Genomic DNA, 57,671 nt, shown 5'->3' with positions numbered 1-57,671 from the left:
GCCTCGGGCTACGGCGGGCTGATCCACACGGCAAAGTCGCTGCGCGACGCTGCGATGGTCTACAACTGCATGGACCTCGCAGGTGCGGCCCGGACCCGTTGCCAGGCAAGACTTGCCCTGCCCTACCAGCAAAAGGGTCTGATCCAGGACGCGATGACGGCGGCGTCCGGGCGCCTGGCGCAGATCCAGTCCTTGATGGGCCAGATCAACGCGACCAGCGACCAGAAGTCGATCCAGGAGATCCAGGCGCGCATCGGCGCCGAGGCGACGCTGCTCAGCCACGAGATGTCTCAACTGCAGATGCTGCAGGGCATGAGTGACAGCGAGGAGCGCATCGAGCGCTCACGGGATCGCGAACGGCAGTACGAGATGCTCAACCGCACGGGCAAGGTCGCGACCTACCTCCGCTGAGCGCGTCCCTCGATCTCCGCTGTAGCCCCGCACGCAGCCCAGCGTCGAACGCCCACAGCCCACCGAAAGTCCACCATGAACGCCGTCCTGACACCAGGAGAAGCCGCTGCATTGCCGACTCGCGCCGATCGCCCGGACTCGCCGGCCGCGCAAGTGCGCGAGATCCAGGCCAACCGGGTCTGGGAGATCGACCGCGCGGAGATGCTGGAACGATCCGAGCGGCGTGCCTGGGGCGTGGCCGGCGCGAGCCTCCTGCTGGCCCTGATCGGCATTGCGGCCGTGTTCGCGCAGGGGCCCTTGCGCCGCGTGGTCGAGATCCCCATCGTCGTTGACCGGGTCACCGGCGAAGCCACGGTGCAGCAGCGGCTGAGTGTCGAGTCCATCCCACCGATGGAAGCCCTGGACAAGCACAACCTCGCGACCTTCGTGCGCGCCCGCGAGGGCTACAGCTGGATGTTCCTGCAGCGGGACTTCGACCAGGTCGCACGCATGGCGGTCCCCGCTGTCTTCGCGGACTACAACCGCCAGTTCGAAGGCGCGGAGGCCCTGCACAAGCGCGTCGGCGCCTCGGAGGAATGGCGGATCAGCATCGTGGGCGTTCGTCTGTCGGCGGCCGGCCGGGCGGGCAACCAGGGGGACGCCACGGTCACCTATGACAAGGTGGTCCGCCTCACCGATCGCAACCTGCCCGAGGTCAAGACACGACACGTCGCGACGATCGTGTACCAGTACCAGCCCAAGGTGCTTGCCAAGGAGAACGACCGCCTGGAGAACCCCTTCGGCTTCGTCGTGACGGCCTACCGCTCCGACCCGGAGATCAACACGGCGCCGCCGGAGGCCAGGCCATGAAACGGGCCCCAGCCATCGCGCGCATCCTGGTGGGCTGCCTTGGTGCCGCAGTCCTTGGCACCACAGGTGCCACAGGCGCAACAAGCGCCGCAGCTCCCTCGGCTCCCGTTGCCCCCGCCTCGCCCGACCCACGGCTGCGCATGGTCAGCTATGACCCGGCAGCCGTCGTCACCGTACCCGTCAAGCGCGGCACGGTGACCCTCATCGTCCTCGGCGCCGACGAAGCGATTGCCCAGGTCGCATCCGGCATCGGTGCCGACTGCACGAAGCCCGAGGCCTCCTGGTGCGTTGCCGCGCAGCCCGGTGGCCGCACGATCTTCGTCAAGCCCAAGACGGCCGCGTCTGGCGCCAACAACCTCGCCGTGGTGACCGACCGCCGCATCCACAGCTTCCGGCTCGCCGTGCTCGAGGACCGGGATCCTCGAGCGCCGCTGTATCGACTGGTTGTCAATGCTCCGGCGCCGTCGTCGTCCGCAGCGATGGCCCCCGCAACGTCATCTTCGGCGTTGCGCGCCGTGCCATGGCCACCGCTGCCGGCCCCCCCGCCGCCAGCACAGGTCGTGGCCGAACGTCTTCAGGCGACGCCTCGGGTCATGAACACCCAGTACTCCCTGGCCGAAGGGGCGAAATCCGAGGACATCGTGCCCACCCTGGTCTTCGACGACGGCCGGTTCACCTACCTGCGCTTCCCCGGCAACCGCGAGGTACCGGCTGTCTTTCATGTGCTGCAAGACGGCAGCGAGACGCTGGTCAATACCCGCATGGAAGCCGACCTGCTGGTGGTGGACCGCGTCAGCCGCCACCTGATGCTGCGGGCGGGCCATGCCGTTGTGGGGCTCTGGAACGACGGCTTCGAACTGGACGGCACGCCACCGGAACAGGGCACCACCGTTGCCGGTGTGCAGCGCATGCTCAAGGCAGCACCTGCCGGATCGCCGGCCCTGCCCGGGGGAGCAAAGCCATGACTGCCGACCCTCAGCCGGCGCCGCAGCCGCGACCTGACGGACACCTATCCGACGGACACGCCGACCGGCCGCCCGGGGACGACGGCCTCTCACCGCTGTCGGGGGAGCCAGGCATACCCGATGTGGCGGCTGCGTCACGCAGCGCCGTGTCGAGCAAGGGTTTGCTGGCGGTCGCCATGCTGGTGCTCAGCCTGGTGGTGGTTTGCGCGCTGGCGATCCATCGGTTCGCGGCCAATACGCGTCACGCCGGCGCCGAGGATCGGCTGAACGGTGACAAGCCAGTCGCCGCGGCGGCAGAGCCGCGCAGGCTGGAAATGCCTGCCCGGCCTCCAGCCTCCCCGGCGCCTTCGGCGGCACCACGAGTGCCCGCACTCGTTCCCGACCTCAGGCCTGCCGGCGACGAGGAGGCCGAGCCCATCGGCGTCCGGCGCAGCAACGGCTCCGGCAGCACAGGCTCAGGCCAGGCAGCCATCCCACCGGAGGATGCTCCGGTCCTGCTGGTCTCGACTTCCCCGATGCCGCTGGGGAGCGCGGCGCCCTCGATGCATGCGCCGTCCAGTCAGCCATCCGCGTCCGGCGAGGCCCCCTCGCCTCACGGCGATGCCACCGCTGCCAGCGATGTCCAAGGCCCGCTGGCGGCGACGTCCAGGAACCTGCAGGCCTACCAACGCCAGCTGCAGGGCCTGCTCGACAACCTGGCCAGGCCGACCGGCATGGCCGCGCGAGAGGGCGACAACGCGGGCACGTCACCGCCCGGGCTGTCGATGGGCCTGCCGTCTCCTGCTCCGAGTGGCCAGTCCCCGGCCGGCCAAGCACCGGCCCTGTTCGGCGGCCAGTTGCTGGGCTCGGCGACGCCACGGGTCTCCGCCTCCCTGCTGGGCAATCGCAGCCTGACCCTGCCCAAGGGAGCCGCCTTCACCTGCGCGCTCAAGACGCGCGTGATCAGCGCGGCCTCCGGTCTGGTCGGCTGCCAGGTCCAGCGCAATGTCTACGGCGACGATGGCCGCGTGCTGCTGATCGAGCGGGGCTCGCACCTCGACGGCGAGTACCGCATCGCCACCGTCCGGCCCGGCATGGTCCGGATCCCCGTGCTGTGGACGCGCCTGCGCACGCCGCCCGGCGTCACCGTGGACATCGCGTCCCCCGCCACGGGGCCGCTCGGCGAGTCCGGCATCGATGGCCACGTGGACAACCGCTGGACCGAGCGCCTGGGCGCCGCGATGCTGCTGTCGCTCATCGACGATTCGGTGAAGGTGGTCATCCAGAACCAGGCCAACGAACGCCAGGGCGACACCATCGTCCTGCCGTCCACGACGGCCAACACCAGCAGGCTGGCGGAGAAGGTGCTCGACAGCACCATCAACATCCCGCCGCTGGTCTACCGCAACCACGGCGGCATCGTCGGCATCTACGTCGCCCGGGACATCGACTTCTCCTCCGTCTACGAGCTGGCGCCCTCCGCCACGGCGCCCGCCGTGCCCCCCGCCCGGGCCCTCTCGCCATGAACGCGCCCCAGGCCGCCATGCCCGCCGGCGAGCAGACGTGGTGCGGCGATGCCACCTCCGTGATCGAGTTCCTGCGGCCGCTGCGCCAGCACCTGGATGCCGAAGGCGTGCAGGAGGTCTGCGTCAACCGGCCGGGCGAGCTCTTCATCGAGGGTACCGACGGCTGGCGGCGCATCGCGGAGCCGGACATGACCCAGGAGCGCTGCCTGTCGCTGGCGACCGCCGTCGCGACGTATGGCGACCAGCAGATCAACCAGGAGCGGCCGCTGCTGTCGGCGACGCTGCCCAGCGGAGAGCGCATCCAGTTCGCGATCCCACCGGCGGTCTCGCGCGGCACAGTGTCCATCACGCTGCGCAAGCCCGCCACCGCGCTCAAGACGCTGGAGGACTTCGAGCGCGACGGCCTGTTCGAGCGGGTCGTGTGCTGCGCGCCTGCACGCGCGCAGATCCAGCCTTTCGAGGCGGAACTGCTGCGGCTCAAGCAGGCCCGCCGCTTCAAGGACTTCCTGCGCCTGGCCGTGCGCGAGCGCCAGACCATGGCCATCAGCGGCAGGACCGGGTCGGGCAAGACGACTTTCATGAAGGCGCTGGTCGAAGAGGTCCCCCAGCACGAGCGCCTCATCACCATCCAGGACGCGGCCGAGCTGACGCTGCCCAACCACCCCAACGCCGTTCACCTCTTCTACAGCAAGGGCGCCCAGGGCACCGCACGGGTCACCCCCAAGTCGCTGCTTGAAGCCTGCCTGCGGATGAAGCCAGACCGGCTCTTCCTCGCCGAGGTCCGCGGCGACGAATGCTTCCACTTCGTCCGCCTGGCGGCTTCGGGCCATCCCGGCAGCATCACCAGCGTCCATGCCGGCAGCTGCGCGCTGGCGTTCGAGCAGATGGCCCTGATGATCCGCGAGACCGGGGCCGGCGGGGGCCTGTCGATGAGCGAGATCCGCCGGCTGCTCGGCATCGTCGTGGACGTCGTCGTGCAGTTCGACCGCGACGAGCGGGGACGGTTCATCTCGGAGGTCCACTACGTGCCCCGGGCCCGGCGCCTGGCCGGCGCCGACGCCGGCACCGTGGCGGAGCCGTCATGAGCAATGCAGCCGCCCTTGCGGGTCCGGCATGGTCCACCGGCCGAAAGGCCGCCGCCTGGGTCTTCGGGCTGGCCGGTTTCATCACCCTCGGGTACGCCGGCTACTGCCTGGCAGGCGCCCTGTTCCTGGTGCTCAACAAGGCCAATCCGACCCAGGCACGGCCCGGCAGCATCGTCCGGTACTGGCAGCTCTATGCCGACGACCCGGCGCAGCGCAAGAAGCTGGTCGCGGCGATCGCGGTCCCGTGCGTCCTGCAGGTCGCCCTGCCCGCCGCATTGGTGGCGGCGGCGCGCCCGCGCCGCCGGCTGCACGGTGACGCCCGGTTTGCCACGGCGGCCGAGATCGCCGCCTCCGGCCTGGGCGGTGGCGCAAGCAGCAACGGGGGCGGCGGCAACAGCGCCGGCCATGGCGGGCCGGGCATCCTGGTGGGACGACACAACGGCCGCTACCTGTCCCTGGGCGGGCAGTTGTCCGTGATGCTGTCCGCGCCGACCCGCAGTGGCAAGGGGGTGTCGGTCGTGATCCCCAACCTGCTGAACTGGCCGGACTCGGCCGTCGTCCTGGACATCAAGGGCGAGAACCACGAGATCACGGCCGGCTACCGGTCGGCCCACGGCCAGGCCGTCTATGCCTTCTCGCCGTTCGACGGCGACGCCCGCAGCCATCGCTGGAATCCCCTGTCGGCCGTTCGCACGAGCCCCCTGCACCGCGCCGGCGACCTGCTCGGCATCGGCCAGGTGCTCTACCCCAACGACGGCAGCGGCACGTCGTCGGAAGGTTTCTTCAACGACCAGGCGCGCAACCTGTTTCTCGGCCTGGGGCTGCTGCTGCTCGAGTCGCCCGGGCTGCCGCGCACCATCGGCGAGATGCTCAGGCAGGCGTCTGGCAGGGGGAAGCCGCTTCGCGAGCACCTGGCGAAGACCGTCGCTGCACGCGCCGCTGCGGGCAACCCGCTCTCGAGTGAGTGCCGGGACGCGCTTCAGCGACTGCTGTCCAACTCGGACAACACGATGTCGAGCATCGTGGCGACGTTCAGCGCGCCGCTGACCCTTTTTGCCGATGCCGTCGTCGATGCCGCCACCAGCGCCAACGACTTCGAACTGGGCGACGTGCGCCGCCGGCGGATGACGGTCTACGTGCGCATCCCGCCCAACCGCCTGGCGGCCGCCCGACCGCTGCTCGACCTGTTCTTCTCCCAGCTGGTGGACCTCAACACCCAGTGCCTGCCCACGCAGGACCCGAGCCTGAAGTACCAGTGCCTGCTCGTGCACGACGAGTTCGCGGCCATGGGCCGGGTGCCGGCGATCATCCATGCGGCACCGTATCTGGCAGGCTACTGGCTGCGCCTGCTGACCGTCATCCAGGCGATGTCGCAGCTCGATGCGATCTACGGCGACAAGCACGCGAGGACCTTCGCCACCAACCATGGCTTGCAGCTGCTGTTCGCGCCGCGCGAGCAGCGCGATGCCGAGGACTACAGCGCGATGCTGGGCTTCTACACCGAACGCGCCACGTCGCGCGGCAGAAGCCGCTCCTTCAGCGGCCATGGCCACACCTCGGTCAGCCAGAACGACAGCGAGCAGCGCCGCGCACTGCTCATGCCCCAGGAGTTCAAGGAGCTCGGCCGGCACCAGCTGGTCATCGTGCTGGAGAACTGCAAGCCCATCCTCGCCGAGAAGATCTGCTACTTCCGCGACCTGGACTTCAAAGCCCGCCTGCTGCCGGCGCCCACCGTACCGCCGTTGGACATGGCGCTCCACCTGGCCCGTGTGCAGCAGCGCTGGCGCTACCTGGACGATGAGCTGCCGCCAGGCCGGGACGTGGCCGTCGACACGCTCGCCCACGACCTGAGCCAGCTCCCCGCCAGCCTGGATGACGACCCGGAGCGGATCGCCGAAACGCTGTTGACCCTCTTCGCCGAAGCCCCGCAACCCTCGCCGTGCGGCGGAACGCTGGAGCCCATGGCCGACGAGGACGGCGTCCTCGTCGATGAACCGCCGCGGCGAGTGCCCGCGCAAGACAGCCGTGAACCGATTCACCCATGAAGGGAGCAGCACCATGAAACCCCTCTCAGCCCAGGTCCGCCCGGTTCGCCTCACCCGCCTCACCCGCTTCACCCGCTTCACCCGCTTCACCCGCATTGCGCCCGTCCTGGCGCCACTGATGCTGCTGGCCTCCTGCAGCTCGCCGCCCAAGCCACCCACCGTCGACGAATCCCGCAGGCGGCCGGCCAACTCCGCCCTGGCCGTCGAGCTGCAGGCCTGCAAGGGGGATCTGCAGAACACGCAGCAGCTCGCGGTGGAGTCCGAACGGATCGCCCAGAGCGCCACCGAAACGCTGACCCACCTGGCGGCACGCCAACGGCTCCTGTCCGAGCTGCAGCAGCCGGCCGGGCCACCTGCGGCGGGCAACATCGTCTTGCATGTGCGATTCGAGTTCGGCAGCACGCGCGTCGACATCGAGCCGCAGACGGCCAAGGCCCTGATCGCCGAAGCCATGGGCTCGCCGCTGGTCTGGCTTCGCGGACGCACGGACGGCAGCAGTGACGCTCCTGCGGAGAGCCGCATCGCGCGCGAGCGCGCAGCGGCGGTTCGCGACTACCTGGTCGGCGCAGGTATCGATGCCGGCCGTATCCGGACCACTTACCAGCCGGTCGGCGACCACGTCGCGAACAACTGGGATGCCGGTGGTCGCGCGCTGAATCGCCGCGTCGAGGTCGAGATCTACCGTGCGTTGCCAGTTGTGCTTCCTGTGGCGCGTCCTGTGGCGCTTGGCACCGCGGCGGCGTCTCGATGAACGCCGGTCGATAAGTACCGGGCAAGGACACCACCATGGCAGCCGCAACCCGCATCCCAGGCGGTGCCGCCGCAAGTACTCGTGCCGCAGAGCGCACGGCCGAGGCCGAGCGCGCTGCGCTCGTGGCTCGACTCGAAGGCGCGCTGAACGCCCGCTACGTCATCAAGAAGGCGCCAGTGAGCATCGGCGCCATGACGCTGGGCCGGACCGACTACCGTTTCCGGGGCGACACCTCGCGGATCGCATTCACGGAGTCGGCCTTGCGGCTGGCCACGCAGACGAGCAATCCCTCCGTAGCACGGTCCATGGTCGATGTTGCCCAGGCCCGCAACTGGAGGGGCCTGCGCGTCTCGGGCGCCGAGGACTTCCGGCGCCTGATCTGGCTGGAGGCGTCCGTGCGTGGCATCAAGGCGGCGGGCTATGAACCGAGTCCGGCCGACCTCGACATGCTCAGGCGCGAACGCGACGCGCGCCAGGCCAGCCGCACCGAACCTGCCCCCGGCCCCATGCTCGGCCCCATGCTTGGTACAGGCACCGACAGGCCCGCAGCCCTGGACGGGAAGGAGCCAGCCAGCGGCTCCGGACGCAAGGCGGTGGTCGCGGCCATCGACGCGGTGCTGTCGGCCAGGAAGGTGCCGCAGGCCAAGCGGGCGGCCGTCCTGGCGGCGGTGGCCGAGAAGCTCGCACGGGCCGGGCGCGACACCCCGGTGCCGCGGGTGAAGGTGTATGACCCATCCGCCACGCCGCAGCGGGCATCGCCCGGCCACGCTCAGGACCCGGACCGCGCCCGGGAACGCACCTCGCCGGCACCCACGCGCTGACACTGCCATGCAGGCACGACGCGACAACGAGGAGCCATCGCCGCCGTCGATCGAGGTGGGAGGCTGCACTTACGAGGCGGGCGACCCGGGCATCGCGGACGCCCTTGCGGACGCCATTGCAGGCGCCTACGCCAGCCGCCGGCGTCCGCGATGCCTTTGCAGGCCCGGCGGGGTGGAGATGTACGTCGCCAGGCTTGGCGATGGCTACATCGTCAAGCGCATGCCAGAGACCGGCAGCGACCATGCGCCGGACTGCCCATCCTTCGAGCCACCGCCAGAACTCTCGGGCCTTGCCCGTGCGCTGGGCAGTGCCATCGTCGAGAACATGGCCAGCGGAGAGACGACGCTGAAGCTGGACTTTCCGCTCTCCAGGGCGCAGGGGCAGCCCCCACCCCAGCATCGTCCCGGCGCCCTCGGGGGCAGCGCGGCCGCAGCCTCGCGTCGCCTGTCGCTGCGCGGACTGCTGCACTACCTCTGGGACGAGGCCGGGCTTACGCAGTGGAAGCCGGGCTTCTCCGGAAGGCGCTCCTGGGCCATCGTGCGGCAGCACCTCCTGCGCGCGGCCGAACAGAAGGTCGTAGGTGGCCTTGCGCTTGCGGCCCGGCTCTACATCCCCGAGACCTTCACGCTCGACGACATCGACGCCATCAACCGCCGTCGTCGAGACAGCTGGGCGGCTGCCGTGCCACGCCCCGACCGTCCGCAGCAGCTGATGCTCGTGATCGGGGAGGTGAAAGGCATCGCGCCCACCCATCGCGGCTACAAGGCCACGATCAAGCACATCCCTGACCTCGGCTTCGCCATTGGCGACGAGCTCTACAACGCCGTGGGGCGTACGTTCTCGCGGGAGCTTGAAGTCTGGAGCGCCTCGGAGGACATCCGCATGGTGATGGGCGCGAGCTTCCAACTGGCGGCGGGAGGCACCCCCGCCATCGCCAGGCTTTGCCTGATGCCCGTCACAAGGCAGTGGCTGCCGGTCGAGACGGTGCTGGAGCAGCAACTCGTCGACCAGCTTGTTCGGGAACAGCGCTCGTTTCGCAAGCTGCTTCGCTACGACCTGGGGCACGGCGAGAGACTTGCCAGTGTCGTGATCACGGACTCGGGGCTGCCCATGCCGACCGTCTTTGCGGATGCCGCCGACGCTCAGGTGATCCCGCCCCGGTCAGGTCATCAGCGGCCATGAATGGCAATGAACGGCTATGAAGTCGGCCCTGCAAATTTCTATTCCACCAACTCAGCGCAGCGTGAAGGCGAGCCGGTGATCGATGGCCGTTGATCGGCCTGAGGCGGTCGCGGAGCGATGCAGGGCCAGCCAGGCCAATGCAGCGAGGCTGCGCAAGTACAAGAGAAGGGCCGCCAGGCCCAGACGCACGATGGCACGCAGCAGCCAGCGGATGTTGAAGCCGGCCGCGCACAGCACGGCGTGCAAGGCGTCGCCCTCGCTGCCCTTGAGCCAGCAGCGATGCATCCCGTTGTCGTGCTTGGTGTGGCCGATCACCGGCTCGATCGCCTGACGACGCTTCAGCCAGCGGCGCTGCGTGTTGGTCAGCGTCTTGTGCTTGCCGCGATGGATCACCTGCACCGGCGCGACCTCGTGATCCACGCCGCGGTAGCCCAGATCGACGATGGCCGTCGTGGGCTTCACACCGAGGTCCTGCAGCAGCACCGTGGTCTGCTCGATTTGTGCGGCCAGGGTGTGGCCGTCGAACGGGTTGCCGGGGAAGCTCCTGGCGCCCACCATGAGGCCTTGCCTGTGCGTCACCGCCAGGCTCACCTTGCAGCCGAACTCGTAGGGTTGGCGGGCCTTGCCCTTGCCGATGCACTCCGCCTCCGGCGCGTGCAAGGCGTAGAGCTTGCCCTTGTCGTGCGGACGCTGTGTGCGGATGCGCTCGGCCCGCTGCAGCCAGATGTTCAGCTGATCCTGGGCCTGCTGCGGCAGCGTCACCATCTTGCGCTGCACGTCGCGCAGCAGCGCCCCGAGGATCGTTCGCTGGCGGCGCAGCACGCGCTTCAAGCGCTTGAACTGCTTGGCGTGGGCATAGCCGGCCGCGCGCCGGCGCAGCGTCTTGCCCTCGCGCTGATGCGTCTGCTTGAGCTGCAAGCCCGCGCGCTGCGCCAGCCGCGCGATCTTCTCGCGCGCCACCTCCAGCAGCCGGCTGTCGGTCGGGTGAGCGATGGCCTTCTCCTGCACCGTGCTGTCGACGATCACGCGCTCGAACTCCGCGGGCCGGATCGCCTTCATGCCCACGGCCGCCTCGATCGTGGACTTCAGCAACTGCTCCACGCCGGCCTCGCCGAGCACCCGCCGGAAGCGCCCGATCTGCGTCGCGTCGCAGGGCAGCCGCGGTTCGAAGTACACCTGTCCGCTGAAGAACTGGAAGTACACGTCCTGGGCCCAGCGCTCGACCACCGACTCGTCGCTCTCGCCATAGGCGTGCTTCAAGTACAGCAGCGCCACCATCAGCCGGATCGGCAGCCGTGGGCGGCCACGCTGGCTCACGCCGGCTCCGGCCACCGCCAGTGTCGGGCCGAACAGGTCGGTGTCCTCGATCACACGGCCGGAGCGATCCTGGTGCGCGAACAGCGGCGCCAGCGACGCCTCGATCTGCGCCCACGGCATGCGCGTGGCCAGCACCGCCAGCGCGTGGCGCATGTCGATCATTTGCTCCAGGCGCGCGCGGAAGAAGTCGTCGGTGGCCATCGGCGGTGGTCTCCAAACTCCCAGGAACTGCGCGTCATTGCAACGCAAACTGGGAGTTCGGACTATCGGCGATCACCCGCAATGCCAGTGTTCATGCGGGTTCCAGGCGTTTTGCAGGCCTGACTATGAAGGGTCTCGCCCGCGGATTTGATCGTGATCCGGCACGATCAACTGACCAACAAGGCCTCCCTCTCTCTGCGCCATGTGCTGTTCATGTTGGGTTGCAGCAAGGGCGAAAGTTTGGATAGCTGAGCGAGCTACGCGCAGCGCTCTAAGAACTGGCTTTACATTGAAATTGCCGAGAGGGTCCGAAGCTCGCTGATCAGTTCTGGCTTAGGATTTTCCAAAACATCACCGCGAATTTCATAAACGACAGATTTGATAATTTCCGTCGTGGTCAGCTTTGTTCCGATGGTGAGGTTTTTGAAATCTTCATTGATCCGCGGCGCCACCTTGAGAGACAAACGCCTGCGAGTTCCGCCGCGAATCTCCGGGAACTCGAGTTTGGCCTTCTCATGCGACGAGATCAAGCTCGAAGCCGCCTTCGACCTATTCGCTGCTCTATGCACAAAAAAGGTCAGCAGGGTTTTTCTAAATTCGGTTGATGCTTGGACGTCAATCGAATGCGCTGCGTAATCCAGTACGTCGACATAAATTGCGGGCAAGCGAGCTTCAATCGATTCCGCTTTTTCTTTTCGCACCTTGCTGATGGCAGGTGTGGACTGCGCGGGGATCGAAACAGTCAAACCGCACTCGTCACAAACTCCAACCAGGATGTCCTTGGCAACCATCTTCGCATCGTCGCTAAAGGGCACGTCTCGCCTGGCGAAGGTCGTACCGACAATCCGAGCACAAGACTTGCAAACTGCCTTGCTTTTGTCGCCTTCTCGGAAGAGCTTCATGATGCTGCCTTATTGGTGAACGCTAATGAAGAAAGTATCAGGGTCAATGAAGTAAAACTTGATATACCAAGAGCCGGTTTTAATCAGGTGGCAGTCGATGTCAATATCCTTATGAAGGCTTGAGCAGGAGTATTGAAGTCCATTGCTCTTCTTCAAAAGGGTCACGACCGCGTCTGCAGTTGTCGCACCCGTGGCAAGCAGGTTTTTCTGATCAATATCATCTCGAGACCGCTGCATAACTTCCCCGATGCGCAGTCCTGATGTGTGCGGTGCAATCGGGACATGGACAGCTTCTTCCTGATGGGTGCCAAGCCGTTGGTCCAGGACTCGCCGACGATGAAGTTGCACGAGTTGCTGGACTGGGCCGAGATCGCGCACAAGCTCAAGGGTCTGTACAAGCGCGAGGCCACGCATGGCGGCGGCCCCGAGCCCTATGCGCCGCTGGCGATGTTCAAGCTGATGCTGCTGGGTCAGTGGCATGGCCTGTCGGACACGCAGCTGGAGCACGCACTGAAGGTGCGCCTGGACTTCATGGTGTTCACCGGCTTCGAGCCGGGTGAGGGCAGCTTCCCCGACGCCACGACGATCTGCCGCTTCCGCAACCGACTGGTGACGGCCAAGCTCGACCAGGTGCTGCTGCGCCGGATCAATGTGCAACTCGAAGGCCAGGGGCTGAAGGTGGCGGGCAGCCGCGGCGCGATCATCGACGCCACCATCATCGAGAGCGCCGCGCACCCGAACCAGCATCTCGAAGTCGATGACGACGGCGAGGCCGACATGGTGGACAGTGCCGACGATGAGGCGCGCTGGGTCAAGAAGGGCAAGGACGCCTTCTTCGGTTACCGCGGCTACAGCGCGGTGGACACCGAGGACGGCTATGTCGAGCACGTCGAGGTGCATCCGGCCAACCAGGCCGAAGTGAACAAGCTGCCCGGCATCGTCGACGCGCTCGTCGAACAGGGCATCCAGCCCGAGGGTGTGCTGGCCGACAAGGGCTATGCCAGTGCCGCCAACCGCGAGTACCTCAAGGGCAAAGGCATCGGCGACCTGATCCAGTTCAAAGGCAGCCGCGGCAAACCGGTGCATCCCTTGCAGACGCAGATGAACAAGGCCATCGCCACATTGCGCTACAAGGTCGAGCAGGGCTTCGGCACGATGAAACGGCGCTTCCATCTGAGCCGGGCGCGGTACTTCGGGGCGGCCAAGACACAGGCGCAGATGGCCTGGGCGGCATTGGGCTTGAACCTGCTCAAGGCGATGAGGAAGCTGCACAGTGGGCGGCTGCAGCCCTGTCCGGGCAGTAGTCCGTCCTGAGGGGGCGAAGGCCCCAGGGAACGGGCTCAAAAAGCGTCAAAACGGCCCGAAAACTCGATCCTTATTGCGCATCTCGAAATCCGAGCTGGCCTGGCCGTTCGCCACTCCTTGCGACGTCAGTTATGCAGCGGTCTCTGGGCGATCCGAATATTCGGCGTCTGATGAAGATCGGCGGGGTCAATGTCGTGGTGGCCGCCAGCGTGCTCGCCGCGATCGGTGATATCAAGCGATTCTCAAGCCCGCAAAAGCTTGTCGCCTACCTGGGACTGAATCCCTCGGCTCACCAATCCGGTGATCGCCCGGCGTATCACGGGCACATCACTCATCAAGGAAACGGGCACGCGCGCGCCATGCTGGTGGAGGCAGCTTGGGTGATTGGCATAGGGCCCGGCCCGCTCAGCGGGTTCTTTCACCGCATCAGCCTCAAGCGAGGCAAGCCTGTGGCCGCAGTCGCTACAGCGCGCAAGCTGGCGGTGCTGATCTGGCACATGCTGACGAAGGAACAGGACTACACCTGGATCCGACCAGCTCTGCTCCAGTACAAGTTGCGGGCACTTGAATTGAAGTCGGGGAGGCCGTCGCGGCGCGGTGGAAGAAAACCTGGGGCCGCGCGCGACTACAGCGTGAATCCCGTCCGCGACGCCGAACGGGACCGCGTCTGCAAAGCAGAGGAAGACTACAAACGTTTCGTCGCGTCCTGGAAGGACCAGCCGCCCGCGAAAGGAGTCCCTGTTGTGAAAGGGGAGAACAGCGGAACCCCTTGTAAAAGCATCCGTGTCGATGCTGTAGCGGCCGTCCTCGACATAGCGCTTGAGCTTGCTCCACTGCGACGAGAGGTAGTGCAGCGCCTGGCCCTGCAAGCTCTTGGGCAGCACACCGTGCAGGTTGGCCAGCATCAGGGTTTCGATGTCAGCCAGCACAGGTGCGCTGTCCCGCTGTCGCCGGTATCCAAGCTCGAGGGTGTCGACACCGTCGAGCTTGGCTTGGGCCTCCACGTCTTACAAGGCCATAGCCTCCCTTGCTTCTTCAATGGAATTGAGCCTTCTGCCAGCAAGCTCGGCACTGCGCCAGCAGGCTGATCAAGACGGCGAGCCACGCCTCCCCTCAACCCCGGGGTAGGAGTACCTCAGGCTTGGGCTCGCCACTCGAGGGTCATCGGTGCTAAAACGGACGCCTGCCTTTCGCGAGGAGCTGCAATGAACTTCCAGCACGCTTTCGTGTCCATGATCTGCCTGGTCGCCCTCATCGGGCTGGCGTTTGTCGGAATCTCCGTGGGGCATGCGCTCAAGCTTGGCAACCTGGCCCTCGTGGCGCAGCACCCGCTCTTCGGTTCGGGTATCGCATCGTTGAGCACCGCGACCCTGGGCAGCCTGTTGCTGCTGGGCCTTGGCCGCCCGTTCCACTGAGAACCGTGGCGCGCGGCTGGGCCATGGGTCCCACCAACGAGATAGCCGGCTGTTCACAGCCGGCTTTTCCTTTGGGGTCCGCGCTCTTCAGTCGGGGCGGCGGCGTCGCGCCAGCAGCAGGGCTGCGCCACCAAGCATCAGTGCGATGCTGCTCGGCTCGGGCACGGCGCTGATGTTGTCCAGCGCCACGACGTTGGCCATGCCGGTGAGGTCGAAGGACAGGGCAGTGCCGCTGAAGCTGAGCACGGCCTGGTTCCAGGCGGTGTAGTCAGCCGAGTTGGCGCTCAGGTCCAGCGTGCCCAGCAGCGTGCCGGTGCCGTTCAGGCCGGAGTAGGCCTTGATCGCGACAGGCGCGTCGCTGGGCGTGGAGTAGAAGAAGCTCAGGCCGCCCGTGACGCCGCCGGAGACGTTCATGTAGGCGGCAGTATTGAAGACACCGTCCAACTGCACGAAAGCCACACCCAGGGGCGACGGCGCGTTGCCGAAGTAGGTGAAGTCGGCGTCGTTGGACAGGCCCAGCACGTTGGTGAACGAGACACCGTCGATGGCGTAGGTGTCGGCCACCTCCTCGCCATAGGACCAGGTCTTTTCAAAGTCCACGGACAGCGGGGTGGCCGCGAAGGCGGGCGAGGCCAGGCCGAGAGCCAGGGCGAGGGAGGCGAGCTTCATCGAAGAACTCCAGGGCTTGAGGGATTGGGGCGGCGGCTGCCGCTGCGTCTTTGTCGGGGGCGCAGTGTGGTCGGCGAAGACGACAACCTCGTGACGCCATCAAGGCAGGCCCTGCGGCGCTTCATGCGGGTGTCATCGGCGACTGCGATGGTCGCGAGCCCCTTCAGCTGCCGCACCCGCCATGACCCACTCCGCCCTGCTCCGCCGTCATCTGCTGATCGCCCTCGGCACCGCAGGCCTCGTCCGCCCCGCGAGCGCCTGCGAGTTCTTCAGCAGCCGCATGCGCATCTGGCACCCCTGGACGCGGGCGACGCGGGTGGACGCCGACACGGCAAGGCTGTGCATGCGCTTCGACGAGGTGCAGGCCAGCGACCGCCTGATCGGCCTGGAAACCCCCGTGGCCACGGGGGCGCGGCTGGCCGGCCCAGGCGCACCGGAAGGCCGGCAAGGGCTGTCGCTGCCTATCCCCGCGGGCCAGGAACTGACCCTCACCGAGGACGGCCTGCACATCGAGCTGTTGGATCTGCAGCAGCCGCTGCAAGTGGGCCGCAGCTTCCCGCTACGCCTGATCTTCGAGTCTGCAGAACCCGTCAACGCCATGCTCAACGTCGACTACGCCAGCCTGCGTTGAGCGTCGCGAACCCGTCACGGCGGGGTCACGCCCGGTCCATAGCATGCGCCCCGTTTTTGGCCCTCTCCCCTTCTTCCACGGAGCAGATCCCATGACTCATTTCTTCAGCAAGAGCCAGATCGCCCTGGCCGCCGTCGCCGCGCTGGGCAGTGCCGCGGTCATCGCCCCCAATCTCGCCACGGCCGCCGGCAAGACCGCCGGGAAATACGTGTCCGGCGACTTCCATAACCACACCACCTGCTCTGACGGCGCCATCTCAATGCAGAAGCTGGTCAAGAAGGTCACCGACAAGACGGCCGAGTCGCCCTGGGGCCTGGATTGGTTCATCCAGGCCGGCCACGGCGGCAACGGCAACCGCAACTGCACGCTGGTCGAGGACGCCTCGCTGTCCACGCCTGCCTACCCTTACGTCGCCGGCCAGGGTCCGACGACAACCTGGGCGAACAGCATCGGCGCCGCCGCCATCAAGGGCAACAACGGCGGCGTGGGTGGCACCGGCAACATGTGGCGCTGGCAGTCGCTGCAGGAGTATCAGTACCCAGTGATCGAGTACTTGGCCGCCTACAAGAACCTGCCGCTCTTCCTCGGCCTGGAGTCCGTCGTCGCCGGCCATGAACACAGCTCCATGTCCATCATCACCGGCCAGGTGCCGGCCGCCGTGGACAACGCCACGCTGCCCACCACGCCGGGCTATACCGCGCTGGGCAATGCCAGCGCACTGGCCCAGTGGTCCTACTGCTTCGACCGCGGCGACACCGACACCAGCCGCGGCAACGTGACCGGCTCCAGCACGGGCAACAACTGGGACTGCAGCAACCCCGCCAGCGCCGACTCCACGTCCAGCACCCTCGGCTGGAGCAGCACCGGCAAGAAGCTGGTGCAGCCCGGCGGCACCGGAACCGGCGACAAGGGCCACCTGAAGACGCTGGAAGCCCTGAAGTGGATGGCCAACTTCCACGGCCGGCAGAGCTACTACGTGCCTGCCCACCTGGAGCGCGCTGGCCCCTTCAATGTGGATGGCAACAACGGTTTCAACATCGAGCACCTGCGCAACTTCAACAACACCGCACCCGGCATCGCGTTCGGCTTCGAATCGCAGCCCGGCCATGGCGCTTCCAGCAATCGAGGCGAATATCAGGTCAAGCGCAACAACTTCGGCGGCACGGTCGGCCTGGTCGACTCCGTCGGCGGCACGACCTACGGCGGCACCGGCGTCTATGCCGCCCAGGTTGGCGGCGTCTGGGACGCGCTGCTGGGCGAAGGCCGCAACTGGTGGTTCTTCGCCAGCTCCGACTGGCACAACCGTGGCAGTTTCGGCCCGGATGATCGCCGCTCCACGCAGGACTTCTACCCCGGCGAGTACCAGCGTACCCACGTGATGGTCCGCAACGGCAGCGACAAGCTGCGCCCGCAGACCATCGTCGACGGCCTGCGCAGCGGCAATGCATGGTCCGCTTCGGGCCAGTTGATCGATCGCCTCGCGTTCATCGCCTGCACGTCCTACGCCGGTGTCGGTGCGCGCTCCAACGCCAGCGTCGAGGCCCTGGCCGTCGCCGCTGCAACCAAGGGCACGGACATCGACTCGGCGGGCTGCGCCACCATGGGAGAAAAGCTCGCCGCGCGCCCGGGTGCCGAGATCGTCGTCGCCGTCGTCGTGCGCGACCCGGACGGCGCCAACTTCTCGCCCTACACCTTCCCCAACCCCTCGCTGGCCCAGATCGGCATCAACCAGCCGTTGAACAAGCCGGTGCTGGACCATGTCGACGTGATCCGTGGCCTGGTCACCGGCTACAAGACGCCGGGCTCGGCCGACTACGCAGGCGAATGGCCGCGCAACACCGCCTGGCTGAAGGCCGACGGCACCACCACGGGCCTGTCCGCTGTGCCGGCCGGCGCGAAGAACACCTCGGCCGCCGTACTGAAGAGCTTCAGCGGCAATGGCAGCACGCCTTGGACCCAGGTGCAGTCGGGCGTGGACAACACCGTCTTCCTGAAGATGAGCTTCCGCATCCCAGCCGTGCAGGCCTCGCAGTACCTGCGCCTGCGCGGCAGCAACCTGCCGGCCGCCGTGCCCTATGAGACGGACGCCAACGGCAACCCGCTGGCCGACATCTACACCAACGCCAATGACAGCTCGATGCTGCGCATCCCCTGCAATACCGTCGGCACGGTGCTGACCGGCGATGCCATCAACGGCTGCCCGGCCCATCTCGCCTCGGTGTCGGGACAGAAGTACGTGTCCTACGACGTCGCTGCCTGGTCCGACCTTTGGTTCTACAGCAACCCGATCTATGTCGAAGTGACCAACTCCTACGCCGTTGCCGGCGTGAAGTAAGCCTGGGCACGGGACAGACGGCGGCGCCCGCGCCGCCGTCTCCTTTTGCCACTACCCGCACAACGGCATGGGCGCGCAGCCCCCGCCGTTGTCGTCGTTTTGTCTTGTTGCCTGCCTAGCATGGCGGGCTATGTCCAGCGTGCTGCCCCCCGCCTCCCTCGCTTCCAGACCGCGCCTGCAACTGCCAGGCTGGGCACGCGAACCCCTGCTGCATTTCCTGCTGCTCGGCGCCCTGCTGTTCGGCATCGACCGCCTCGTCAACCCTGGCGGCGGCGAGACCAGCGAGATCGTCATCAGCGCCGAGGTCGACGCGGAGGCCCGGCAGCTCTTCAAGGCCAAGCGCGGCCAGGATCCCAATGCCGAGGAGATGGCGGCGCTGCGCAAGGTCTGGCTGGACAACGAAGTGCTCTACCGCGAGGGTCTGGCCTTGCAGCTCGACAAGGGTGACACCGCGATCCGCGAGCGCGTCATCTTCAAGGCGCTCAGCGTTGTCGACGGCGGCACCAAGCTGCCCCCGGTCAGCGACGGGGTGCTGCGCGACTGGTTCGAGAAGCGCCGCGCCCGTTACGACGAGCCGGCCCGCTTCGACTTCCAGGAGGCCGTGCTGGAAGGCAACGCTGGCGAGACTGCCGTGCGCGCCTTCGTCGACCAGCTCAACCACGGCACGCCGGGCGATGCCAAGGCCGGCCTGCGCGTCTTCAAGGGGCGGCCGCACAGCAACCTGCAGCAGAGCTACGGGACGGACTTCGCCCAGGCACTTGAAACCGCCGCACCCGGAACCTGGCTGGCGCTGAAGTCCCGCGAAGGCTGGCATGCCGTGCGCCTGGAGGCCGCCAGCCCGCCCAAGCCCGCCAGCTTCGAGGCGCTGCGCGGCGTGGTGATGCAGGACTGGACGGACGCGACGCTGGCCGAGCAGCGCAGCGCCGCCGTCGCGGCCCTGGCCAGGAAGTACACGGTCAAGGTCGAGGCGCCCGCGAAATGAGGCAGTTGCTGAGCTGGCTGCTGGCGCTGGTCGCGACCCTGCCCGCAGCGCTTCCCGCCTTCGGGCACGAGATGAGCATGGCCGAGATGCAGCTGCGCGAGACCCGGCGTGGCGAGTTCCTCTGGCAGTGGGGCGCCGGCGAGAAGCGCCCCATCGCCCAGGACCTGACACCCGTCTGGCCGCAGGCCTGCGCAGCCGAGGCCACGGTACTTCGCTGCGGCGAGGCCGGCCTCGCCGGCACGTTGTCGGTCAAGGGCGTGGGAGAGCGCTACTCCGCGGCCGTCGTGCGCGTGTTCTGGCTGGACGGCCAGACCCGCGTCTATACGCTGACCAAGGCCCAACCCTCCGTGCAGCTCTATGGCGCCGCCGACGACCCGCGCGGCATGGGCGAGGTGGCCAGCGCGTACACGCTGCTGGGCGTCGAGCACATCCTCGGCGGCATCGACCACCTGCTCTTCGTCATCGGGTTGCTCTTCCTGGTCGGTTTCCAGCGCCGCCTGGTCTGGACCATCACCGCCTTCACCGCCGCCCACAGCCTCACGCTGGCCAGCAGCGCCCTGGGATGGCTGACACTGCGCTCAGCGCCGGTGGAGGCCACCATCGCGCTGTCCATCGTGCTGGTGGCGGGCGAGGCCCTGCACAAGCGCGATACCCTCGCGCGCCGCTGGCCTGCCATGGTCGCGTTCCTGTTCGGCCTGGTTCACGGTCTGGGCTTCGCTGGAGCGCTGCAGGAGATCGGCCTGCCGGAGCACCATCTGCTCATTGCGCTGCTCACCTTCAACGTGGGCGTCGAGATCGGCCAGCTGATGACGGTCGGCGCATGCTGGTGCCTGTGGCGCCTCGGCAGCCGCTGGCCGGCCGCGCGGCGTCTGCGCACGGTGCTGCTCTACATGATCGGCAGCATCGCCGCCTACTGGTCCTGGCTGCGCGTTGCGGCGGTGCTGGCATGAAAGACGAGGTCTTCGGCCTGTTCCCCGTGCCGTTGCAGCGTTCGAGCGGCGTGCTGCCACCGCCCCTCGTCAACGCACTGGTGGATCACTTCAGCACCCGCGCACTGCAGGCCAACAACAGCTCCGAAGCACTCTCCCACACCCGCATGCTGCAGCCGGCCGACAGCCCGTTGTTGGTGCAGGCCGCGACCCTGATCACCCCCAAGGTTGCAGAGTTCGGCCACCTGCTGTTTGGCGAGCATCTGGGCTGGGCCATCAAGGAGATGTGGGTCAACGTGCTGGATACCGGCGGCCGCCAGGCGATGCACAACCACGCCAACAGCTTCGCCTCCGGCGTCGTCTACCTGACCGGGACGGACGACTCGGCACGCACGGTATTCATGAAGTCGCCCGGCGGTCATGAGTTCGCGCTGAAGAACGACCATGCTGGTGTCGTGACCGGCCCCTACAACGCCGAGAAGTGGGTCAGCCCCTCGCCCACACCGGGCGACCTCATCCTCTTTCCCAGCTATCTGATGCATGCCGTGCCGCCCAACGCTGGTGCCCGCCGCATCACGCTGGCCTTCAACGCGATCCCCACGCGGCTGGAAAGCTGGGGCTACACGCTGAGCTTCTCGGCTTGAGGGCGCTGGCACTGCTGCTGATGGCCGCGTCCGGCTTTGCCGGCCTGGGCTACCAGATCGTCTGGACGCAGCAGTTCGGCCTTGTCCTCGGCCATGAGTCAGCCGCCGTGCTGGCCGTCGTCGCCGCCTTCTTCGGCGGGTTGTCGCTGGGCGCGCTGCTGCTGGGGCGCCGCGTCGAGGCCAGTGCGCGGCCGCTACGCTGGTACGCCGGCTGCGAGGCGTTGATCGGGGCCTGGGGCGGCCTGCTGCTGCTCAGCATGCCCGCGGCCAGCGGCGTGGCCCTGACCCTCATCGGGCCCGACGCGACGCCGCTGCGCCACTGGGGCATTGCCTTCGGCGCGAGCTTCCTGCTGTTGCTGCCGGCCACTGCCGCGATGGGCGCGACGCTGCCGGCCATGGCCCGCCTGGGCGCAGCGCGGCTGGCGCCGCTGTACGCGGCCAACACGCTGGGCGCCGTCGCCGGCGTACTGTCCACGGCCTTCTGGCTGATCCCGCAATGGGGGCTGACGGGCACCGCGAGTCTGTGCATCGCCCTCAACCTCGGCTGCGCGGCGCTTGCCGGCCTCGTGCTGCAGAGCCGGCCCGCACCTGCGACAGGCCCGCGCACATCCAACCGGCCACTGGCCCTGCTCGCGTTGACCGGCCTGCTGGGCATCGCCTACGAGGTGCTGGCCGTGCGCGTGCTCAGCCAGGTCGCCGAGGACACGGTCTACACCTTTGCGCTGCTGCTGGCCGTCTATCTCGCCGGCAGCGCCTTCGGCGCCGCCGCCTTTGCGCGTTGGCCGCTGCTGCGCAGCACGCCCCGGCTTCTGCAGGCGCTGACCTGGAGCATCCTGCTGGGCATGGCCGCGCTGTGGAGCGCGGAGGCGGTCAAGAACTGGATGCAGCCGCAGACGCTGGCGGCCGCGCTGGCCACCGAGGCGTTGCTGGCCACCACCGTGTTCGCACTGCCGACTCTGCTGATGGGCGCCCTCTTCTGCCAGCTCAGCGCCGACGCGGCCAGCGCAGGCGTTCCCTTTAGCCGTGCGCTGGGCGTCAACACGGTGGGGGCCATGGCAGCCGCGCCACTGTTCGGCGTCGTGCTGGCCTGCGCCCTGGGCCCCGCGCTTGCGTTGCTGCTCGTCGCAGCGGGCTATCTGCTGCTGGCGCCGTGCAGGCGCAGCGCAGCCTGGTGGCTACCCGCATGCGCCACTGCGGCGCTGGCCCTCCTGGCGCCGCCGCTGGCCTTCGTCGACCTGCCCGAGGGCGGCCGCCTGCTGAGCTATCGCGAGGGCACGATGGCCGCAGTCAGCGTCGTGGAGGACGCGGCCGGCGTCGCACGGCTGCGCATCAACAACCGCCAGCAAGAGGGCAGCAGCGCCACCCTGTTCGTCGATGGCCGGCAGGCACTGCTGCCGCTGCTGCTGCATGGCGAGGCCAGGCAGGCCCTCTTCCTCGGTGTGGGCTCGGGCGTCACCGCGAGCGTGGCGGCGCGGCTGCCTGGTCTGCACGTGGATGCGGTCGAGCTGCTGCCTGAAGTGATCCAGGCCTCGGCGCTGTTCCGGCCGGCGTTGGCGGAACTGGGCGACGGGCCGGCGCCACGGCTGCTCGCGGCAGACGCACGCCGCTACGTACGCACGGCCGGGGCACGCTACGACGTCGTCGTCTCCGACAACTTCCACCCCGCCCGCAGCGGCTCCGGCGCGCTCTACACCGTCGAGCATTTCCGCGCCGTGCGCGAGCGCCTGGCACCGCGAGGCCTGTTCTGCCAATGGCTGCCCCTACACCAGCTGGACCTGGACACGCTGCGCAGCATCACGGCCGCGTTCCTGCAAGCCTTCCCTGACGGCGCCGCCGTGCTGGCGAGCAACAGCCTGGACACTCCCACCGTCGGCCTCGTCGGTCGCGCTGGTGGCACAACATTCCAGCCCGGGCCGCCCGCCGAGCTGGCAGCCCGCTTCGGCCTGGGTGACGAGCTCGCCGTACTCGGCAGCCTCATCGCCGACCCACCATCCCTGCAGCGCCTTGCTGCGGGCGCGCCACCCAACACCGACGATCGCCCCTGGGTGGCCTACCGCGCGCCGCGCATCACCTACGCCCCCGACTCCGCACCACGCGACCGCCTGCTGGCCCTGCTGGACGAACTCAACGTCGATTCAGCCCCTTTGCTTGCCACACCCGGACTGGCCCCGCGCCTGGACGCGTACGCCCGGGCGCGCCGCGACTACCTGGACCTCGGCCGGCGCACCCAGCCCAGCACCGATCCCGCCGTCATGCTGGCCCGAGTCGGCGCGCCGCTGCTGGCCGTGCTGCGCCAGAGCCCCGACTTCCGGCCCGCCGCCGAGCCGCTGCGCCGCATCGCACAAGCCCTGGCCCCGCACGACCCTGCCGCCGCCCGTCAACTGCTGGATGCGCTGGCGCGCATCCGCCCCGACCTCGCCCCCTCCTGAACGGCTGTCGGCCCGGTGTCAGCGCTTCGTGGCAAGCTGTCGGGTTATGCGCTGGGCCCTCATCACCGACATTCACGCCAACCGCCAGGCCTTCGAGGCCGTCCTTGCCGACGCCCGCGCCCAGGGCGCCACCCGGTTTGCGCTGCTGGGCGACTTCGTCGGATATGGCGCCGACCCGGCCTGGGTGCTGGATCAGGTCATGGCGCTGGTGGCCGATGGCGCCCTGGCGGTGCAAGGCAACCACGACGAGGCGGTGGCCCATGGCAGCACGCCTGGCATGCACCCGGACGCCCGAGCCGTCGTCGATTGGACGCGCGCCCAGCTGAACGAAGACCAGCTACGCTTCCTGACGCGGCTGCCCCTGCAGGCCCATGGCGAACCGGGACACTGCCTGTTTGTGCACGCCAACGCCTTCGAGCCCAACGGTTGGGAGTACATCCAGGGCCGCGCCGAGGCCGTGAAGAGCCTGCACGCCAATCCGGCGCGCATCCAGGTCTGCGGCCACATGCACGAGCCCATGCTGTTCCACCTCTCCGGCACCGGCAAGGCGGGCGATTTCCGCCCCGTGGCCGGCGTACCCATGCCGCTGCCGGGCCACCGCCAGTGGCTGGCCATCCCGGGCTCCTGCGGCCAGCCTCGCGATGGCAACCCGGCAGCCTGCTACGCGCTGCTGGACCCGGGCAAATCCGATCTGGACGATGCCCGCATCACCTTCCAGCGCGTGGCCTACGACGTCGACGCTGCCTGCGAGTCCTTGCGCGCGACGGCCCTGCCGCCGCTGATCGCCGAGCGCCTGGCGCGCCGCCTCACGCTCGGCGAATGATGACGACGACACAGCCCGCCACTTCTGCCCCACCCGCCCCGCTGGAAGCCGGCCGGGTGCTGGATGGCTTCCGGCTGGAGGAAAGGCTGCACCAGGGGGGCATGGCCAACCTGTGGCGCGTCAGCCGGGAGGACGGCCAGGACGACGGCTTCGAGCTTCTGATGAAGGTGCCGCGCATCAAGGGCGGCGAGGACCCGGCCACCATCGTCGGCTTCGAGGTCGAGCAGATGCTGATGCCGCAGCTCAGCGGCCCGCATGTGCCGCGCTTCGTCGCCCGCGGGGACTGGACGCGCCAGGCCTTCATCGTCATGGAGCGCATCCCCGGCGAAACGCTTCGCCCGCGCCTGGACGACGCGCCGCTTCCGCCCGAAGAGGTGGCCGACATCGGCGCCCGCGTGGCCACGGCGCTCGCGGCGCTGCACCGCCAACACGTGGTGCACCTGGACATCAAGCCCAGCAACATCATGTTCCGCCCCGACGGCACGGCCGTGCTCGTCGACTTCGGCCTCAGCCGCCACGAGCTGCTGCCCGACCTGCTGGAGGAGGAGTTCACGCTGCCCATGGGCACCGGGCCCTACATGAGCCCGGAGCAGGTGCAGTTCGTGCGCAACGACCCGCGCAGCGACCTGTTCGCGTTGGGCGTCATGCTCTATCACCTGAGCACCGGAGAGCGGCCGTTCGGCCAGCCCAACTCGGTCCGCGGCCTGCGCCGCCGCTTGTTCGTCGAGCCCGTGCCGCCGCGCGCCATCCGGCCGGAGCTGCCTGCTTGGCTGCAGGAAGTCATCCTGCGCTGCCTGGAAGTCAAGGCCGAGCGTCGCTACCAGAGCGCCGCGCAGTTGGCGCTGGATCTGCGCGAACCGGGCGGCGTGGCGCTCACCGGTCGTGCCGAGAAGCTCCAGGTCAGCGGCGCAATGCGTCGGCTCAAGCGCTGGTTCTTCGCGTTGGGCGCAGAGCCCGCGCCCCCGGCGCCCGCCGGCCAGCAACTGGCGCGCAGTCCCATCGTCATGGCAGCCGTGGACGTGGACAACGCCACGCCCGAGCTCCTTGCCCAACTCTGTGAGACCGTGCGACGCATCGTGCAGACCGAAGCCGGCGCCCGCCTGGCCTGCGTGAGCATCATGCGTGTGAACCGCATCGGTATCGATGAGCTGACCGACAAGCATGGCCAGAGCCTGCATGTGAAGCAGCTCATCGCACTCAAGCACTGGGCGCGTCCCATCAGCAAGGCGCTGAACCTGGAGGACGGCCGGCTGACCTTCCACGTCCTGGAAGCACCCGACGCGGCAGGCGCCATCATCGACTTTGCCCACCGCAACGGCGTGGATCACATCGTCATGGGCGCACGCGGCGCGTCGGCGCTGCGACGCTACCTGGGCAGCGTATCGGGCCAGGTAGTGGCCGAGTCGGACTGCACCGTCACCGTGGTGCGTGAGCCGGCCGGTTAGGCGAGCTTCACGGTTCGTGAACCCGGACGGCAGGCCGGCGCGGCAGGCCGCGCCCTATCATCTCCGCATGAGTTTTTCGACCAATCCGCGCCTGGCCCGGCTGCATCCCTACCCCTTCGAGCGGCTGCGCGAGCTGACGGCCGGCATCACGCCGAACCCAGACCTGGCCCCAATCTCGCTGGGCATCGGCGAGCCACGCCATGCCGCGCCGGCACTCATCGCCGACGCTATCAACGGCGCGATGAAAAGCCTTGCGGCCTACCCGGCCACGGCCGGCACGCCGGCGCTGCGCGAGGCCATCGCCGGCTGGATCACACGCCGCTACGGCCTGGCACTGGACCCGGCCACGCAGGTGCTGCCGGTCAACGGCTCGCGCGAGGCGCTGTTCGCCATCGCCCAGACAGTGGTCGATGCCGGCCGCCCCGGGGCCACGGTCGTCTGCCCCAACCCCTTCTATCAAATCTACGAAGGCGCGGCGCTGCTGGCCGGCGCCGAGGTCGCGTTCGCGAACTCCGACCCGGCGCGCAACTTCGCCGTCGACTGGCGCCAGATCGACGATGCCACCTGGGCACGCACCCAGCTGCTCTATGTCTGCTCGCCCGGCAACCCCAGCGGCGCGGTGATGCCGCTGTCGGAATGGCAGGCGCTGTTCGAACTCAGCGACCGCCACGGCTTCGTCATCGCGTCGGACGAGTGCTATTCGGAGATCTATTTCCGGGACGAGGCGCCACTGGGCGGCCTGGAGGCTGCCGCCAGGCTGGGCCGCAGCGACTTCCGCAACCTGATTGCATTCACATCGCTGTCCAAGCGCTCCAACGTCCCCGGCCTGCGCTCGGGCTTCGTGGCAGGCGACGCGGCGCTGCTGAAGAAGTTCCTGCTCTACCGAACCTACCACGGCAGCGCCATGAGCCCCATCGTGCAGGCGGCCAGCATCGCGGCCTGGGGCGACGAAGCCCACGTCATCGAGAACCGGGCTCGCTACCGGCACAAGTTCGCCGAGGTCACGCCGCTGCTGGCGTCGGTGCTGGACGTGGCCTTGCCGGACGCCGGCTTCTATCTTTGGGCCGCTGTTCCAGGCGGTAACGACGTGGCCTTCGCCCAAGGCCTTCTCGCTCAATACAATCTGACTGTCCTGCCGGGCAGCCTGCTGGCCCGCGAAGCCCATGGCAACAACCCCGGCGCCGGGCGCATCCGCCTGGCCCTGGTGGCCGACGAGGCCGAGTGCCTGGATGCCGCCCGCCGCATCGTCTCCTTCACGCAATCCCGCTGACCCGCCGCCCATGAACACCGCTGAACTGCAAAGCCTGATCGACCTCGCCTGGGACAACCGCGCCTCCCTGGACCCCGTCAACGCGCCAGAAGTGCGTCAGGCCGTTGACCACGTCATCGCCGAGCTGGACGCAGGCCGGCTGCGCGTGGCCACCCGTGAGGGCGTGGGCCAGTGGACCGTGCACCAGTGGATCAAGAAGGCCGTGCTGCTGTCCTTCCGCCTGAATGACAACCGCATCATGGGCGACAAGGAACTGACCTTCTTCGACAAGGTGCCGACCAAGTTCTCCGGCATGACGGACGAGCAGCTTCGCGCCACGGGTGTTCGCGTCGTGCCTCCAGCCGTCGCGCGCCGCGGCAGCTTCCAGGCCAAGAACGTCGTGCTGATGCCCTCCTACGTGAACATCGGCGCCTATGTGGACGAAGGTGCCATGGTCGACACCTGGGCCACCGTCGGCTCCTGCGCCCAGATCGGCAAGAACGTGCATCTCTCCGGCGGCGTGGGCATCGGCGGCGTGCTTGAGCCGCTGCAGGCCAACCCGACCATCATCGAGGACAACTGCTTCATCGGCGCCCGCTCCGAGGTCGTCGAGGGCGTCATCGTCGAGGAGAACTCGGTCATCTCCATGGGTGTCTACATCGGCCAGAGCACGCCGATCTACGACCGTGCCACCGACACAGTCAGCTACGGCCGCATCCCGGCAGGCTCAGTTGTCATCTCGGGCTCGCTGCCCAAGGACGGCGGCCGCTACTCGCTGTATGCGGCCATCATCGTCAAGCGGGTGGACGCGCAGACGCGCTCCAAGACCAGCATCAACGAACTGCTGCGCGCCTGACCATGAGCGGCGGCGGCAACATGGAGCGCATCCTGCGGCTGATGGCCGACAAGGGTGCTTCGGACTGCTATCTGTCGGCCAACATGCCGGTGCTGATCCGCATCAATGGCCAGACCGTGCAGCTGTCGGACCAGCTCCTGACGCCGCCCCAGCCGCGCCAGCTCATCGCCGAGGTCATCGACCCTGGCTCGCTGGCCGAGCTGGACAACAGCGGTGAGCTGAACATGGCGGTGGGCGTACGCGGCGTAGGCAGCTTCCGGCTGTCGGGCTTTCGGCAACGCGGCACGATCGCCGGCGTCTTCCGCCACATCCCGCATGAGATCCCCACGCTCGAGTCCCTGAACCTGCCGCCCGTGCTGGGCACGATGATCAAGGAAAAGCGCGGCCTCATCCTGATGGTGGGAGCCACCGGCACCGGCAAGAGCACCACGCTTGCATCCATGCTGGAGATGCGCAACCAGACCATGACCGGGCACATCCTCACCATCGAGGACCCGATCGAGTACCTGTTCAGCAACAAGCGCTCGGTCGTCAACCAGCGGGAGATCGGCCGCGACACGGCCTCGCTGCAGATCGCGCTGAAGAACGCGCTGCGCCAGGCGCCCGACTGCATCCTGATCGGCGAGATCCGCGACCGCGAGACGATGACCGCGGCCATCAGCTATGCGCTGTCCGGCCATCTGGTGCTGGCCACGCTGCATGGCAACAACACCTACCACGCGCTGAACCGCATCCTGTCGTTCTACACGCCGGAGTCCCGCCCGGCGCTGCTGAACGACCTGGCGGCCGGCCTCAAGGCCATCGTGTCGCAGCGCCTGGTGCGCGCCACGGCAGGCGGCCGGGTGCCCGTCATCGAGATCCTGCTGAACACCAAGCTCACCGCCGAACTGATCGAGCAGGGTGACTTCGCCGGCGTGAAGGAGGCGATGGAGAAATCCATCGCCGAGGGCTCGCAGACCTACGAAGAGCATTTTGCCAAGCTCATCAGCGATGGCACCATCACCCGGGAGGAAGGCCTGGCCTTCGCCGACTCGCCCACCAACCTGCTGTGGCGGCTGCAGAACGAGGCGCCCGGCGCGCGCCTCACGAACACGCCACGCAAGGAGGAGAAGGCCCCCGACGAGGCCAGCTTCACCGAAATCACCCTGGACGTCCGTGGCACTTGAAGCTGATTGACTGCATCGAATCCCAAGCCGCCCGCCTCGCCCAGGCGGGCTTGTTTTTTGGCCATGGCACGACCAACGCGTTCGACGAAGCCATGTGGCTGGCGCTTTGGCGCCTGGCCCTGCCGCTGGATGCGCTCGATGAGCACGAGGAACGCGAGCTGACCGAGGCTGAGGTCACGTCCATCGCAGCCCTTATCGACGAGCGCATCGCCACCCGCAAGCCGGCCGCCTACCTGACCGGCGAGGCTTGGCTGCAGGGCATCCCCTTCACCATCGACGAGCGTGCCATCGTGCCACGCAGCTTCATCGCGGAGCTGATCGCAGACGCCAGCATCGACCCCTGGCTCAACCCGGCAAGCCGCCGTGTGCTGGACCTCTGCACTGGCAACGGCAGCCTGGCCGTGCTGGCCGCCATGGCCTGGCCGGAGGTCGAGGTCGATGCGCTGGATCTCAGCGCCGACGCCTTGGAAGTTGCCAAGCTGAATGTCGCCCGCCACAACCTGTCTTCGCGCATCCGCCTGCTGCAGGGCGATGGCCTGGCCGGCGCCCTCGGGCCTTACGACCTGATCCTCTGCAACCCGCCCTATGTGAACAGCGCCAGCATGGCCGCCCTCCCCGCCGAGTACCGCGCCGAGCCCGCGCTGGCGCTGGCCGGTGGCAGCGACGGCATGGACTTCGTTCGCGAGCTGCTGCGCGCCGCGCCTGCCGCATTGAACGACGACGGCGTGCTGGTGCTGGAGATCGGCAACGAGCGCGAGCACTTCGAAACCGCATTCCCTCAGCTCGAAGTCGTGTGGATGGAAACCTCATCAGGCGCCGATCAGGTGCTGCTGGTGACTAAAGAAAACCTGCTGTGATCACCCTACGCGACATCACGCTGCGCCGCGGCGTCAAGGTGGTGCTGGACAACGCGTCCGCCACACTGCAACCCGGCGAGAAGATCGGCCTCGTGGGCCGCAATGGTGCCGGCAAGTCCAGCCTGTTTGCACTGCTGACGAATCGACTCGGCAACGACAAGGGCGAGGTCGAGGTGCCCAGGCACTGGCGCCGCTCCGAGGTCGCCCAGAACATGCCCGAGACCGAGGACGGCGCGACCGACTTCGTGTTGCAGGGTGACCTTACGCTGGTGGCCGCGCGCATCGCGCTGGACGAAGCCGAGAAGGCCAACGATGGCCACGCGATGGCGGAAGCGCATGCTGCGCTTGCCGACGCCGGAGCCTTCGACGCCCGTTCTCGCGCGCAGGCGCTGCTGATGGGCCTGGGCTTTCGGAGCGAACAGCTCGACGCCCCCGTCAACAGCTTCTCCGGTGGCTGGCGCATGCGGCTGCAGCTGGCCCGCGCCCTGATGTGCCCGGCTGAGCTGATGCTGCTGGACGAGCCGACGAACCACCTGGACCTGGATGCTCTCGTGTGGCTGGAAGCCTGGCTTCAACGCTACGACGGCACGCTGATCATCATCAGCCACGACCGAGAGTTCCTCGACGCAATCACCAAGGTCACGCTCCACCTGGACGAAGGCAAGCTGGTGCGCTACGGCGGCAACTACACCAGCTTCGAGAGCCAGCGCGCCGAGCGCATGGTGCTGCAGCAGGCCGCGTTCGAGCGCCAGCAGGAGAAGGTCGCGCACCTGCAAAAGTTCATCGACCGCTTCAAGGCCAAAGCCAGCAAGGCCAAGCAGGCGCAGAGCCGCGTGAAGGCATTGGAGCGCATGGAGAAGCTGGCGCCGGTGCTGGCGTCGGCCGACTTCAACTTCGAGTTCCGCGAGCCCCTGAACCTGCCCAACCCGATGCTGATGTTCGACGACCTCAGCGCCGGCTACCGCACCGACGAGGGTGACAAGATCATCGTGCGCGGCGTGGACCGTTCCGTGCTGGCCGGTCAGCGCATCGGCATTCTCGGCGCGAACGGCCAGGGCAAGTCCACGCTGGTCAAGACCATCGCCCGCGCCCAGGCGCCGATGGCCGGCAAGCTGACCGAAGGCAAGGGCCTGTCCATAGGCTATTTCGCCCAGCAGGAGCTGGATGTCCTGCGGCTGGATGAGGGCCCTCTGGAGCACATGGTGCGGCTGGCGCGCGACGTCGGTCCGCCAGGCCGCGAGCAGGAGCTGCGCGACTTCCTGGGCCAGTTCCGCTTTACCGGCGACATGGTCAACCAGCAGGTCGGCAGCCTGTCCGGCGGCGAGAAGGCGCGGCTGGTGCTCGCGATGCTGGTGTGGCAGCGGCCCAATCTGCTGCTGCTGGACGAACCGACCAACCACCTTGACCTGAACACCCGGGAGGCGCTGTCACTGGCGCTCAACGAGTTCGAAGGCACGGTCATGCTGGTCAGTCACGACCGCGCGCTGCTGCGCGAGGTCTGCGACGAGTTCTGGCTGGTGGCCGATGGAGTCGTCAAACCCTTCGACGGTGACCTGGACGACTACCAGCGCTGGCTGCTGGACCAGAGCAAGGAAGCAGCGCGCGCCGCCAAGAAGCAGCCCGCCACCGCTCCCGCACCCATCGTGGCGCCCGCCGCGGCGGCTGTGCCGGCACCGCCACCTGCGTCACGCGAGGACCGCAAGGCCTCGGGTCAGGCCCGCGCCAAGCTGGCCGAGCAGACGCGCCCGCTGCGCAAGGAAATGGAAGCCATCGACAAGCGCCTGCATGCGCTGGCCGAAGAACGCGCCGAGATAGAAGCCCAGCTCGCCGAAGGCGCCGCAGCGTCGGCCATCGCCGAGATGGGTCGACGGCTGAAGGCCATAGCGGACCAACTCGAAGCCGACGAGATGCGCTGGCTGGAACTGGGCGAGCAGATCGAGGCGATGTCTGCCTAGACGGCGAGCAGCGCCGCCAGCGCCAGCGCGCCCGGCAGCGCCTGAACGAACAGGATCTTCCTGGATGCCGTGGCCGCGCCGAACACGCCGGCCACGATGACGCAGCCCAGGAAGAACACCAGCCAGGGCTTGCCCGCCCCAGCAGCGCCCTGCATCAACCCCCACACGAGGCCGGCTGCCAGGAAGCCGTTGTAGAGGCCCTGGTTGGCGGCCAACGCCCGGGTCTGCTCTGCGAAATCGGCCTTCAGCCCGAAGGCCTTGCGGCCCAGCGGCTTCGTCCAGAAGAACATCTCCAGGACCAGGAAGTACAGGTGCAGCACCGCCACCAGCGCGGCCAGCACGACGGCCAGGATTTGCATCGTCTCACTCCTCATTGCATGTTCGGGGTGGCGAATCCTCTCAGATCGCCCTACCGTCCCGTGTCGCCCAAAAGACCATTTACGTTGTGTGCAATTAAATTGCCAACTACATTTATACCCATGGCACGCAGCAAGACCCCAACCCCGGCCGCCGATTCCCGCGAGGAATGGCTGCAGCTGGACCGCCAGCTGTGCTTTGCCCTGTACAGCAGTTCGCTGGCCATGACCCGGATCTACAAGCCGCTGCTCGCGCCGCTGGGACTGACCTATCCGCAATACCTCGTCATGCTGGTGCTGTGGGAGGTAGAGGGGCTGGGCCACAGCTTGAGTGTTGGGCAGTTGGGCCAGCGCCTGTCGCTGGACTCGGGCACGCTGACTCCACTGCTCAAGCGCCTGGAAGCGCTCGGCCATATCGAGCGCCGCCGTGCCAGCGACGACGAACGCCGCGTCGACATCTTTCTCACGCCCCGGGGTCGCAAGCTGCGCGAGCCGGCCCTGGACATTCCCGGCCAACTCGCCTGCGCCAGCGCCTGCGAGCTGGACGAGGTCATCGCGCTGACGCAGCGACTGCACCAGTTGCGCCAGCAACTCAACCGGGCGGCCGACGCGGCTGCCTGACCCCTTCCCAACCACCGCGCATCACGCAAAGGAGCCCACCATGGCCATCGAGAAAGCCCTCTATACCGCCACCGCCACTGCCACCGGCGGCCGCGCCGGCACCGCAAAGTCGTCCGACGGCGTGCTGGACCTGACACTGTCCACGCCCAAGGAACTGGGCGGCGCAGGCGGACCGGGCACGAACCCCGAGCAGTTGTTCGCGGCCGGCTATTCCGCATGCTTCATCGGCGCCATGAAGGCCGTCGCCGGCAAGCAGAAGATCGCCCTGCCCGCCGAGGTGTCCATCACCAGCGACGTCGCCATCGGCCCGCACGCCAACAAGCCCGGTGCCTTCGGCATCCAGGTCGACATGAAGATCTCGGTACCCGGCATGGACCGCGCCCAGCTTGAAGCGCTGGTCAAGACGGCCCACGAGGTCTGCCCCTACTCGAACGCCACGCGCGGCAACGTGGACGTCTCGCTGACCATCGTCTGATGGCCGGGCCGGCTCAGCCGGCCAGCAGGGCCAGGATCAACTCGATCCTGGCCTTGACCGGGCTCAGCGCACCTGCGCCGGGCAACAGGCCGGGCAGATCCATGACAGGCCCGGCGTCGCAGCGCGTGCTGCGCCAGACCTTCACGCCAGCCATGTGCGCCTCCCGCAGCGCCGCCTCCAGCGTGGCGCTCAGCGTGCCATTGCCGGTACCTGCGGCGACCAGTCCGTCGATACCCAGGGCCCGCAACGCATCCACGACGACACCGCTGGCACCGACATGGTTCATTACGATCTCCACACGCGGCCAGCGCTCGGCCGGGCGGGAAACACGAGCCAGGCCCAACGCCTCGCCACCAGGCCAGCACCCGATCTGCCGCACGGCGCCCTCTTCCACGCGTGCCACGAGGGCGCCATCTGCAGACTCGAAAGCATCGACGCGATAGCTGTGCGTCTTGCGCACCTGGATCGCATCATGCACCCGGCCCGCCAGTGCGACGACCACGCCCGCCGCAGCCGGCGCGGCTGCCACCTGCACTGCATCGAACAGGTTCTGCGGCCCATCCGGCGCAAGCGCGGTGGCTGGCCGCATCGCCGCCGTCAGCACGACAGGCTTGGCCGGTGCGAGCACGCGATGCAGGAAGTAGGCCGTCTCCTCCAGCGTGTCCGTGCCATGCGTGATGACGATGCCACGCACCTCGGGCCGCGCAAGCTGCGCATGCACCGCCGTTGCCAGGCGCTGCCAGGTCAGGAAATCCATGTCCTTGCTGTCCAGCTGGGCGACCTGGTGCGCCTCCAGGCGCCGACCAGCCAGCGCCGGCACGGCAGCCAGCAAGTCCTCGACGCTCAGCTGCGCGGCCGTGTAGCCCACACCGTCGCTGGCCGTTTTGGCCGTGCCGGCAATGGTGCCACCGGTGCCCAGAATGACGATCAGATCGGCGGGAATTTGCAATCTCCTGGTTTCCTGGATGAAAATACAGCTGCTGGACAAATTGCCAGCCCATGATTAAGGCCGACCGTGCAAGACCGACCCAAGCTTACCGCCCGCCAGCAGCAGATCTTCGACCTGGTCCGCAATGCGATCGAAAGCACCGGCGCGCCGCCGACCCGCGCCGAGATCGCCGCTGAGCTGGGTTTCAAGTCCGCCAACGCGGCAGAGGAGCATCTGCAGGCGCTGGCCCGCAAAGGCATGCTGGAGCTCGTCGGTGGCACCTCGCGGGGGATTCGCCTCAAGTCCGACACACTGAGTGCCGTCAACCGCGCCCGCCAGTTCAGCCTGCCCATCCCGGCCCTGGCGCAGCTCACGCTTCCACTGATCGGCCGTGTCGCCGCGGGCGCACCCATCCTCGCGCAGGAACATGTTGAGCAGACCTACACCGTCGAGCCGGGCCTGTTCGCGAAGAAGCCCGATTACCTGCTCAAGGTCAAGGGCATGAGCATGAAGGACATCGGCATCCTCGACGGTGACCTGCTCGCCGTGCAGTCCGCCAGCGAGGCGCGCAACGGCCAGATCGTCGTCGCCCGAGTTGGCGAGGAAGTCACCGTGAAGCGCTTCAAGCGTGGCCCGGAGGGCATCCAACTGCTGCCCGAGAACCCCGACTTCGAGCCCATCGTCGTCAATGAGAGCAGCGAGCACTTCAGCATTGAAGGCTTGGCGGTGGGCCTGATCCGCGGGCAAGGTTTCAACTGAACGCAGTGGGCCTCACAGATGGGGCTCGCAGGCTGATCGATCAATACGAGCGGGCCATGGGCAGTCCCGCCTGAGCAGGGCTTTTCAGTTCACCTGCGCCTTGACCCGGCCTGTGGCGGCGGGCAGTACCAAACGCGTAGCCAGTTCAGGCCATGCCCCGGTCTGGCCATCCTCCGAGGTCGAAGAACGGAACGTGGCTTTACCCACGCTCGGGAAACTCGAAGCGGTTCATTTCTTGGACCTGTCTCGAAAGCCCCCTCCTGGTGCCCTCCTCAAGCTTGCACTGAGGTGTCGTCCCTTTTGGCAACCGCCTGAACGGCGGGCGCAGCATTGCCTGGCGGCAATGCTGCAGATTCCTCGCTCACCTTCACGGTGACAACCGGCTCAGGGCGCCGATACCGCCCGTGCATCTCGATAGTTGCTCAGACTTGATGCGGTCGCATTCGACTGCTCAGTCGACAGGTTGGCCGTGATCACTGACATGCACCCGTCCACCACGTAGTCCTTGCTCAGAGCCGTCACGACAATGTCTTTCACCGCGCCAGCAAGGGCGGTGGTGGCCTCCGCGCTCAGTGCGGCGCGACCACTAGGCGCGCTGAATTCAGTACTTCCAGTAGTCCCTGCCGCACTCGACGCTGAGGAGGAATCTGGGCTCTTGGCGATCTCCGCCGCGACGCTCTGGGCGTTGTCGTAGACGCGCTGGTTCAGCTCGACTCGGGCCTCGATGGCCTTCACGCCTGCATCCGCCCGACCTCTCAAGTTGCGCCGATAGACTGCCTCGGCCTTCGCCGCCGTGATCTTGTCCTCATCCGGCGGATCCGCCCCCTCCAGTGCCGTTTGCGTCGCCTCGGCTCGCTCAACTGCGGCCTGGGCCTTGTCAAGTTTCTCCTCAGCGACAGCCAGTTCCTGTTTCGACCCCTCGAGGCGTTTGAGCGCGCGAGCCTCGATCGCACTGGCCTCAGCGAACAGCTTCGAGTTGTTGAGCGCCGTGGCGTAGGAGTTGGCGTTGGTGGAGCCGCCGAGTGAAGCCTGGTTGGCAGTGACGGCCCCGGTGAGCTGTTCAACGGCCAGAATCACCGCCGTCAAATCCTGACTCCTGTTGAGCAGCGTGACGACCTGTGCATCGCCGACCCCGCCGTTGGCATATGCCTCGCACATGCGGTACAGCGCATCTCGCATGAGGGTGATGGACTGGGTGCGCAGCCCGATGCTCGCCGCCGTGCTTTGCCCGCTTCCAGAAACTGAAGCTGAGCCCTTTGCAGGCGCGCTGCCTCCCACACCCAGAGCGGCGGCGTACGCCGCCATGGCGTCCGGGCTCGGCTCGGCGCAGTACTTGCCCAGGCTGTTGACGATCAGCAGCCGCTGCTGGACATCCAGGTGTATCGCTTTCGTCGCGGTCGCGCTGTTGTCGAGCGTGGTCGTTCTGCTGATCGTGTTCAAGTTGGCACAGCCCGTGAGGACGGCAATGCCAAGGACTGCCGAGCTAGCGCGCAACAGTCGCCGCACTGAGGCGTTAAGTATGGAACATCCCACCAAGATGCATCTCCCCAACATGTAGTGAAGTGCCGGATATGACTTTCCCGGCATCTACTTGGTCTATCCGCTCCACCATGTTGGGAGCGGACGCTGTCCGCAGCGAGCATATGCGCCTTGGCCACCAGCTCGCCCCAGCGTCCTCGTCAACATTGACTACGTCACACAGCGTGGTCCCTCACGACAGCAATTTCGCCGTATGCCACCGCGCGCAGCAGGCGCAGGGCGTGTCCCGCTCCACTGAACGCTCTCAAGGCACCTGAACCTGCCCGGCCGCTCGACGCACCGCGCGGTAGGGCGAGACGTCCTGCGATCGGATGCGCCCCTCCTCCAGCCGGATCACCCGATCGGCGACATGGAAGAAGCGGTCGTCGTGAGAGATCACGATCACCGCCTTGCCCAGCGCGCGCAGCTCCGGCAACAGCTCCTGATAGAAGACCCGCTTGAAGACGGGATCCTGGTCGGCCGCCCACTCATCGAAGACGAGGAATGGCCGGTCCTCCAGATACGCCACCACAAGCGCCAGCCGCTTGCGTTGCCCCTGCGACAGCTCGCGTGTCGAGAACGCACCGCCCTCGAGCCGCACCTTGTGCTGCAAGTGGAGCTTGGCCAGCAACGCGGACCCCGTCTCGTCCACGTCGTCCGGACGGCCTGACTCGAGCAGTCGCTCGAACAGATGGAAGTCGGAGAAGACTGTCGAGAAGAGTTGCCGGTAGGCGTCGCGGTCCAGGTCGCTCACCGGCCGGCCGTCGACCAGCACCTCGCCTGACTCCGGCGGATACAGTCCCACCAGCAGCTTGGCCAGCGTGGTCTTGCCGCTGCCGTTTCCGCCGACCACAAAGACCACCTCTCCGGTGCTCAGCTTCAGGTCAATGGGCCCCAGGGTGAAGGCCTCGCCGCTGCGCTCATGCACGTAGCCGCGGGTCACCGCCCGCAGCGACACGCTGCTTGGCCGCAAAGGGAACGGCGCGGCACCGTCGACGCGCTCCGCGCTGGCCAGTCGATCGGCGATCGCGTCGATGCGCCTCGACGCGACGCGCGCCAGGTTCACCTCGGGCAAGGCGTTCAGCAGACTCTGCAGCGGCGTCACCATGTAGACGAACACCAGCGCGAAGCCCGTCATCACATGCGCGCGGTCCGGACCGTCGCCCGCCAGCACGAAGATCACGGCGCCGATGAAGGTGTAGATCAGCAGATTCCCCCATCCGATCGCCACCCGGAAGATGGACAGCCCGGTCGCGCGATGACGACGCACGTCCTCCACCGCCTGATCGAGCAACTGAGCGCTGAACTCGCCGCGCTTGCGGCGGTTCTGGCGCAGCTCTTTCGCGCCGTCGGTGAGCGAGCGGAAATGGTCGAAGAGCCGATCCTGCGCCCGCGACGCCTGCGTAAGGTGCCGCATCGCAACGCGCTGCGCCAGCGAGTAGCCCAGCGACCCCAGCGCGACCACGCCCGCACCGACGACGAAGACGCGCCACGACAGCGAGGCCATGTAGGCCATGCATCCCAACACCACCACGCCGTGCGTGAGCATGTTGGGCAGGCTGATGAAGAACTGGGCCACGCTCGCGGCGTGGTCCGACAGCGCGGATTGCACCTGGCCCGGACCCAGTTCCTCGAGCCGGCGCAGCGGCGCGTCCATGACGCGCTCGCACAGGCGCAGCCGCAGATCGGCGATCGCGCGCTGGCGCAGGCGCTCGAAGAGCACGTTGGCGCAGACGCCGAACACCACCGCCCCCGCGATCACCGCGCCCAGCCGCCACGGGAGCTGAAGGGCCCCCTCGCGGCTGGCGGTGATGGCCGCGTTGATCTCGGTCACCAGCAGCACGCCGCACACGCCGGAAGCGATGCTCGTCAACGCCGCCGTCGCCACGAGCCATCGGAATCGCCTGATCAGATAGAGAAGCACAGTGAATCCTCGCGCTTGAGCATCCCCGTGGAGACGAACGAAGGGCGGATTTGTTCGACGCGGCCGGCGAGCCTGAACAAACGCCCGGTCCTTTCGTCAAACCCCTTGTCAAGCCCGTCGCATCCAGCGCGCGGTCGCGCATTCGGAGATCCCATGCTCAGCACCCCTCCCCTGATCCGCCGGACCGACGCGAGCGTCGGCACGCAGGACCCCCTGTCGCGGCTGCAACGCGCCTTGCTGCAGCCCTACGACCTGACCGGCCATCCGCTGCTGGAACGCCAGAGCGCGCGGGAATCCAGCGCTCGCACCTACCCGCGGCGGATTCCGCTCGCGCTGCGGCGCGGCCGGGGCATCTATGTCGAGGACGTGGCCGGCCGGCTCTTCATCGATTGCCTGGCCGGCGCGGGCACGCTGGCGCTGGGGCACAACCATCCCGTCGTCGTGGAGGCGATCCGTCGCACGCTCGACGACGAACTGCCGCTGCACACGCTGGACCTGACTACCCCGGTCAAGGACGAGTTCGTCGAGACTCTCTTCGAGCTGCTGCCGCCGCGCTTCGCGCGGGACGCGCGCATCCAGTTCTGCGGTCCGACCGGCGCCGACGCGATCGAGGCGGCGCTCAAGCTCGTCAAGATCGCCACCGGGCGCCAAACGCTGCTCGCCTTCCAGGGCGGGTACCACGGCATGACGCAGGGCGCGCTGCAGCTGATGGGCAACCTGGGGCCGAAAGCGGCGCTCGGCGGCGCGGTCTCGGGGGTGCAGTTCCTCCCCTACCCCTACGCTTTCCGCAGCCCCTTCGGGTTGGACGCCGCCGGGACCTCGGCCGCCAGCCTGCATTACATCGACCAACTGCTCGCCGATCCGGAAGGCGGCGTGCCGCGGCCCGCAGGCCTGGTGACGGAACTCATCCAGGGCGAAGGCGGCGTGATTCCGGCGCCGGACGACTGGACGCGCCAGCTGCGACGCATCACCGAGGGCGCCGACGTGCCGCTGATCATCGACGAGGTCCAGACAGGCTTCGGACGCACGGGGCGGATGTTCGCGTTCGAGCACGCGGGGATCGAGCCCGACGTGCTGGTGCTGTCGAAGGCGATCGGCGGCAGCCTGCCGTTGTCGGTGGTCGTGTATCGGGGCCGGCTTGATCGCTGGACGCCCGGCGCGCATGCCGGCACCTTCCGCGGCAATCAGTTGGCCATGGCCGCCGGCACCGCGACACTGCGTCATCTCCAGCAGGAGCAGCTCGCCGAACACGCCGCCGCGATGGGCGCGAGGCTGAACCGCGCCCTGCTTGAGCTGCAGCGCGTGCACTCGGGCATCGGCGAGGTGCGCGGGCGCGGGCTCATGCTGGGCATGGAACTGGTGGACCCCGCGGGCGCCACGGATCCGCTCGGCCGGCCGCTCGCCGCGCCGGAGCGCGCCGTCCGCCTGCAGCGGGCCTGCCTGGAACGCGGCCTGATCGTCGAGCTCGGCGGCCGGCACGGCAGCGTGCTGCGGCTGCTGCCGCCGCTGATCATCACCGAGCGAGAGGTCGACGCGGTGGTAGAGATCATCGGGGAATCGATGAAGACCCTGTGACGAAGCCCCTGCTCGCCTGCTGGCATGAGAACTTGCGCAAAAAATGAATGATAATCGCTCGCATTCTCATTTGAGCGATGCGACGATGCGTAGACATCGGTGCCCTCTCCCAGATGAGAACCCATCGGAGGAGGCGTGGGATGCAGTCCTGGATCGAGGAATTGGTCGGCCACTACGGCGATCTGCGCAGATATCTGGTCCGCGAGTTGCGCGATCCCCATCACGCGGCGGACATTGCGCAATCAAGCTTCGAGCGCGTGTACGTGCGCGCGATGGAAGTCGGCCCGGCCCGAGGCGCGCGCGAGACGCCCGACGGCATCACGTCGATGCGGGCGCTGCTGTTCCGCGTCGCCCGCAATCTGTGCATCGACGACGCCCGCCACCGCCAGGTCGTGCAAGCCTGGATGGTCGATCGCGGCGCCACTCAGCCCACTGCGGCGCCCTCCACCGAGTACCTCGCCTCGCAGCAGCAGGTGCTCGAGCGCGTCGCCGCGCTGCTGACCAGCCTGCCCCCGCGCCGGCGGGAGGTCTTCCTGCTGTCGCGCGCCTACGGCTACAGCCATGCCGAGATCGCCGAGCACCTGTGCATCACCGAGATGGCGGTGGCCAAGCACCTGGTGCGGGCGGCTGTCGATTGCTCGCGGGCGCTCGCGGCGCTGCGCACCGATCTGCTCGACCCCGACTTGCCGTCGCCGCGTCAGCCCTTCGCCGCGACGCTGGCCGAGGACGCCCGCTGAGCCTCGCGCCGCCCGCGGTCCCGCGCGTCCCCGAGCGTGAGGACCGGCCGGCGTGAACGCTCCGGTGACAATGGGGCGATGCCTACGACCTCCCAAGATCAGTTGATCGAGCAAGCCCTGGGCCTGATCGTGCGCCAGGACGGCGGCGCGGCCGAGTCCTCCTCGCGCGCGGCCGCCGCACTGGGGCGCTGGCGCTCGCGCTCGCAAGAACACGAGGCGGCCGCGGCCGAGGCCGAGCGGCTCTGGGCTGCACTGGGCGGCATGGGTGCGGGACTGCGCGAACGCTTCGACGAGCCCGCCCACGCCGTCGACGACGGTCCGCGACGCCGCAAGCTGCTGCTCTCGCTGGTCGGCGCGGCCGGCACCGGCGCCGCGGCATTCTTGGGCCTGGGCTGGTACCGCGAGCAGCCCCTGATGACCGTCCGCTACGACACCGGCACCGCCCAGCACCAGAGCGTCTCGCTGAACGACGGCGAGTCCGGCGGCGCCGGCAGCCGCCTGCTGCTGGGCGCGCGCACCCGGCTGGCCGTGCGGCTCTACCGCCGGTGCCGGCTGGTCGAACTGGACGAAGGCGAGGTCCGCTTCGAAGTCGCCCACGACGCGCACCGGCCGTTCCAGGTCTTGACGCGCGACGCGGCGATCGAAGTCGTCGGCACCGTCTTCACCGTCCGTGATCGCGGCGGTCCGGTCACCGTCGGCGTGGAACGCGGCCATGTCCGCGTCCGGGTCCGTCAAGCCGGGGAATCGGATGAGACGCCGCAGCGCACGGGCCAGTTCATCGACCTACTGGCCGGCCAGGAACTCACCGTCCGCGACCGTCGTCCGCAGCCGGTGCGCCGCGTGGATCCGGCCGCGCTGTCCGCGTGGAGCGATGGTTGGCTCAACTTTGACGGGACCCCGCTAGGCGAGGCGCTCGCCACCGTCAACGCCTATCGACCGCGGGCCCCCATCCGCGCCGACGACCCCCGGGTCGCCGCGCTGCGCCTGACGGGGCGATTCCGGGCCGCCGACTCCGACGCCCTGCTCGCCTCGCTGCCGTTGATCCTCCCCGTCACGATCGCGGCCTCCGGGCCGGATGGCAGTGTGGAGCTGCGTCCGCTCCTGCCCGCCTCGCGCGCGAAATTCGCCCGCGCCAGGTAGGTCGCGCCAGGTGGTCCTCGCGCCCGCCCACGACGGCGCGCGACGACACGATATCCCGCCTGTCTCAGTTTTGCGCGCTGGCACGTCTTCTAAAGGTTGACCGGTCGAGCGGCCCCCTTCCGCCGGACCGGATGTCTTGTCCCGGAATTGTTCCGCGCCCAACCTTTGGAGAGATCCCGCCATGCGTCCGTACCCGCGCCAGCACCTGCTGACCGCCGTCCTTGTCCCCGTTCTCGGTACCTTTTTCGCGGGCGGCCCCGCCTGCGTGGCCGCGCAGACGAATGCCCAGGAAAACCGCGGCGCAGTCGAACTACGCCTGCCGGCTCAACCGCTGGCGGCGGCGCTGCAGGACCTGTCCCGACAGAGCGGCCTGCAGATCGTCGCGGCCACCGAACTCCTGGCGGGCCTGAACTCGCGACCGGTCTCGGGTCGGATGGCCCCGAGCGACGCGCTGCGCGGCCTACTGGCCGGCACCGGTCTGGTCGCCGAGCCGCTGCCTAACGGCGGCTACGCGCTGCGCCGGGCGACCGCCGCCGACGCGGCGCCCGAAGCCGCCTCACACCAGTTGCCCGCGGTCCAGATCAGCGCCCGCAGCGGCGCCGGTCCCACCGACCTGACCAAGACCTATGCCGGCGGCCAGGTCGCCCGCGGCGGTCGGATGGGCCTGCTGGGCAACGTGGACCTGATGGACACGCCCTTCAACGTCACCGCCTTCACCGCCGAGCTGATGCAGAACCAGCAGGCCCGCACCATCGTCGACGTGCTGGCCAACGACCCCTCGTCGCACGCCGCCGGTCCCTGGCATTTCGACAACTTCTACATCCGCGGCTTCCGCGTGCTGCGCGACGAGATCGGCTTCGACGGCCTCTACGGGCTGGCCAGCTCCGAGGGCATCCTGCTGGACGGCATCGAGCGCCTGGAGGTGCTCAAGGGCCCGAGCACCCTGCTCAACGGCGCCTCGACCAGCGGCACCACCGGCGGCGCGATCAACCTGGTGCCCAAGCGGGCCGGCGCCGAGCCGCTCACGCGCCTGACCACCGCCTTCATCAGCGACGGCAATCTCGGCGCGCAGCTGGACGTGGGTCGGCGCTTCGGCCAGGACCAAGCTTTCGGCGCGCGCGTCAATGTCGCCTACCGGGACGGTGACGGCCAGCGCGACCGCGAATCGCTGAACATCGGCAACCTCACGGCGGGACTGGACTTTCGCGGCGAGCGCCTGCGCGTGAGCGCCGACCTGGGCAGCAGCAGGCAGAAGGTGGACGGCAGCAACGGCAACTTCTTCGTCGCGAACTCCGTCACCGCGATGCCCGCGCCGCCCAAGGGCAAGTCCAACCTGTGGCAGACCTGGGAGTACCAGGACAAGGAGCACAGCTTCGGCATGCTGCGCGCCGACTACGACCTGTCGGACAACTGGACCGCGGGCGCGGCCTACGGCCGGGCGCGATCGCTGCGCTCGCAGATCTCGTCCTTCCACACCATCCAGAACGCCGCCGGCGACACCACCGCTGCCACCTCTGGTTTCGCCGCCTCCACCGTCACCGACAGCGGCGAGGCCTCCTTGCGCGGGCGCTTCTCCACCGGCGCGCTCGACCACCAGCTGGCGCTGTCGGCCAGCCGCGTGGAGTCGGAGTACTCGCAGTTCCGCCTGGCGACGCTGGGCAGCTACACCTCCAACCTGTCCAACCCGACCATCGTCCCCGACGCCCCCGCCGGCACCGACCTGTCGAGCCGGCGCTCGCTGCAGTCCGATACCACGCTGCGCAGCTACGCGCTGGCCGACACCGTGTCGGCCTTCGACAACCGGCTGCGGCTGACGCTGGGCGTGCGGCGTCAGCAGATCCGTGTCGAGGGCTTCGCCGTCACCGGCGCCCGCACCGCGTTCTACGACCAGAGCGCCACGACCCCGGCGGTGGCCGTCGTGTACAAGCCGGAGCAAGGCGTCTCGGTCTACGCCAACTACGTCGAGGCGCTCTCGGCCGGCGGCTCGGCGCCCAGCACCGCCGTCAACGCGGGCGAGGTCTTCGCGCCCTTCGTCTCCAAGCAGCGCGAGGTCGGCGTGAAGGTCGACTGGGGCACCGCCACCGGCACCCTCAGCGTGTTCCAGATCAACCAGCCCAGCGGCCTGCTGGACGCCGGCAACCGTTACAGCATCGACGGCGAGCAGCGCAATCGCGGCGTGGAGCTCCAGTCCTTCGGCGAGCCCGTTCGCGGCCTGCGCATGCTGGGCGGCGTGACCTGGACGCAGGGCATCCTGCTCAAGACGCAGGGCGGACTCACCGACGGCCGGCAGGCCGCCGGCGCGCCGAAGTGGCAGGCCAAGATCGGCGGGGAATGGGACCTGCCCTTCGTGCCCGGCCTGACCGCGACCGCGCGCGTGAACTACACGTCCGCGCAGCCGATCAACGTGGAGAACACGCTGCGCATCCCGTCGTGGACGCGTCTGGACCTGGGCGCGCGCTACGCCATGCGGGTCGCCGGCAAGCCGGTCACGCTGCGGGCCACCATCGAGAACGTGACTGACCGCGACTACTGGGACGCGGTGGTCGCGTTCCGCGCGCCGACCTATGCGTCGCCGCGCACCTACCTGGTGTCGGCCACGGTCGACTTCTGATCGTGGTGGCGTCCCCCTCCCCGTCCCGATGGGCCGCCCTGCGCGAGGTCGCGGGGCGGGGGTCCTGGGTGGTCGTGCACCGCTACGCCGGCCTGCTCACCGCCTTCTTCCTGGCGATCTCCGGGCTGACCGGCAGCATCATCGCGTTCGGGCACGAGATCGACGCGTGGCTCAACCCCACCCTCTTCGACGCGCCGGCGCGCGGCCCTCTGCTGCCGCTGGACGAGCTCGAGCGCAGCGTCGAGCGCCTGAACCCAAGCCTGCAGGTCACCTACCTGGCCGCCGACCGGGTGCCAGGTCATGCAGCCTTCGCTTATGTCTCGCCGCGTCCGGCGCCGGGCGGCGGTCCGGTCGTGGATCCCGGCTACAACCAGGTCTTCCTGGACCAGGTCAGCGGCAAGGTTCTGGGCACGCGGCTGCGCGGCGGCTGCTGCCTGGATCGCGAGCACCTGGTGCCCTTCCTCACGCGGCTGCATTACACGCTCTACATCCCCGGCTACTGGGGGCGCTGGCTGATGGGCGGCATCGCGCTGGTCTGGCTGTTCGACGGCCTCGTCGGGCTCTACCTGACGCTGCCGCGCAGCGGGCCCTTCTGGGAACGCTGGAAGCCGGCCTGGCTGATCAAGCGCGGCGGCGGCAGCTACCGGCTCAACCTGGACCTGCATCGCGCGGGCGGACTCTGGCTGTGGCTGCTGTTCGTGGCCCTGGCCACCAGCAGCATCGAGCTCAATCTGCGCGAGGAGGTCTACAAGCCGGCGGTCTCCGCCTTCTCGCCGCTGACGCCGATGCCCATGCCGCCGCCGGTCTCGCCATCGATCTCGACGCCGATCTCGGGAACCTCGGCTCGCCCCGCGGATGCGGACGCCCCCGCCGGCCCCTCCTTCGAGCGCATCCGCCAGTTGGCCGATGCCGAGGCCGTCCGGCAGGGCTGGCCGCGGCAGACGACGGGGATCTCGCACGCGCGAGCGCTGGGGCTGTACGTCGCGTTCCTGCGCCTGTCGCATCACGAGCGCGGCACCGGGCTGGGCTCGCCGACGCTGTACTTCGACGCGCGCGACGGCGCCCTGCTCGGCGCGTCGGTGCCGGGGAAAGGTACGGCGGGCGATGTGTTCACGCAGGCGCAGTTCCAGCTCCACAGCGGTCAGATGGCCGGCCTCCCGGGTCGCATCCTGGTCTGCCTTAGCGGCCTGGTGGTGACCGTGCTGTCGGTCACCGGCGTCGTCATCTGGCTCAAGAAGCGCCGCGCCCGCGCCCTGGCCGCGGCGCGGGCTGCGGGCGCCTCCTCGGCGCCCCCGCGTCAGAGCGCTTCCAGCACCTCCCGCAGCTCCGCCACGAACGCCTCGTGATGCACCAGCCGGGCGTGGCTCGCCGCCACGCCTGACTGCCGCATCGGCGTCGTGCCCATCCGCGTCCGCAGCTCGGCGCGCTGCGCATCGCGGCTCTCCGTGCTCCACCAGCAATGAGGCCGCGCCTTGACGGTCGGCAGCGCGGACGCGGCGCGGGTCAACTCGCTCAGATGGGCGGACGCGAGGAACACGCGGGCCAGCGGCTCCGCGCCCATCGCGGCGAATCCGTCGGCCACCGCCGCCTGCGGCGTCTGCGCCGCGCCGGGGGCCTCGCGCCAGTGCGCGATGAGCCGGACCAGCGTCGCCTCGTCGCGCAGGTCGGCGCCGACGCAGGAACTCAGCAGCGCCTCCCGGGAGAGCCCCGGCCTCAGCCCGGCCATCAGCATGGTGAAGCGACCGGCCCGGTCCTGCGCCTGCGTGGCCGCATCCCTTGCCGCTCCCGCGTTCGTGTCTCCGTCCGCGGCCGCCTCGTTCAGCGCCTGCGCGTCCGACACATGCGCGTCGGCCAGCCCCAGGAAGGCAACCTCGCGCCCTTGCGCTTCCAGCCGCGCGGCGATGCGCGCGGCCAGGTCGCCACCGAGCGACCAGCCCAGCAGATGCACCGGGCCGCCGGCCTGCGCCGCGACGATCCAGTCCGCATAACGGGCGGCCGTCGCGTCCAGCGAGACGTCCGACTGCGACGGGTCGTGCAGCATCGGGCTGGCGATGGCGCGGACATTGAACAGGCCGTCCAGACGCTGCGCCAGCGGCAGGTAGTCGAACACGGTGCCCCAGCCCGGATGCACGCAGAACAGCGTGCGCGCGCCGGGGCGTTGCCGGTTGAGCGCAATCAGCGGGGCCGACCGCGCGGCGCTCGCGCCGGGTGTTCCCCCCTCGCCTTCGCCCTCGCCTTCACCCTCACCGCCGGGTCGCCGGGACTCGCCCAGCAAGGCCGCGAGCGTGGGCCAGCGCATCAGGTCGGCCAACGTCAGGTGCGACAGCAACGGATGCCGGCGCGCCTGCCCCAGGACCCGCAGCAGCAACAGGGAGTCGCCGCCCAGCTCGAAGAAGCTCTCATGCCGGCCCACGCGCTCCGCGGTCAGCACCTCGCGCCAGATCGCGGCCATCGCCTCCTCGGCGGCACCCACCGGCGGCTCTTGGGAGGAGCGCAGCGCGTCCGCGTCGGGCAGCGGCAAGGCCTTGCGATCGACCTTGCCGTTCCGGTTCAACGGCAGCCGCGCCATCGGCACCCACTGCGTCGGCACCATGTAGTCCGGGAGCCGCTTGCGCAGCCCGTCGACCAGGGCCTGACGCAAGCCCTGATCGCCGGCGGGACCGCCCGCGTCCGGACGCGGCACCACGCAGGCCACCAGATGGCGGCTGCCGCCGGCCAGCGTCATGACGCTGACGGCCGCGGTCTCCACGAGCCCGGTGGCGGCGATGGCGGCCTCGATCTCGCCCAACTCGATGCGGTAGCCGCGCAGCTTGACCTGATGGTCGCCGCGGCCCATGTACTCGAGCACGCCGTCCTCCCGCATGCGGGCGAGGTCGCCGGTGCGGTACAGCCGCGCGCCCGGCGTGCTCGAGAACGGATGAGCCAGGAAGCGCTCGGCGGTGAGGTCGGGCCGGTGCAGATAGCCCCGCCCGACGCCGACGCCGCCCACGTAGAGCTCGCCGACGAAGCCCGGCGGCAGCTGGCGCAGGGCCGCGTCCAGCACGTAGAGCTCGGTGTTGGCGGTGGGCCGCCCGATCGGCAGCGAGTCGCCGGATTCCTCCTCGGCCGAGCGGCACTCGTGCAAGGCCACGTCGTCGGCGCACTCGGCCGGGCCGTAGGCGTTGAGCAGCGGCACCGCCGGATAGCGCGCATGCCAGGCCCGCGCCAACGCGGCGGTGGAGGCCTCGCCGGTGGGCAGCAGCCAGCGCAGGCCGGGCACGTCCTGGGGCGGTCCCGTCAGCGCGGCCTGGATCAGCGACGGCACGCTCTGCAGGACGGTCACGCCGACCTCGCGGACCCGCGCGAACAACGCCGCCGGATCGCGCGCGACCTCGTCGGGCACCACGTCCACGCTGGCGCCGCACAGCCACGCCGTGAGCAGCTGCCAGACCGAGATGTCGAAGCTCGGCGCGGCGGTCTGGGCGATCACGTCGCGCGGCGTCAGGGCGAGGTCGCGCACCTTGCCCAGCAGGTTGTTCAACAAGCCCGCGCTGCTCACCGCCACGCCCTTGGGCTGCCCGGTCGACCCCGAGGTGTAGATCACGTAGGCCGCTTGATCGCCCCGCACCGGACGGCGCGACCGTCGCGCCGCCCGGACCTCCCCGTCGTCGATGGCATCCCCGTCGCCGCCCGGCGAGCTAGATGAACTCGATGAGCCCAAGGACGTCGAGGCCAGCAGTTCCTCGATGACCAGGACCCGCGGCGGCCTCGGCAACGCGGCGATCGCGTCCCGCAGGCGCGAGGCCTGGGCGGCCTCGACCAGCACGACGCCCATGCCGCTGGACGCCGTGATCGTGGCGAGCCGCTCGGCGGGCAGACCGATGTCCAGCCCGAGGTAGGCGGCGCCCGCCTGGAAGATGCCCAGCACCGACGCCCCGAAGTCCGGTCCGCGCGCGGCCTGCACGCCCACGATCTCGTCCGGGCGCACGCCGTGCGCCGCGAGCGCCGCGCCGATCCACCGGGACCGGCGCCACAGCTCGGCATAGCTCACCCGCTCGTCGCCGCGGGTCATCGCGATGCGCTCGCCATGACTTCGCGCCTGATGCTCGAAGAGCGCGACATAGTCCTGCCCCGCTGGCAGCGGCCGATCGGCACCGGTGCCGCGGACGGCCATCTCCGCCGCATCCTCCGGTGAGAGCAGTTCCAGCTCGGACAACGCGGCGTCGGGCCGCGCCGCCATCTCGCGCAGCAGCCGAGTGAAGCCGCGCATCATGCGCTCGACGGCGGGCCGCGCGAGCAGGCGCTCGTCATAGGACAGCTGCAGCACCAGCCGGTCGGACGACGGCATCACCACCACCGTCACCGGGTAGTTGGTATGGGTGCGGTTGCGCTTCTCCACCACCGCATAGCGGCTGGCCTTGTCCATCACCTCCTTGCTGATAAGCACGTTCTCGAAGACGAAGAGGCTGTCGAACAGCGCTCGTCCGCGCGGGACCGGCGCCAGCTTCTGGATGTCGTGCAGCGGCAGGTGCTCGTGCTGGCGCATCGCCAGGTTCTGCCCCAGCAGACCGCGCAGCCAGGTCGAGACGATCGCCTCGGGGCCGCCCTCCGGCAGCCGCACCCGCAGCGGGATGCTGTTGATGAACAGTCCCACGGTGGCGTCCAGCCCTTCGACGTCGGTGGGCCGGCCGGCGACGGTCACGCCGAACAGCACGTCCGAGCGCCCCGCCAGTCCGGCCAGCAGCAGCGCCCAGGCGCCCTGCACCACCGTGTTGACGGTCAGCTGGCGGCTCTGCGCCATCTGCTGCAGCGCCTGCGTCTGCGCCACGGTCAGCTCGTCGAAGACGTTGCCCACCGAGGCCACCGCCGCGTCCGCCGTGCCCTTGCGCAGCAGCGGCAGCTCGGTGACGGTGTCGAAGCCCTCGAGCTGCTCGCGCCAGTAGCGGCGCGCCGCGTCGGGCTCCTGCTCGCGCAGCCAGGCGATGAAGTCGCGATAGGGCCGGGTCGGTCGCAGGCGCAGCGGCAGGCCCTCGGTGCGATGGCGGTAGCACTCGAAGAAATCGTCCAGCACCAGCGAGCGGCACCAGGCGTCCATCAGCACGTGATGGAAGCTCTGCACGACGTAGAAGCGGCTCTCGGCCAGCCGCACCAGGCGCAGCCGCATCAGCGGCGGCCGACGCATGTCGAAGCCGGTGGCCAGTTCCTCCTCGAGCAAGGCCTGGATCCGGGCTTCGTGCTGCTCCGGCGCCAGGTCCCGCCAGTCGAGGAAGCTCACCGGCGGCGGCAACTGTCGGTAGACCACCTGCAGCGGCTCCTCCGCACCCTGCCAGAGGAAGCCGGTGCGCAGCACGTCGTGACGGGCCAGCACGTCGCCCCAGGCGGCGGTGAAGGCCGCGAGATCGACCTGGGCTTCCAGCGTGTAGTGATCCTGCATCAGGTACATGCCGGAGCCCGGGTTCATCAGCGTGTGCAGCAGCAACCCCTGCTGCATCGGCGCCAGCGGGTACAGGTGCTCGACCTGCTCAAGCTCGACCGGCAACTGGTCCAGGCGCTCCTGCGTCAGGCGCGCCAGCGGGAAGTCGGACGGCGTCGCGCCGCCCGCGCCGCTCAGGCAGTGCGCGATCAGCACCTCCAGACGGACCTGCAAGCGGTCGAGCAACAGGCGCACCTGCGCCTCGTCGTGGATATCGCGGTGGTAGGTCCAGCTGAGCGACAGCCTCCCCTGATGCACCGCCGCGACGATGTCGAACCACGAGCGCCGATGGCTGGCGGGCGAGCGCTGCACGCCGGCCGATTCACGCGCGGCGCGCCAGGCGGCGTCGGGGGCGAAGCTCTGGTCGAACTGGCCGAGGTAGTTGAAGGTCACCTGCGGACGGGCCGCGGCGTTCAGGCCGGGGTTCGTTCCAGGGCTCGTCGTGTCGCCGCCGGGATGGCGCAGCACGCCGAAGCCCAGGCCCTTGCGCGGCACCGCCCGCAGTTGCTCCTTCACCGCCTTGATCCGCGCGCCGAGGTCGCCGTCGCCCGGCGCCAGACGCACCGGGAAGAGGCTGGTGAACCAGCCGACCGTGCGGCTCAGGTCCAGATCGCCGCCGACGTCGGCGCCGAGGTCCTCGCGGCCGTGGCCCTCGAGCTCGACTAGCACGCTGTCGCGGCCGGCCCAGTCACAGAGCACGTCGGCCAGCGCGGTCAGCAGCAGGTCGTTGATCTGCGTGCGGTAGGCGGCGGGGGCCTTGGCCAGCAGCTCGGCGGTGCGGGACGGGCTCAACTGCGCGCTCAGCGTGCGCGCGCCGGCCAGGGTGTTGGACTGATCCGCGCGGCCCGGCAGGCCAGCCTCGGCGACGTCCAGTTGGGCCTGCCAATGCGGCAGCTCGTCCTGGAAAAGTCCCGTCGAAGCGGCGCGGCCCAGGGCCGCCGTCCAGTCGTCGAGACCGCTCGTCGCGGCCGGCAGCGTCACCGCCTGCCCCTCGCGTAGCTGGCGATCCGCAGTCTGCAGATCCTCCAGGATCACGCGCCAGGACACGCCGTCCACCACGAGATGGTGCGCGGCCAGCAGCAGCCGTCCCGGCCGGTCCGCGCCAAGGTCCATCCACACCGCCTTGAACGGTCGCTGCAGGCTCAGCCCGCGCTGCGCCGCGTCCGCGGTCCGGGTGATGGCCGCCGCGGCATCGGGCTCGGTCGAGAGATCGACCTGCTCGAAGTCCTCCTGCGAAGCTAGCGAGGCCGGCAACGCGGCCGACGCGCCCTCATCGCGCCAGCGCTGCATCCATCGGCCATCCGGCCCCTGCTCGAAGCGCAGCCGCAGCGCCGGATGGTGCGCCACCACCTGCGCCACGGCCCGCCGCACGCGCGGCACGTCGACGGCCTCGGTCGGCTCCAGCATCACCGACAGGTTCCAGTGATGCGGGTCCTCGAAGCGCTGCTCGAAGAACCAGCGCTGAACCGGCGTCAGCTCGAAGCGTCCGTCCCGCGCGGCCGCGCCAGCCTTCTGCGAGCTCGTGGACGCCGCGACCTCCACGCGACCCGCGACGGCCGCCAGCGCAGCCACCGTCTGACGTTCCATCAACTGCTTGGGCGTGAGCTTCAGCCCGCGCTTGCGGGCCCGCGCGACGATCTGCAGGCTCAGGATGGAGTCGCCGCCCAACTCGAAGAAGTTGTCGTTGCGACCCACACGCTCGTGGCCAAGCACATCGGCCCAGACCTCGGCGAGCGTCCGCTCGGTCTCGCCCTGCGGCGCCTCGTGGCGCTCGACGGGCGCGGCGGCGGGATCGGGCAGCGCCTTGCGGTCGAGCTTGCCGTTGACCGTCAGCGGCAGCGCCGGGAGCACCATGAGCGCGTTGGGGACCATGTAGTCGGGCAGCCGCCGACCGAGCTCGGTGCGAAGGGCCTCGACATCGATCGCGTGGTTCGTTTGGGCGACCAGATAGCCCTGCAGCTGCAAGCGGCCGTCCGGCCCCGGACGCGCGATCACTTCCGCCTCGGCCACGCCGTCGAGCGCGCGCAGGACCTGCGCCACTTCGCTCAGCTCGACGCGATAGCCGCGCACCTTGACCTGGTCGTCGGTACGGCCGAGGAATTCGAGGCTGCCGTCGACGAGCCTGCGCACCCGATCGCCGGTCCGGTAGAGGCGGTCGCCGTCCCCGTGCGGGTTGGCGACGAAGCGCTCGGCCGTCTGTCCTGGACGGCCCTGGTAGCCGCGAGCGACCTGGGCGCCCCCGAGGTAGAGCTCGCCGGGAACGCCCGGCGGCACGCGGTTGAGGTCGGCGTCGAGCACATGCGCCTCGCCGCCCGCGAGGGGGCGACCCAGCGGCAGCGTCGCGGCCTGGCGATCGGCGATGGCCGCCTCCTGGGTGAGCAGGCCGACGGTGGTCTCCGTCGGGCCGTAGTGATTGAGCACGGAAGTATCCGGGCTCAGCTCGGCGACGCGCTCCAGCAGCGGCCAACGCGTAGCCTCGCCGCCCATCACCAACCGACGTCGCGGCAGCACGTGCGACGGATCGGCCGCGCTCATCAGCGCTTGCAGATGGCTGGGGACAATCTTGAGCACGTCCACCTGGTGGCGATGCATGTAGTCGGCGAAGCGGTCGGGATCGAAGGCCGTCTCGGCCGAGACCAGATGCAGCAGCCGCGCCGAGCACAGCGCGCCGAACAGCACGGTGTGCCCCAGGTCGGCGGCCACGGTGGAGACCATGGCCATGCTGGTCACGGACTCATCCAGCGCCAGGCGTTGCAGCACGGACCGCACGTAGCTAGCCAGCGCGCCGTGGCTGACGACCACGCCCTTGGGGCGCCCGGTGGAGCCGGAGGTGTAGATCAGGTAGGCGGCTTGCGCGGGATGCGCGGGATGCGTGGGATCCGCGCGGAGCTCTGGAGCGTCCGCAAGTGGCGCGCCTTCGCTGATCGCCTCGATCTCATCGAAGCCCAGTACCGGGACGTCGGACTGCCAGCCAAGCGGCGCGGCAGCCAGGATCAGCGCGGCTGCGCTGTCCGCCACCTGATGCGCGAGCCGGTCGGCGGGCAGCGCGGGGTCCAGCGGCACGTAGACGCCGCCGGCCTTGAGCACGCCCAGCAGGCCGACGACCAGCGGCACCGAACGGTCCGCGCACACGCCCACGCGTGTCTCGGCGCGCACGCCACGCGCGCGCAGCACGGCGGCGAGCTGATCGCTGCGACGGTCCAGCGCCTCGAAGCTCAGCACCTCAGGCTCGGCCATCACCGCGGCCGCTTGCAGTGCCTGGCGGACCGAGGCTCGCCACAGCGACAGCACGTCCATGGAGCCGCCCGTGGCGCCCGTGTCGCCTATCTCGCCTGTCTCGCCTGTCTCGCCTGTCTCGCCTGTCTCGCCTGTCTCGCCTGTCTCGCCTGTCTCGCCTGTCTCGCCTGTCTCGCCTGTCTCGCCTGTCTCGCTCGTGTTCGTCGAATCGGGCAATTGCAGATCGTTGACCCGGATAGCCGCCTGGTCCGCGCCGGGCTTGCCCAGCGCGGCCAATTGACGCAGCAGCGCGACCAGCTCACCCGCGATGCGTTGCGCGGTCGGGCCATCGACGCGAGCCTGCTCGTGCAGCAGCTCGATGCGCAGCCGCTCTCCGGGGAGCACCCGTAGCGTCAGCGGGTAATGGTTGCCGCTGTCGGCCCGCATCGGCCCGAAGCTCAGCGACGCGTCGCCCGATTGCCGGAGCGCCTCGTCCACCGGGTAGTTCTCGAAGACCAGCACGGTGTCGAAGAGGCCGGCGCCGCCGGTGGCGGCCCAGCGCTGGATGTCGTACAGCGGCGTGTGCTCGTGCTCGCGGGAGGCGACCGCCTCGGCCTGCATCCCGCGGAGCCAATCGCCGACCCCGAGCTCCGGACGGGGACGCGCCAGGACCGGGATGGTGTTGATGAACAGGCCCACCATGTCCTCCACTCCGCGCACCTCGGCCGGACGGCCCGCGCCGGTGGTGCCGAAGCAGACGGTCCGCTGCCCGGTGTAGCGCTGCAGCAGCAGCGCCCACGCGGCCTGGACCAGCGTGTTGAGCGTCAACCGCGCGCCGCGGGCCAGCGCCGTCAGATCGCGGGTCTCGGTCTCGTCCAGCCCCTGGCGTATGCAGCGATAGCCCTCGCCGTCGCGCGAGGCCGGCAGCGACTCGACCAGCTTGACCGGTCCGTCCAGCATGGCAAGGCGCTCCTGCCAATGGCGCTTGGACGCATCGGCGTCGCGGCCGGCCAGCCAGGCGATGTGGTCGCGATAGCGGCCCGCCGGCGCGGGCACCGTGGCGCCGCCATAGTCGCGCAGTACCTCGGCCATCAGCCGGGCCGTGCTCCAGCCGTCCACCAGCAGATGGTGGGTCAGCCAGATGAAGTGATACGTCCGCGCGTCCGTGCGGACCAGGATCATCCGCATCAGCGGTGGCTGGGCCAGATCGAAGGGCCGTGCGCGCTCCTCCGCGGCCAGCGCGTCGAGCGCCGCCGCCTCCACGGGGCGCTCGCGCCAGTCCAGGGTCCGCATCGGCAACGCAACCTCGGAGGCCACCCATTGCAAGGCGGGCTCGGTGTCGGACAGGAAGCCGGTGCGCAGACTCGCGTGACGCGCGAAGGCGCGACCCCAGGCGGCGCGGAAGCGGTCGAGATCCAGCCCGTGGATGTCCACGCGCAGCAGGTTGACGTAGGTGCTTGCCTGACTGCCGCCCTGGCCGTCGCCGACGCTGTGGAACAGCATGCCCTGCTGCATCGGCGACAGGGGGTAAAGGTCCTCCAGTCGGGCGGATTGATCGGCGCTCAGCGGCAGGTGGTCGAGCTGCGGCTGCGTGAGACCGGCCAGCGGGACGTCCGAGGGCGTGAGGCCGCGCGCGCCGGAGAGGCAATGCGCGACCAGCGCGCGGAGCTCCGCGCCGAACAGGTCAGCGAGGCGCTGCACCGTCGCCTGCTCGTGACGCGAGGTGCTGTAGCCGAGTTGCAGACGGAGTTCGCCGGCGTACACCTGACCATTGATGGACAGCTCATGACCGGCCTTCGACGAGGGATCGAGTGTCTGACCCGCGCGCTCGCCGGCGATACGCCAGGGCGCGTCGTTGCCGAAGCTCGCGTCGAACTGGCCCAGATAGTTGAAAACGACCTGCGCGCGCGGCAGACCGCGCAAGACCTGACGCTGCGCCTCATCGCCGAAGTGCTTGAGGACGCCGAAGCCCAGTCCTCGCGTGGGCACCTGCCGCAAGGTCTCCTTGATGCGCTTGATCGCCTCGCCCGGCTCACCCTCGGCTTGCAGCAGCACCGGGAACAGGCTGGTGAACCAACCCGCCGTGCGTGAAGGGTCAACGCTCAACGCAGCCGATGCCTCGGGGGAGGTCGCCGCGCCGGCGATCGCATCGCTCAGATCCTCCCGCCCGTGGCCTTCGAGGTCGACGAGCACGCGGTCGATTCCGCCCCAGGCGCACAGCGCTCGACCCAGCGCGGTCAGCAGCAGGTCGTTGACCTGCGTGCGGTAGGCCGCCGGCGCCTGCTTGAGCAGTTGCGCGGTCGTGTCGACGTCGAGCCTCAGCTCCACCGAGCGGCGCTCCGCCACGGTGTTGCCGCCTTCGGGGTGCTCGATGGGAAGCGTTGACGGCGAGTCTCCCTGCGATTTCCAGTACACCACTTCATCCTGGTGGTGATCCGCATAGGCGCGCAGCGCGCCAGCCCAACGGCGCAGGGCTGATCTCGCGCGAGGGAGTTCGATCTCCCGACCCGCGATGCTCAACGCCTGCGCGGTGCGCAAATCCTCCAGCAGCACGCGCCAGGACACGCCATCCACCGCCAAGTGGTGGATCACCAGCAGCAGCCGCTGGCCGCCGTCCGGCAGCTCAATCAGCAGCGCGCGCAGCAGCGGGCCGCGCTCGATGTCCAGACTACGTTGGGCCTCGTCGCACAGCGCTTCAATCGCGGCGCCTTGCGTGGCGCCAGCCTGGACCTGCCGAATCCACAGCAGCTCTTGGAGCTCGCGCTCGTCCGCCGGCTCGCAGCGCTGCTCCCATCGGCCATCGGCGTCCTGGATAAAGCGCAGCCGCAGGCTGTCGTGATGACGCACCAGCGCTTGAAGAGCCGTCTTCAGCGGCTCGATGCTCAGCCGCTCGCGCGGCTGCAGCAGCACCGACTGGTTCCAGTGATGCCGAACCGGGACGTCCATCTCGAAGAACTCGGCCTGCATCGGCAGCAGCGGCAGGGGCTCGCCGTGCTCGGGGGGATCGATGAGGACAACGCCCTCGCCGTTCTCGCTGCCGACCTTGACCGCCTCGGCGACCGCCGCAAGCTGCGCCACCGTCTGGCGCTCGAAGAGCTGCCGCGGCGTGATGCGCCAGCCGCGCTGACGCAGCCTCGCCACAATCTGCAGGCTCAGGATGGAGTCGCCACCCAGCTCGAAGAAGTTGTCCTCGCGCCCGACCTGCTCGAGCTTGAGTACCTCGGACCACACGGCGGCAAGCGTCCGCTCCGCCTCACCCTGGGGGGCTTCGTGCACCCGCGCTACGGGCTCGGGCTCCGGCAAGGCCTTGCGGTCGATCTTGCCGTTGGCGTTCAGCGGCAAGCGCGACAGCACCATCAGGATGGACGGCACCATGTACTGCGGCAGCGAGACCGACAGGCGCTCGCGGATCGCGTTCACATCGATTGCACTGGCTTCGTCCTCTGCGACGTCGCTCTCGGCAGCGTCGCTCGCGCTGGCCTTCGGCGCGATGTACCCCACCAGTCGCTGCGCGCCCGTCGGTCCCGGCCGGGCCACGACCACCGCCTCGCCCACACCTGGCTGCGCCAGCAACTGCGCCTCGATCTCGCCGAGCTCGATCCGCAGCCCGCGGATCTTGACCTGATGGTCGAGTCGGCCCAGGTACTCCAGTTGACCATCGGCGCGCCAGCGCACCAGATCGCCGGTGCGGTACAGGCGCTCGCCTGGTTCGAACGGGTCGGCGACGAAGCGCTCCGCCGTGAGTGCCGGTCGGTGCAGGTAGCCGCGTGCAAGACCCACGCCGCCCAGATAGAGCTCACCGGCCACGCCACGCGGCACGGGCGCGAGCTGCGCATCGAGCACCCACGTGCGGATGCCCGCGATGGGCTTGCCGATCGGCACCGCCGCTCCGCCCTCGTCCTGGCAGTGCCAGAACGTCACGTCAATGGCTGCCTCCGTCGGGCCGTACAGGTTCTCCAGCGCCACTCCGGGCAGACGCGCCAGCACCTGCGCCTGCGCCGGCGCGGGCAGCGCCTCGCCGCTGCACACGATGCGCTTCAGCCCCGAGCAGCTCGAGGCGCCCTCATACGCGAGGAAGGCTTGCAGCATCGACGGCACGAAGTGCAGCGTCGTCACGCGTTGGTCGACGATGCGCCGCACCAGTCGCGCTGGATCGCGATGCTCGCCCGGCGCGGCCAGCGCGAGCCGCGCGCCAGTCATCAGCGGCCAGAAGAACTCCCACACCGACACGTCGAAGCCGAATGGCGTCTTCTGCAGCACCGTGTCCGACGCGTCCAGCGCGTAGGCCTGCTGCATCCAAGCGAGCCGGTTGCGCAGCCCGCGATGCCGATTGGCCGCGCCCTTGGGTCGGCCCGTCGAGCCCGACGTGTAGATCACATACGCCAGATGCTCGCCGTGCAGCGTCAAGCTCGGGTCGTGCGAGGGCTCGCCCTCGAGCAACAGCGTGTCCAGCGTCAGCACCGTGAGGTCTTTCGCGTCCCCGCGCGTTCGTGCCTCGTCAATCAGCGGCAACAGCGACGATTGCGTCAGCAGCAGCTGTACCCCGCTGTCGCTGAGCATGTAGCCGATGCGCTCGGCCGGGTACTCGGGATCGATCGGCACATACGCGCCGCCGGCCTTGAGGATGCCCAGCA

General features: G+C 69.0%; 40 protein-coding genes and 3 pseudogenes (2 of these 43 running past the window's edge). 33 read left to right on the top strand and 10 right to left on the bottom strand.

Features of this window, described 5'->3' with window-relative positions; all coding sequences use genetic code 11:
• From QM732_RS07670 to QM732_RS07630, 9 genes are all read left to right on the top strand, one after another.
• On the top strand, positions 1–411 hold the 3' portion of the coding sequence (locus QM732_RS07670; protein WP_415655578.1) for a type IV secretion system protein. It extends 288 nt beyond the left edge of the window; the window shows 411 of its 699 coding nt (coding positions 289–699); its start codon lies beyond the left edge, outside the window; its stop codon occupies positions 409–411.
• Positions 412–486: 75 nt separating this feature from the next.
• Positions 487–1,260, top strand: coding sequence for a virB8 family protein (locus tag QM732_RS07665; RefSeq protein WP_415655577.1), 774 nt, complete (start codon positions 487–489; stop codon positions 1,258–1,260).
• Positions 1,257–2,225, top strand: coding sequence for a TrbG/VirB9 family P-type conjugative transfer protein (locus QM732_RS07660; protein WP_415655576.1), 969 nt, complete (start codon positions 1,257–1,259; stop codon positions 2,223–2,225). Before QM732_RS07665 ends, QM732_RS07660 begins: the two co-directional genes overlap by 4 nt.
• Positions 2,222–3,730, top strand: coding sequence for a type IV secretion system protein VirB10 (gene virB10, locus QM732_RS07655; protein WP_415655575.1), 1,509 nt, complete (start codon positions 2,222–2,224; stop codon positions 3,728–3,730). Before QM732_RS07660 ends, virB10 begins: the two co-directional genes overlap by 4 nt.
• On the top strand, positions 3,727–4,815 hold the full coding sequence (gene virB11, locus QM732_RS07650; RefSeq protein ID WP_415655574.1) for a P-type DNA transfer ATPase VirB11: 1,089 nt from the start codon (positions 3,727–3,729) through the stop codon (positions 4,813–4,815). Before virB10 ends, virB11 begins: the two co-directional genes overlap by 4 nt.
• Positions 4,812–6,860 carry a type IV secretory system conjugative DNA transfer family protein gene (locus tag QM732_RS07645; RefSeq protein WP_415655573.1) on the top strand — a complete coding sequence of 683 codons (2,049 nt, stop codon included), beginning with the start codon at positions 4,812–4,814 and terminating at the stop codon, positions 6,858–6,860. Before virB11 ends, QM732_RS07645 begins: the two co-directional genes overlap by 4 nt.
• Before the next feature lie 13 nt (positions 6,861–6,873).
• Positions 6,874–7,611 carry an OmpA family protein gene (locus QM732_RS07640; protein WP_415655572.1) on the top strand — a complete coding sequence of 246 codons (738 nt, stop codon included), beginning with the start codon at positions 6,874–6,876 and terminating at the stop codon, positions 7,609–7,611.
• A 35-nt stretch (positions 7,612–7,646) separates the two neighbouring features.
• The gene (locus tag QM732_RS07635; RefSeq protein ID WP_415655571.1) at positions 7,647–8,432 is read left to right on the top strand and encodes an LPD7 domain-containing protein; all 786 of its coding nucleotides are present in this window, start codon (positions 7,647–7,649) and stop codon (positions 8,430–8,432) included.
• Between the two features lie 7 nt (positions 8,433–8,439).
• Positions 8,440–9,615, top strand: coding sequence for a DUF1173 family protein (locus tag QM732_RS07630; RefSeq protein ID WP_415655570.1), 1,176 nt, complete (start codon positions 8,440–8,442; stop codon positions 9,613–9,615).
• 51 nt (positions 9,616–9,666) lie between these two features.
• On the opposite strand, the gene QM732_RS07625 is transcribed toward QM732_RS07630, so the two are convergent.
• Both QM732_RS07625 and QM732_RS07620 read right to left on the bottom strand, forming a co-directional pair.
• The gene (locus QM732_RS07625) at positions 9,667–11,133 is read right to left on the bottom strand and encodes an IS5 family transposase (RefSeq protein ID WP_415654708.1); all 1,467 of its coding nucleotides are present in this window, start codon (positions 11,131–11,133) and stop codon (positions 9,667–9,669) included.
• 284 nt (positions 11,134–11,417) lie between these two features.
• Positions 11,418–12,035, bottom strand: a complete 618-nt coding sequence (locus QM732_RS07620; protein WP_415655569.1) for a hypothetical protein — start codon at positions 12,033–12,035, stop codon at positions 11,418–11,420.
• Positions 12,036–12,317: 282 nt separating this feature from the next.
• Here QM732_RS07620 and QM732_RS07615 point away from each other — a divergent pair, with 282 nt between their 5' ends.
• Together QM732_RS07615 and QM732_RS07610 are read left to right on the top strand one after the other, a co-directional pair.
• Positions 12,318–13,349, top strand: coding sequence for an IS5 family transposase (locus QM732_RS07615; protein WP_415655568.1), 1,032 nt, complete (start codon positions 12,318–12,320; stop codon positions 13,347–13,349).
• Between the two features lie 122 nt (positions 13,350–13,471).
• A pseudogene (locus QM732_RS07610) lies at positions 13,472–13,711 on the top strand (transposase); the annotation flags it as partial.
• Positions 13,712–14,179: 468 nt separating this feature from the next.
• On the opposite strand, the pseudogene QM732_RS07605 reads toward QM732_RS07610, so the two are convergent.
• Positions 14,180–14,245 (bottom strand): annotated as a pseudogene (locus QM732_RS07605) (hypothetical protein); the annotation flags it as partial.
• A 300-nt stretch (positions 14,246–14,545) separates the two neighbouring features.
• Between QM732_RS07605 and QM732_RS07600 the strand changes: the two are divergent.
• A complete protein-coding gene (locus QM732_RS07600) occupies positions 14,546–14,755 on the top strand; it encodes a hypothetical protein (protein WP_415655567.1) in 210 nt (69 codons plus the stop codon).
• Positions 14,756–14,842: 87 nt separating this feature from the next.
• Here the strand turns inward: QM732_RS07600 and QM732_RS07595 are convergent, their stop codons facing one another.
• Entirely contained in the window at positions 14,843–15,424 is a 582-nt protein-coding gene (locus tag QM732_RS07595; protein WP_415655566.1) for a PEP-CTERM sorting domain-containing protein, read from the bottom strand.
• Between the two features lie 181 nt (positions 15,425–15,605).
• On the opposite strand from QM732_RS07595, the gene QM732_RS07590 reads away from it, so the two are divergent.
• From QM732_RS07590 to QM732_RS07530, 13 genes are all read left to right on the top strand, one after another.
• On the top strand, positions 15,606–16,055 hold the full coding sequence (locus tag QM732_RS07590; RefSeq protein WP_415655565.1) for a copper chaperone PCu(A)C: 450 nt from the start codon (positions 15,606–15,608) through the stop codon (positions 16,053–16,055).
• Positions 16,056–16,146: 91 nt separating this feature from the next.
• Positions 16,147–18,390, top strand: a complete 2,244-nt coding sequence (locus tag QM732_RS07585) for a hypothetical protein (protein ID WP_415655564.1) — start codon at positions 16,147–16,149, stop codon at positions 18,388–18,390.
• 130 nt (positions 18,391–18,520) lie between these two features.
• The gene (locus QM732_RS07580; RefSeq protein ID WP_415655563.1) at positions 18,521–19,372 is read left to right on the top strand and encodes a peptidyl-prolyl cis-trans isomerase; all 852 of its coding nucleotides are present in this window, start codon (positions 18,521–18,523) and stop codon (positions 19,370–19,372) included.
• Complete coding sequence (locus QM732_RS07575) at positions 19,369–20,322, top strand: HupE/UreJ family protein (RefSeq protein ID WP_415655562.1); 954 nt, start codon at positions 19,369–19,371, stop codon at positions 20,320–20,322. Before QM732_RS07580 ends, QM732_RS07575 begins: the two co-directional genes overlap by 4 nt.
• Complete coding sequence (locus QM732_RS07570) at positions 20,319–20,945, top strand: putative 2OG-Fe(II) oxygenase (RefSeq protein WP_415655561.1); 627 nt, start codon at positions 20,319–20,321, stop codon at positions 20,943–20,945. Before QM732_RS07575 ends, QM732_RS07570 begins: the two co-directional genes overlap by 4 nt.
• The gene (locus QM732_RS07565; protein WP_415655560.1) at positions 20,942–23,374 is read left to right on the top strand and encodes a fused MFS/spermidine synthase; all 2,433 of its coding nucleotides are present in this window, start codon (positions 20,942–20,944) and stop codon (positions 23,372–23,374) included. Before QM732_RS07570 ends, QM732_RS07565 begins: the two co-directional genes overlap by 4 nt.
• 46 nt (positions 23,375–23,420) lie before the next feature.
• On the top strand, positions 23,421–24,197 hold the full coding sequence (locus tag QM732_RS07560; RefSeq protein ID WP_415655559.1) for a metallophosphoesterase family protein: 777 nt from the start codon (positions 23,421–23,423) through the stop codon (positions 24,195–24,197).
• Entirely contained in the window at positions 24,194–25,642 is a 1,449-nt protein-coding gene (locus tag QM732_RS07555) for a protein kinase domain-containing protein (protein ID WP_415655558.1), read from the top strand. The genes QM732_RS07560 and QM732_RS07555 overlap by 4 nt, the downstream gene beginning before the upstream one ends.
• A gap of 67 nt (positions 25,643–25,709) precedes the next feature.
• Complete coding sequence (gene dapC, locus QM732_RS07550) at positions 25,710–26,912, top strand: succinyldiaminopimelate transaminase (protein WP_415655557.1); 1,203 nt, start codon at positions 25,710–25,712, stop codon at positions 26,910–26,912.
• A gap of 10 nt (positions 26,913–26,922) precedes the next feature.
• Positions 26,923–27,747: a 2,3,4,5-tetrahydropyridine-2,6-dicarboxylate N-succinyltransferase gene (gene dapD, locus QM732_RS07545; protein ID WP_415655556.1), complete on the top strand. Its 825-nt coding sequence runs from the start codon at positions 26,923–26,925 to the stop codon at positions 27,745–27,747.
• A 20-nt stretch (positions 27,748–27,767) separates the two neighbouring features.
• Positions 27,768–28,913 (top strand): PilT/PilU family type 4a pilus ATPase, encoded by a 1,146-nt coding sequence (locus tag QM732_RS07540; RefSeq protein ID WP_415655555.1) that lies wholly within the window; start codon positions 27,768–27,770, stop codon positions 28,911–28,913.
• Positions 28,910–29,770, top strand: a complete 861-nt coding sequence (gene prmB / locus QM732_RS07535) for a 50S ribosomal protein L3 N(5)-glutamine methyltransferase (protein WP_415655554.1) — start codon at positions 28,910–28,912, stop codon at positions 29,768–29,770. Before QM732_RS07540 ends, prmB begins: the two co-directional genes overlap by 4 nt.
• Positions 29,767–31,725 carry an ATP-binding cassette domain-containing protein gene (locus QM732_RS07530; protein ID WP_415655553.1) on the top strand — a complete coding sequence of 653 codons (1,959 nt, stop codon included), beginning with the start codon at positions 29,767–29,769 and terminating at the stop codon, positions 31,723–31,725. The genes prmB and QM732_RS07530 overlap by 4 nt, the downstream gene beginning before the upstream one ends.
• Here the strand turns inward: QM732_RS07530 and QM732_RS07525 are convergent.
• On the bottom strand, positions 31,722–32,084 hold the full coding sequence (locus tag QM732_RS07525) for a DUF1304 domain-containing protein (RefSeq protein ID WP_415655552.1): 363 nt from the start codon (positions 32,082–32,084) through the stop codon (positions 31,722–31,724). The two genes, QM732_RS07530 and QM732_RS07525, sit on opposite strands and share 4 nt — an antisense overlap.
• Positions 32,085–32,204: 120 nt before the next feature.
• Here QM732_RS07525 and QM732_RS07520 point away from each other — a divergent pair, with 120 nt between their 5' ends.
• Together QM732_RS07520 and QM732_RS07515 are read left to right on the top strand one after the other, a co-directional pair.
• The gene (locus tag QM732_RS07520; RefSeq protein ID WP_415655551.1) at positions 32,205–32,702 is read left to right on the top strand and encodes a MarR family winged helix-turn-helix transcriptional regulator; all 498 of its coding nucleotides are present in this window, start codon (positions 32,205–32,207) and stop codon (positions 32,700–32,702) included.
• A 40-nt stretch (positions 32,703–32,742) separates the two neighbouring features.
• Positions 32,743–33,177, top strand: coding sequence for an organic hydroperoxide resistance protein (locus QM732_RS07515; RefSeq protein WP_415655550.1), 435 nt, complete (start codon positions 32,743–32,745; stop codon positions 33,175–33,177).
• Between the two features lie 13 nt (positions 33,178–33,190).
• Here QM732_RS07515 and QM732_RS07510 read toward each other — a convergent pair whose 3' ends face one another.
• Entirely contained in the window at positions 33,191–34,126 is a 936-nt protein-coding gene (locus QM732_RS07510; protein ID WP_415655549.1) for an asparaginase, read from the bottom strand.
• Between the two features lie 66 nt (positions 34,127–34,192).
• Between QM732_RS07510 and lexA the strand changes: the two genes are divergently transcribed.
• Positions 34,193–34,864: a transcriptional repressor LexA gene (gene lexA / locus QM732_RS07505; protein WP_415655548.1), complete on the top strand. Its 672-nt coding sequence runs from the start codon at positions 34,193–34,195 to the stop codon at positions 34,862–34,864.
• A 384-nt stretch (positions 34,865–35,248) separates the two neighbouring features.
• On the opposite strand, the gene QM732_RS07500 is transcribed toward lexA, so the two are convergent.
• Together QM732_RS07500 and QM732_RS07495 are read right to left on the bottom strand one after the other, a co-directional pair.
• On the bottom strand, positions 35,249–36,304 hold the full coding sequence (locus QM732_RS07500) for a hypothetical protein (RefSeq protein WP_415655547.1): 1,056 nt from the start codon (positions 36,302–36,304) through the stop codon (positions 35,249–35,251).
• Positions 36,305–36,647: 343 nt separating this feature from the next.
• Positions 36,648–38,306, bottom strand: a complete 1,659-nt coding sequence (locus tag QM732_RS07495) for a cyclic peptide export ABC transporter (protein WP_415655546.1) — start codon at positions 38,304–38,306, stop codon at positions 36,648–36,650.
• Between the two features lie 153 nt (positions 38,307–38,459).
• On the opposite strand from QM732_RS07495, the gene QM732_RS07490 reads away from it, so the two are divergent.
• From QM732_RS07490 to QM732_RS07470, 5 genes are all read left to right on the top strand, one after another.
• Positions 38,460–39,881 (top strand): diaminobutyrate--2-oxoglutarate transaminase, encoded by a 1,422-nt coding sequence (locus tag QM732_RS07490; protein WP_415655545.1) that lies wholly within the window; start codon positions 38,460–38,462, stop codon positions 39,879–39,881.
• Between the two features lie 140 nt (positions 39,882–40,021).
• Positions 40,022–40,618 carry an RNA polymerase sigma factor gene (locus tag QM732_RS07485; protein ID WP_415655544.1) on the top strand — a complete coding sequence of 199 codons (597 nt, stop codon included), beginning with the start codon at positions 40,022–40,024 and terminating at the stop codon, positions 40,616–40,618.
• Between the two features lie 78 nt (positions 40,619–40,696).
• Positions 40,697–41,758 carry a FecR family protein gene (locus tag QM732_RS07480; RefSeq protein WP_415655543.1) on the top strand — a complete coding sequence of 354 codons (1,062 nt, stop codon included), beginning with the start codon at positions 40,697–40,699 and terminating at the stop codon, positions 41,756–41,758.
• Between the two features lie 181 nt (positions 41,759–41,939).
• The gene (locus QM732_RS07475; RefSeq protein ID WP_415655542.1) at positions 41,940–44,369 is read left to right on the top strand and encodes a TonB-dependent siderophore receptor; all 2,430 of its coding nucleotides are present in this window, start codon (positions 41,940–41,942) and stop codon (positions 44,367–44,369) included.
• A 5-nt stretch (positions 44,370–44,374) separates the two neighbouring features.
• Positions 44,375–45,715, top strand: a complete 1,341-nt coding sequence (locus QM732_RS07470; protein ID WP_415655541.1) for a PepSY-associated TM helix domain-containing protein — start codon at positions 44,375–44,377, stop codon at positions 45,713–45,715.
• On the opposite strand, the gene QM732_RS07465 is transcribed toward QM732_RS07470, so the two are convergent.
• Positions 45,667–53,334, bottom strand: coding sequence for an amino acid adenylation domain-containing protein (locus tag QM732_RS07465; protein ID WP_415659349.1), 7,668 nt, complete (start codon positions 53,332–53,334; stop codon positions 45,667–45,669). The genes QM732_RS07470 and QM732_RS07465 overlap by 49 nt on opposite strands.
• Before the next feature lie 3 nt (positions 53,335–53,337).
• Positions 53,338–57,671: pseudogene (locus QM732_RS07460) on the bottom strand (amino acid adenylation domain-containing protein); its annotated part runs 1,828 nt beyond the window's last position; the annotation flags it as partial.

Source organism: Roseateles sp. (assembly GCF_047654805.1).
In the GTDB taxonomy this organism is placed as follows: domain Bacteria; phylum Pseudomonadota; class Gammaproteobacteria; order Burkholderiales; family Burkholderiaceae_C; genus Pelomonas.
The sequence above is the reverse complement of the archived record's forward strand: the minus strand, read 5'-3'. Positions and strand labels throughout refer to the sequence as shown.

What these genes read in the sequence shown, in the direction of transcription:
- virB10 (WP_415655575.1), top strand. Translation starts at nt 2,222, where the DNA reads ATGACTGCCGACCCTCAGCCGGCGCCGCAGCCGCGACCTGACGGACAC.
- QM732_RS07525 (WP_415655552.1), bottom strand. Translation starts at nt 32,084, where the DNA reads ATGCAAATCCTGGCCGTCGTGCTGGCCGCGCTGGTGGCGGTGCTGCAC.
- QM732_RS07540 (WP_415655555.1), top strand. Translation starts at nt 27,768, where the DNA reads ATGGAGCGCATCCTGCGGCTGATGGCCGACAAGGGTGCTTCGGACTGC.
- QM732_RS07590 (WP_415655565.1), top strand. Translation starts at nt 15,606, where the DNA reads ATGACCCACTCCGCCCTGCTCCGCCGTCATCTGCTGATCGCCCTCGGC.
- QM732_RS07515 (WP_415655550.1), top strand. Translation starts at nt 32,743, where the DNA reads ATGGCCATCGAGAAAGCCCTCTATACCGCCACCGCCACTGCCACCGGC.
- QM732_RS07620 (WP_415655569.1), bottom strand. Translation starts at nt 12,035, where the DNA reads ATGAAGCTCTTCCGAGAAGGCGACAAAAGCAAGGCAGTTTGCAAGTCT.
- QM732_RS07490 (WP_415655545.1), top strand. Translation starts at nt 38,460, where the DNA reads ATGCTCAGCACCCCTCCCCTGATCCGCCGGACCGACGCGAGCGTCGGC.
- QM732_RS07600 (WP_415655567.1), top strand. Translation starts at nt 14,546, where the DNA reads ATGAACTTCCAGCACGCTTTCGTGTCCATGATCTGCCTGGTCGCCCTC.
- QM732_RS07595 (WP_415655566.1), bottom strand. Translation starts at nt 15,424, where the DNA reads ATGAAGCTCGCCTCCCTCGCCCTGGCTCTCGGCCTGGCCTCGCCCGCC.
- QM732_RS07625 (WP_415654708.1), bottom strand. Translation starts at nt 11,133, where the DNA reads ATGGCCACCGACGACTTCTTCCGCGCGCGCCTGGAGCAAATGATCGAC.
- QM732_RS07520 (WP_415655551.1), top strand. Translation starts at nt 32,205, where the DNA reads ATGGCACGCAGCAAGACCCCAACCCCGGCCGCCGATTCCCGCGAGGAA.
- dapC (WP_415655557.1), top strand. Translation starts at nt 25,710, where the DNA reads ATGAGTTTTTCGACCAATCCGCGCCTGGCCCGGCTGCATCCCTACCCC.
- QM732_RS07570 (WP_415655561.1), top strand. Translation starts at nt 20,319, where the DNA reads ATGAAAGACGAGGTCTTCGGCCTGTTCCCCGTGCCGTTGCAGCGTTCG.
- QM732_RS07640 (WP_415655572.1), top strand. Translation starts at nt 6,874, where the DNA reads ATGAAACCCCTCTCAGCCCAGGTCCGCCCGGTTCGCCTCACCCGCCTC.
- QM732_RS07665 (WP_415655577.1), top strand. Translation starts at nt 487, where the DNA reads ATGAACGCCGTCCTGACACCAGGAGAAGCCGCTGCATTGCCGACTCGC.
- QM732_RS07585 (WP_415655564.1), top strand. Translation starts at nt 16,147, where the DNA reads ATGACTCATTTCTTCAGCAAGAGCCAGATCGCCCTGGCCGCCGTCGCC.
- QM732_RS07485 (WP_415655544.1), top strand. Translation starts at nt 40,022, where the DNA reads ATGCAGTCCTGGATCGAGGAATTGGTCGGCCACTACGGCGATCTGCGC.
- QM732_RS07630 (WP_415655570.1), top strand. Translation starts at nt 8,440, where the DNA reads ATGCAGGCACGACGCGACAACGAGGAGCCATCGCCGCCGTCGATCGAG.
- QM732_RS07475 (WP_415655542.1), top strand. Translation starts at nt 41,940, where the DNA reads ATGCGTCCGTACCCGCGCCAGCACCTGCTGACCGCCGTCCTTGTCCCC.
- QM732_RS07580 (WP_415655563.1), top strand. Translation starts at nt 18,521, where the DNA reads ATGTCCAGCGTGCTGCCCCCCGCCTCCCTCGCTTCCAGACCGCGCCTG.
- QM732_RS07560 (WP_415655559.1), top strand. Translation starts at nt 23,421, where the DNA reads ATGCGCTGGGCCCTCATCACCGACATTCACGCCAACCGCCAGGCCTTC.
- QM732_RS07660 (WP_415655576.1), top strand. Translation starts at nt 1,257, where the DNA reads ATGAAACGGGCCCCAGCCATCGCGCGCATCCTGGTGGGCTGCCTTGGT.
- QM732_RS07575 (WP_415655562.1), top strand. Translation starts at nt 19,369, where the DNA reads ATGAGGCAGTTGCTGAGCTGGCTGCTGGCGCTGGTCGCGACCCTGCCC.
- QM732_RS07480 (WP_415655543.1), top strand. Translation starts at nt 40,697, where the DNA reads ATGCCTACGACCTCCCAAGATCAGTTGATCGAGCAAGCCCTGGGCCTG.
- QM732_RS07645 (WP_415655573.1), top strand. Translation starts at nt 4,812, where the DNA reads ATGAGCAATGCAGCCGCCCTTGCGGGTCCGGCATGGTCCACCGGCCGA.
- dapD (WP_415655556.1), top strand. Translation starts at nt 26,923, where the DNA reads ATGAACACCGCTGAACTGCAAAGCCTGATCGACCTCGCCTGGGACAAC.
- virB11 (WP_415655574.1), top strand. Translation starts at nt 3,727, where the DNA reads ATGAACGCGCCCCAGGCCGCCATGCCCGCCGGCGAGCAGACGTGGTGC.
- QM732_RS07555 (WP_415655558.1), top strand. Translation starts at nt 24,194, where the DNA reads ATGATGACGACGACACAGCCCGCCACTTCTGCCCCACCCGCCCCGCTG.
- QM732_RS07615 (WP_415655568.1), top strand. Translation starts at nt 12,318, where the DNA reads ATGGACAGCTTCTTCCTGATGGGTGCCAAGCCGTTGGTCCAGGACTCG.
- QM732_RS07635 (WP_415655571.1), top strand. Translation starts at nt 7,647, where the DNA reads ATGGCAGCCGCAACCCGCATCCCAGGCGGTGCCGCCGCAAGTACTCGT.